The sequence below is a fragment of the Parafrankia sp. EUN1f genome (assembly GCF_000177675.1).
Lineage (GTDB): Bacteria > Actinomycetota > Actinomycetes > Frankiales > Frankiaceae > Parafrankia.
The window spans coordinates 57672-113315 of the sequence record NZ_ADGX01000002.1 but is presented as its reverse complement, the minus strand read 5'-3'; the positions used below and the strand labels follow the sequence as shown (position 1 = coordinate 113315).

Annotated in this window: 49 protein-coding genes and 2 pseudogenes (2 of these 51 running past the window's edge); 18 read left to right on the top strand and 33 right to left on the bottom strand. The window is 69.7% G+C overall.

Features of this window, described 5'->3' with window-relative positions; translation table 11 throughout:
• Nucleotides 1–419, bottom strand: the 5' end (the start) of a protein-coding gene (locus FREUN1FDRAFT_RS01075) for a VOC family protein (protein WP_006538064.1). Its footprint begins 553 nt before the window's first position; 419 of the gene's 972 nt are visible here — the first part of the coding sequence; it begins with the start codon at nt 417–419; the stop codon falls past the left edge of the window.
• A gap of 48 nt (nt 420–467) precedes the next feature.
• Nucleotides 468–1595, bottom strand: a complete 1128-nt coding sequence (locus FREUN1FDRAFT_RS01070; protein WP_006538063.1) for an FAD-dependent monooxygenase — start codon at nt 1593–1595, stop codon at nt 468–470.
• A 474-nt stretch (nt 1596–2069) separates the two neighbouring features.
• On the opposite strand from FREUN1FDRAFT_RS01070, the gene FREUN1FDRAFT_RS01065 reads away from it, so the two are divergent.
• A complete protein-coding gene (locus tag FREUN1FDRAFT_RS01065; RefSeq protein ID WP_006538062.1) occupies nt 2070–2774 on the top strand; it encodes an HD domain-containing protein in 705 nt (234 codons plus the stop codon).
• A gap of 475 nt (nt 2775–3249) precedes the next feature.
• The gene (locus FREUN1FDRAFT_RS40865; protein ID WP_006538061.1) at nt 3250–4821 is read left to right on the top strand and encodes a GGDEF domain-containing protein; all 1572 of its coding nucleotides are present in this window, start codon (nt 3250–3252) and stop codon (nt 4819–4821) included.
• A gap of 161 nt (nt 4822–4982) precedes the next feature.
• Here FREUN1FDRAFT_RS40865 and FREUN1FDRAFT_RS45740 read toward each other — a convergent pair whose 3' ends face one another.
• The 3 genes from FREUN1FDRAFT_RS45740 to FREUN1FDRAFT_RS01040 form a co-directional block, all read right to left on the bottom strand.
• Nucleotides 4983–5204, bottom strand: a complete 222-nt coding sequence (locus tag FREUN1FDRAFT_RS45740; protein WP_006538060.1) for a hypothetical protein — start codon at nt 5202–5204, stop codon at nt 4983–4985.
• A 770-nt stretch (nt 5205–5974) separates the two neighbouring features.
• Nucleotides 5975–6463, bottom strand: coding sequence for a DinB family protein (locus FREUN1FDRAFT_RS01045; protein ID WP_006538058.1), 489 nt, complete (start codon nt 6461–6463; stop codon nt 5975–5977).
• Between the two features lie 331 nt (nt 6464–6794).
• Nucleotides 6795–7886: a PP2C family protein-serine/threonine phosphatase gene (locus tag FREUN1FDRAFT_RS01040; protein WP_006538057.1), complete on the bottom strand. Its 1092-nt coding sequence runs from the start codon at nt 7884–7886 to the stop codon at nt 6795–6797.
• Nucleotides 7887–8094: 208 nt separating this feature from the next.
• On the opposite strand from FREUN1FDRAFT_RS01040, the pseudogene FREUN1FDRAFT_RS01035 reads away from it, so the two are divergent.
• From FREUN1FDRAFT_RS01035 to FREUN1FDRAFT_RS01025, 3 genes and pseudogenes are all read left to right on the top strand, one after another.
• A pseudogene (locus FREUN1FDRAFT_RS01035) lies at nt 8095–8469 on the top strand (helix-turn-helix domain-containing protein); the annotation flags it as partial.
• A 66-nt stretch (nt 8470–8535) separates the two neighbouring features.
• Entirely contained in the window at nt 8536–9117 is a 582-nt protein-coding gene (locus FREUN1FDRAFT_RS01030) for a dihydrofolate reductase family protein (protein ID WP_006538055.1), read from the top strand.
• Nucleotides 9118–9587: 470 nt separating this feature from the next.
• Nucleotides 9588–10142 carry a YdeI family protein gene (locus tag FREUN1FDRAFT_RS01025; protein WP_006538054.1) on the top strand — a complete coding sequence of 185 codons (555 nt, stop codon included), beginning with the start codon at nt 9588–9590 and terminating at the stop codon, nt 10140–10142.
• Between the two features lie 32 nt (nt 10143–10174).
• Here FREUN1FDRAFT_RS01025 and FREUN1FDRAFT_RS01020 read toward each other — a convergent pair whose 3' ends face one another.
• The gene (locus FREUN1FDRAFT_RS01020) at nt 10175–10909 is read right to left on the bottom strand and encodes an SDR family oxidoreductase (protein WP_006538053.1); all 735 of its coding nucleotides are present in this window, start codon (nt 10907–10909) and stop codon (nt 10175–10177) included.
• Between the two features lie 79 nt (nt 10910–10988).
• On the opposite strand from FREUN1FDRAFT_RS01020, the gene FREUN1FDRAFT_RS01015 reads away from it, so the two are divergent.
• On the top strand, nt 10989–11618 hold the full coding sequence (locus FREUN1FDRAFT_RS01015; RefSeq protein WP_232294982.1) for a TetR/AcrR family transcriptional regulator: 630 nt from the start codon (nt 10989–10991) through the stop codon (nt 11616–11618).
• Between the two features lie 73 nt (nt 11619–11691).
• A complete protein-coding gene (gene yaaA / locus FREUN1FDRAFT_RS01010) occupies nt 11692–12567 on the top strand; it encodes a peroxide stress protein YaaA (RefSeq protein WP_006538051.1) in 876 nt (291 codons plus the stop codon).
• An 80-nt stretch (nt 12568–12647) separates the two neighbouring features.
• Here the strand turns inward: yaaA and FREUN1FDRAFT_RS01005 are convergent, their stop codons facing one another.
• The 4 genes from FREUN1FDRAFT_RS01005 to FREUN1FDRAFT_RS00990 form a co-directional block, all read right to left on the bottom strand.
• Nucleotides 12648–13418: a spirocyclase AveC family protein gene (locus FREUN1FDRAFT_RS01005; RefSeq protein ID WP_369809763.1), complete on the bottom strand. Its 771-nt coding sequence runs from the start codon at nt 13416–13418 to the stop codon at nt 12648–12650.
• A gap of 158 nt (nt 13419–13576) precedes the next feature.
• Nucleotides 13577–14869, bottom strand: a complete 1293-nt coding sequence (locus FREUN1FDRAFT_RS01000) for an amidohydrolase family protein (RefSeq protein WP_006538048.1) — start codon at nt 14867–14869, stop codon at nt 13577–13579.
• A gap of 115 nt (nt 14870–14984) precedes the next feature.
• Entirely contained in the window at nt 14985–16238 is a 1254-nt protein-coding gene (locus FREUN1FDRAFT_RS00995; RefSeq protein ID WP_006538047.1) for a cytochrome P450, read from the bottom strand.
• 19 nt (nt 16239–16257) lie between these two features.
• Nucleotides 16258–17400 carry an RNA-guided endonuclease TnpB family protein gene (locus FREUN1FDRAFT_RS00990; RefSeq protein ID WP_035948456.1) on the bottom strand — a complete coding sequence of 381 codons (1143 nt, stop codon included), beginning with the start codon at nt 17398–17400 and terminating at the stop codon, nt 16258–16260.
• 569 nt (nt 17401–17969) lie between these two features.
• Here FREUN1FDRAFT_RS00990 and FREUN1FDRAFT_RS00985 point away from each other — a divergent pair.
• Nucleotides 17970–19280 (top strand): TetR/AcrR family transcriptional regulator, encoded by a 1311-nt coding sequence (locus FREUN1FDRAFT_RS00985; protein WP_006538045.1) that lies wholly within the window; start codon nt 17970–17972, stop codon nt 19278–19280.
• Between the two features lie 61 nt (nt 19281–19341).
• On the opposite strand, the gene FREUN1FDRAFT_RS00980 is transcribed toward FREUN1FDRAFT_RS00985, so the two are convergent.
• The 12 genes and pseudogenes from FREUN1FDRAFT_RS00980 to FREUN1FDRAFT_RS00940 form a co-directional block, all read right to left on the bottom strand.
• On the bottom strand, nt 19342–20652 hold the full coding sequence (locus FREUN1FDRAFT_RS00980) for an ABC transporter substrate-binding protein (protein WP_006538044.1): 1311 nt from the start codon (nt 20650–20652) through the stop codon (nt 19342–19344).
• Nucleotides 20653–20694: 42 nt separating this feature from the next.
• Nucleotides 20695–21909, bottom strand: coding sequence for a cytochrome P450 (locus FREUN1FDRAFT_RS00975; protein WP_006538043.1), 1215 nt, complete (start codon nt 21907–21909; stop codon nt 20695–20697).
• Nucleotides 21851–22096, bottom strand: a pseudogene (locus FREUN1FDRAFT_RS47835) (aldehyde dehydrogenase family protein); the annotation flags it as partial. The gene FREUN1FDRAFT_RS00975 and the pseudogene FREUN1FDRAFT_RS47835, both read right to left, overlap by 59 nt.
• 113 nt (nt 22097–22209) lie before the next feature.
• Nucleotides 22210–22458: a hypothetical protein gene (locus tag FREUN1FDRAFT_RS45730; RefSeq protein ID WP_232294981.1), complete on the bottom strand. Its 249-nt coding sequence runs from the start codon at nt 22456–22458 to the stop codon at nt 22210–22212.
• Nucleotides 22459–22463: 5 nt separating this feature from the next.
• The gene (locus tag FREUN1FDRAFT_RS00970; RefSeq protein ID WP_006538041.1) at nt 22464–23159 is read right to left on the bottom strand and encodes an SDR family NAD(P)-dependent oxidoreductase; all 696 of its coding nucleotides are present in this window, start codon (nt 23157–23159) and stop codon (nt 22464–22466) included.
• Nucleotides 23152–24324, bottom strand: a complete 1173-nt coding sequence (locus FREUN1FDRAFT_RS00965; protein ID WP_006538040.1) for a spirocyclase AveC family protein — start codon at nt 24322–24324, stop codon at nt 23152–23154. Before FREUN1FDRAFT_RS00965 ends, FREUN1FDRAFT_RS00970 begins: the two co-directional genes overlap by 8 nt.
• Before the next feature lie 4 nt (nt 24325–24328).
• Nucleotides 24329–25441, bottom strand: coding sequence for an ABC transporter substrate-binding protein (locus FREUN1FDRAFT_RS00960; RefSeq protein WP_006538039.1), 1113 nt, complete (start codon nt 25439–25441; stop codon nt 24329–24331).
• A 102-nt stretch (nt 25442–25543) separates the two neighbouring features.
• Nucleotides 25544–26353 carry a CbbQ/NirQ/NorQ/GpvN family protein gene (locus tag FREUN1FDRAFT_RS00955; protein ID WP_006538038.1) on the bottom strand — a complete coding sequence of 270 codons (810 nt, stop codon included), beginning with the start codon at nt 26351–26353 and terminating at the stop codon, nt 25544–25546.
• Nucleotides 26354–26405: 52 nt separating this feature from the next.
• Nucleotides 26406–28031 (bottom strand): nitric oxide reductase activation protein NorD, encoded by a 1626-nt coding sequence (locus FREUN1FDRAFT_RS00950; protein ID WP_369809762.1) that lies wholly within the window; start codon nt 28029–28031, stop codon nt 26406–26408.
• Nucleotides 28032–28080: 49 nt separating this feature from the next.
• Entirely contained in the window at nt 28081–28245 is a 165-nt protein-coding gene (locus tag FREUN1FDRAFT_RS44850) for a hypothetical protein (protein WP_006538036.1), read from the bottom strand.
• Between the two features lie 189 nt (nt 28246–28434).
• Nucleotides 28435–29427 (bottom strand): hypothetical protein, encoded by a 993-nt coding sequence (locus FREUN1FDRAFT_RS00945; protein ID WP_157474180.1) that lies wholly within the window; start codon nt 29425–29427, stop codon nt 28435–28437.
• Between the two features lie 15 nt (nt 29428–29442).
• Nucleotides 29443–30342, bottom strand: a complete 900-nt coding sequence (locus FREUN1FDRAFT_RS00940) for a hypothetical protein (RefSeq protein ID WP_157474179.1) — start codon at nt 30340–30342, stop codon at nt 29443–29445.
• Nucleotides 30343–30692: 350 nt separating this feature from the next.
• Between FREUN1FDRAFT_RS00940 and FREUN1FDRAFT_RS00935 the strand changes: the two genes are divergently transcribed.
• Complete coding sequence (locus FREUN1FDRAFT_RS00935; RefSeq protein ID WP_006538033.1) at nt 30693–31148, top strand: hypothetical protein; 456 nt, start codon at nt 30693–30695, stop codon at nt 31146–31148.
• Complete coding sequence (locus tag FREUN1FDRAFT_RS00930) at nt 31145–32107, top strand: tyrosinase family protein (RefSeq protein ID WP_006538032.1); 963 nt, start codon at nt 31145–31147, stop codon at nt 32105–32107. Before FREUN1FDRAFT_RS00935 ends, FREUN1FDRAFT_RS00930 begins: the two co-directional genes overlap by 4 nt.
• A gap of 497 nt (nt 32108–32604) precedes the next feature.
• Here FREUN1FDRAFT_RS00930 and FREUN1FDRAFT_RS00925 read toward each other — a convergent pair whose 3' ends face one another.
• From FREUN1FDRAFT_RS00925 to FREUN1FDRAFT_RS00900, 6 genes are all read right to left on the bottom strand, one after another.
• Nucleotides 32605–33585, bottom strand: a complete 981-nt coding sequence (locus tag FREUN1FDRAFT_RS00925) for a pentapeptide repeat-containing protein (RefSeq protein ID WP_006538031.1) — start codon at nt 33583–33585, stop codon at nt 32605–32607.
• A 2-nt stretch (nt 33586–33587) separates the two neighbouring features.
• Entirely contained in the window at nt 33588–34376 is a 789-nt protein-coding gene (locus tag FREUN1FDRAFT_RS39330; RefSeq protein ID WP_006538030.1) for a hypothetical protein, read from the bottom strand.
• Nucleotides 34366–34890 (bottom strand): hypothetical protein, encoded by a 525-nt coding sequence (locus FREUN1FDRAFT_RS00915; RefSeq protein WP_006538029.1) that lies wholly within the window; start codon nt 34888–34890, stop codon nt 34366–34368. The genes FREUN1FDRAFT_RS39330 and FREUN1FDRAFT_RS00915 overlap by 11 nt, the downstream gene beginning before the upstream one ends.
• Nucleotide 34891: 1 nt before the next feature.
• The gene (locus tag FREUN1FDRAFT_RS00910) at nt 34892–35179 is read right to left on the bottom strand and encodes a hypothetical protein (protein WP_006538028.1); all 288 of its coding nucleotides are present in this window, start codon (nt 35177–35179) and stop codon (nt 34892–34894) included.
• A 305-nt stretch (nt 35180–35484) separates the two neighbouring features.
• Nucleotides 35485–38409, bottom strand: coding sequence for a polynucleotide kinase-phosphatase (locus FREUN1FDRAFT_RS00905; RefSeq protein ID WP_006538027.1), 2925 nt, complete (start codon nt 38407–38409; stop codon nt 35485–35487).
• Nucleotides 38406–40052, bottom strand: coding sequence for a 3' terminal RNA ribose 2'-O-methyltransferase Hen1 (locus FREUN1FDRAFT_RS00900; protein ID WP_006538026.1), 1647 nt, complete (start codon nt 40050–40052; stop codon nt 38406–38408). The genes FREUN1FDRAFT_RS00905 and FREUN1FDRAFT_RS00900 overlap by 4 nt, the downstream gene beginning before the upstream one ends.
• 198 nt (nt 40053–40250) lie before the next feature.
• Here FREUN1FDRAFT_RS00900 and FREUN1FDRAFT_RS00895 point away from each other — a divergent pair, with 198 nt between their 5' ends.
• From FREUN1FDRAFT_RS00895 to FREUN1FDRAFT_RS00885, 3 genes are all read left to right on the top strand, one after another.
• The gene (locus FREUN1FDRAFT_RS00895; protein WP_006538025.1) at nt 40251–41423 is read left to right on the top strand and encodes an acyl-CoA dehydrogenase family protein; all 1173 of its coding nucleotides are present in this window, start codon (nt 40251–40253) and stop codon (nt 41421–41423) included.
• Nucleotides 41420–42700: an acyl-CoA dehydrogenase family protein gene (locus FREUN1FDRAFT_RS00890; RefSeq protein ID WP_006538024.1), complete on the top strand. Its 1281-nt coding sequence runs from the start codon at nt 41420–41422 to the stop codon at nt 42698–42700. The genes FREUN1FDRAFT_RS00895 and FREUN1FDRAFT_RS00890 overlap by 4 nt, the downstream gene beginning before the upstream one ends.
• Nucleotides 42701–42775: 75 nt before the next feature.
• Nucleotides 42776–43984: an amidohydrolase family protein gene (locus FREUN1FDRAFT_RS00885; RefSeq protein ID WP_006538023.1), complete on the top strand. Its 1209-nt coding sequence runs from the start codon at nt 42776–42778 to the stop codon at nt 43982–43984.
• 117 nt (nt 43985–44101) lie between these two features.
• Here the strand turns inward: FREUN1FDRAFT_RS00885 and FREUN1FDRAFT_RS00880 are convergent, their stop codons facing one another.
• Nucleotides 44102–45097: a Rieske 2Fe-2S domain-containing protein gene (locus FREUN1FDRAFT_RS00880; RefSeq protein WP_006538022.1), complete on the bottom strand. Its 996-nt coding sequence runs from the start codon at nt 45095–45097 to the stop codon at nt 44102–44104.
• A 257-nt stretch (nt 45098–45354) separates the two neighbouring features.
• Here FREUN1FDRAFT_RS00880 and FREUN1FDRAFT_RS00875 point away from each other — a divergent pair, with 257 nt between their 5' ends.
• Nucleotides 45355–47712, top strand: coding sequence for an acyl-CoA dehydrogenase (locus FREUN1FDRAFT_RS00875; protein ID WP_006538021.1), 2358 nt, complete (start codon nt 45355–45357; stop codon nt 47710–47712).
• 120 nt (nt 47713–47832) lie between these two features.
• Here the strand turns inward: FREUN1FDRAFT_RS00875 and FREUN1FDRAFT_RS00870 are convergent, their stop codons facing one another.
• The 4 genes from FREUN1FDRAFT_RS00870 to FREUN1FDRAFT_RS00855 all read right to left on the bottom strand — a co-directional run bounded on the left by FREUN1FDRAFT_RS00870 (nt 47833) and on the right by FREUN1FDRAFT_RS00855 (nt 50458).
• The gene (locus tag FREUN1FDRAFT_RS00870; protein WP_006538020.1) at nt 47833–48570 is read right to left on the bottom strand and encodes a class II aldolase/adducin family protein; all 738 of its coding nucleotides are present in this window, start codon (nt 48568–48570) and stop codon (nt 47833–47835) included.
• A gap of 11 nt (nt 48571–48581) precedes the next feature.
• The gene (locus tag FREUN1FDRAFT_RS00865) at nt 48582–49868 is read right to left on the bottom strand and encodes an amidohydrolase family protein (protein ID WP_006538019.1); all 1287 of its coding nucleotides are present in this window, start codon (nt 49866–49868) and stop codon (nt 48582–48584) included.
• Nucleotides 49865–50089 carry a hypothetical protein gene (locus FREUN1FDRAFT_RS00860; RefSeq protein ID WP_006538018.1) on the bottom strand — a complete coding sequence of 75 codons (225 nt, stop codon included), beginning with the start codon at nt 50087–50089 and terminating at the stop codon, nt 49865–49867. Before FREUN1FDRAFT_RS00860 ends, FREUN1FDRAFT_RS00865 begins: the two co-directional genes overlap by 4 nt.
• 189 nt (nt 50090–50278) lie before the next feature.
• Nucleotides 50279–50458, bottom strand: a complete 180-nt coding sequence (locus tag FREUN1FDRAFT_RS00855; RefSeq protein ID WP_035948449.1) for a hypothetical protein — start codon at nt 50456–50458, stop codon at nt 50279–50281.
• Between the two features lie 226 nt (nt 50459–50684).
• Here FREUN1FDRAFT_RS00855 and FREUN1FDRAFT_RS00850 point away from each other — a divergent pair, with 226 nt between their 5' ends.
• The 4 genes from FREUN1FDRAFT_RS00850 to FREUN1FDRAFT_RS00835 all read left to right on the top strand — a co-directional run.
• On the top strand, nt 50685–51803 hold the full coding sequence (locus tag FREUN1FDRAFT_RS00850) for an NDMA-dependent alcohol dehydrogenase (RefSeq protein WP_006538016.1): 1119 nt from the start codon (nt 50685–50687) through the stop codon (nt 51801–51803).
• Nucleotides 51804–51911: 108 nt separating this feature from the next.
• Nucleotides 51912–53414 (top strand): aldehyde dehydrogenase, encoded by a 1503-nt coding sequence (locus tag FREUN1FDRAFT_RS00845; RefSeq protein WP_006538015.1) that lies wholly within the window; start codon nt 51912–51914, stop codon nt 53412–53414.
• Between the two features lie 324 nt (nt 53415–53738).
• On the top strand, nt 53739–54911 hold the full coding sequence (locus FREUN1FDRAFT_RS00840; protein ID WP_006538014.1) for an amidohydrolase family protein: 1173 nt from the start codon (nt 53739–53741) through the stop codon (nt 54909–54911).
• A 44-nt stretch (nt 54912–54955) separates the two neighbouring features.
• On the top strand, nt 54956–55644 hold the 5' end (the start) of the coding sequence (locus tag FREUN1FDRAFT_RS00835) for an acyl-CoA dehydrogenase (RefSeq protein ID WP_006538013.1). Its footprint extends 1414 nt past the window's final position; the window shows 689 of its 2103 coding nt (coding positions 1–689); its start codon is at nt 54956–54958; its stop codon lies beyond the right edge, outside the window.

Genomic DNA, 55644 nt, shown 5'->3' with positions numbered 1-55644 from the left:
TGCCGGCGTACCTCGACGCCGGAGGAAACCTCGATCGTGCGGCCGTCGTTGTCGAAGAAGCGAAAGCCGTAGCCACCACCGGGGGTCTTCAGGACATCCGGCTCAGTGACAAGCCGGACACCGTCGGCCGCGAGCCTCTGGGCGAGCTTGTCGACGTCGGCGGAGGTCGCAGCGCCGAAGGCGATCAGATCGATGCGCTTCTGGTCCGCCTCGCGCAGGCGCACACAGTAGTTCTCTGGTGATCCCTCCGCCGCCAGGAAGGCGAGGCCGCTCTCGGTGTTCTCGGCTTTCAGGCCCCAGGTCTCCGTGAAGAACGCGAACTCGCGGCCGAAGTCGGGAACCGCCAGGTCAACATGGCGGAGGTGGGTAATGAGCCGCTCATTCGGCGGGACGGTGGCGTCACCGTTCAGGATGATCATTGGAGCTCCGTAGACGTGATGGCCTGGGTCGGAAAGGTCAGGCCGGATTCAGGCCGGGGCGGTCAGCATGTGGGAGATCGACGCCATGAGCCCCGGCACGTCACCACGCTCTCGCTGGAGCAACCACTTGCCGAGCTGAAGGGATCCCTCCACCACCGTGCTCGCGCGCGTGAAGCGGCGTTCGGTGTACGGCCCCCAGACGTCATCCAGATGCTCGCGCGTAAGCAGAAGTTCGGAGAGGACGGAGGCATCCTCGAGTGCCTGCGCCGCTCCCTGGGCGAGGGTCGGCGGGCAGCTGTGCGCCGCATCGCCGATGAGGGTGACCCGGCCCCGGTTCCACGGCGCCGGGACCACGTGACTCTCGAACTTCGTGTAGTTGACCCTGCTCGCGTCGGTCAGCGACTCGCGGATGTCGTCCCACGGCCCGTGGTATGCCTTCGCGAGCACGCGCATGACCGTGAGGCCCTCCTCCGGAGAGAGCATCGAACGGTCCTGGTAGTCCTCGACGATGTAGGCGTAGAGAGAGTCTTCGCCGGTCGGGCAGTAGCCAGCGATATAGGACGGCCCTCCGTAGTACAGGTCCGTACGGGTGACCGATTCCGGGCGAGGCGCGAAGACCCGCCAGATGCCCATCCCTGTCGTGCGGGGTTCGGTGTCGATCCCGATCGCCTGCCGGGTCCACGATCGGATGCCATCAGCACCGATGACCAGGTCATAGCGTTGTGTCGAGCCGTCCGCGAACGTGACGTCAACGCCATCGGCGTCCTGGTCGAGAGCGGAACACGTCAACCCCAGCCGGGATTTGGCCCCGGCGGCGACGGCGCGGTCGGCGACGATGCGGGCGAGCGCAGGTCGATACATTCCTAGCGTGCAGGGCAGATCGGGTCCGCCAGTGTGCTGATCTTCGAGCTCGACGAGCAGCGTGCCAGCCGCGTCTGGCGCTCGCAGGCCGAGGGTGTCGAAGGCGTAGCCCTGCTCACGGACCTCTTCCCACACACCAAGCTGGCGCAGCACCCGCAGCGCGTTGCCCTGCAGCGTGATCCCGGAACCGAGCGCGCCGAGGTCCGGCTTGGCCTCGACGAGGTCGACCGAGACTCCCCCTTCGGCCAGCAGGATCGCTGCGGCTGTACCGGCTAAGCCGGCGCCCACCACGAGAACGGATTGGACGGCGGGCATATGCGCCTCCCGGTGACGAAACTGGTGACGCCCACCACTCTCATCGGTACGTTCTCATAAGGGAACACCATCTACGCTATGTCGACCATAAGTAGTACTTATACGAACAGGCCGCCCGGATACGGACTACCCTCGACTCCGGGCCGGCCTCTGCGTGCCCCGAGGGACCCCGTCCGGACACCTGAGGGCCAGGCGACTTCAGGTATCCGCACAGGAGGCTCAAGCCAATCCGCCCAGGGATCAGGGGAGGCGGTCTCTTCGATCACCCCAGGCCCAGGGGCCAGCTCCTCAGTCGCCCCGCGTCTGTCCAGCAGCACCCTGTGCAGCCAGACCCAGAGCCCCGATGTGGTCCACAGAGGGAACCGCCGGTTGCACCATCGGCGCCGATACAGCCCTGAGCGAAGGTGGCAGGTGCCACCAACTCACAGCCAGAGACGCGACGCACGCTCTTGCGATGACGGAGACAGGAGTGCTATGGCCTGCAAATCATCAGAAGTTTCGGCACCGGAACCATCTGTCGCACGCGAGGTCGGCGACGGCGCCGCGCCCCCGGCCGGGACTGCCGGCCCCGTACCGCCTCCGCCAGGTATCACCGACGCTCGGCTAAGTCGCCAGATCGCGTTCCTGATCGAGATCGACAAACTCAAGTCGGTGCTTCGTCATTCCAATCTCGTGGATCTCTCCCGGCGAGAAAACGACGCCGAGCATTCCTGGCATCTAGCGATGTTTTCTGTCGTACTGGCAGAATACGCAGCATACGAGGTCGACGAGGCCCGCGTCCTACGTATGCTACTAATCCATGACCTCGTAGAGGTGTACGCAGGGGACACGTTTATATACGATTACGCGGCCGCCGCCGACCAAGAGGAGCGTGAACGGGCCGCGGCCGAGCGCCTCTTCCCTCAACTCCCTGACGAGCAGGCCGCGGCCTTGCGCTCCCTGTGGAACGAGTTCGAGCAGCGCCAGACGCCCGAGGCGAGGTTCGCCCGGGCGCTCGACCGGGTGCAGCCGCTCCTACTAAATTTCCACACCCAAGGCAGCACCTGGCGCCCCCACAAAGTGACCCGCGCCGACATCCTGCGCCATCGCGCGATTATCGAAGACGGATCACCTCGGCTGTGGGAGTACATCGACAGCCTGCTCGACGAGGCCGTCCGTCGCGGATACCTAGGCGGCTGACCTGGAGACCCGGTCACACAGTTCAACAAGAAGCACGGGCGTTGCCTTGGCTCAGGAGACCCCTCAGCCACCTGCAAGCACGTCCACGGCGCGATCAGGACGCCTTGCACTCGATGTCGCGGCGGTGATCGAACTGACGTGCCTCATCGAGGTCACGCTCCCCTCGGCTGACCACCAAGATCTGGCGACAGCGCCTCTGCCCATTTCGGCACCGCCAAGCGGGCCTGGAACCGCCATCGGCCGCGCCTGTTCGGCAGCACCCCCGAGCGGTTCACTCGCATGCCAGATCCACCCCGACCCGCAGAGACCACACAGAGAGACATTTCCGACTTATATTGGCGCATTAGATTTTACTGAAAAATCACTTGATAATAGGGCACCGTGTTGCCGAGGTGGCACGACAATGAGACCCTTAACTAGGACAAAATGTTTTGAATAATCACCGGCCGGCACGCCGGGATGGGAGCCGTATCAGATGCCGAACAGCAGCCAATGGGTCAGTAGGGTCCCGGGATTTTGGAGCGGCGTTCTTGCTACACTACTCCCGTTGGCTACAGTCACCACCGTCCGGTTCCTTGCACCTGTCGATTTCCGCGCTTCGGTCGTGTACTTCATAGGAGTCTTGGTTGGAATAGCAACCTTCCTATTCACCGTTAGCGAGGGTATGCGTCGAACCGGTCGCGAACGATGGTGGCGTATCCTTCTGGGCTGCTCTGCGATCACCACCTCCCCGCTGGCTTTGGATTTCTTCGTTTCCAGTCTGAGGCGCACCAATCCGCCACATCCTGCATCGTCGACCCTTTTTCTCAGCAGCTTCGTTCTCACGTTCGGTTTCCTGCTAGCAGCTTTACTCCTACTTCCGAGCGAGCCGCGTTTCTTCGCGCCGGACAGGGTCGACAAAGAGAGGGGAGGAGAACATCGGTGGCGTATCGTTCTGGTACTTGACAGTCTGATTCTCGTTGGCTCTGCCGCATTACTTACAAGGCAATTATGGCTCACCGAACGATGGCTTGACTCGCCCGCCCTGACTTTCATGGTCGGCGGAACTCCGATCCTCGTCACCGTTGCGATCCTTTCGGTTCTCTTCCGACAACCACGTTCCCCGCCGACCGCCTGGTTGATTTGCGCTGGCTTGAGTACCACGGCGATCTCTTCGGCGACCTTCAGCCGCCTCGTCATGAGCGGCAGCACGCAGGCCTACCTGGTGACAGTGGGTTTTATGGTGCCACTTATGCTCTACTGCGTGGCGGCCCGCATTAACTCGCCTCCGGTTCTTCAACCGGCTGGTCGGGAGCGGCCTGGTCTGGAGCGATTCCACAGCCTACTTCCCTATATCGCGTTGTCTGGGGCCGGAATCCGGGTCCTCGTGGAACTCGCAAAAGGGAATGTTGACTACGCCGACATGATGGGCCTCCTGGTGTTGGGGGGCCTCGCAATGGTCCGCCAGATGTACACATTTGCCGAGGTCAGAGCGCTGGTGGCCGATCTTCGTGCCAGCCAGCGGCAGCTCCGCCACCAAGCTCTCCACGACCCTCTGACCGGGGCTGCGAACCGCACGCTTTTCACCCAGCGGCTGGAGGAGGCGCTAGAGCAGCTAATTACCACGAAGGGTCGCAGAATATCACTGATGTTCGTGGATCTCGACGATTTCAAGAAGGTGAATGACACATTGGGCCACGCCGCCGGAGACCATTTACTCCAGACCGTTGCAGCCCGAATTTCCAATGCAGTGCGCCCCAGCAACACTGTTGCCCGCCTAGGCGGTGACGAGTTCGGGGTTCTTCTAGCAGACGGTGAGCCAGCGGAAGAGGTCGCTCGCCGCCTGACATCGAGGCTTAGCGCGCCATGCGAGGTTGACGGTGACGTCATTAGCATCAGAGCCAGCATAGGACTCGTCACTACAGACACCTTCAGTCCGCCGATCAGGGGGGAGACGCTTCTTCGGGTAGCCGATTCCGCGATGTACGAGGCGAAACGCGCCGGAGAAGGCAGTATCGTGATCAACCGATATTTCCCACCCATCGATGACGTCGACAGCCCACGGTAGTCAGGAGACCCCCGGCCGTCCGACCTTGTCACGAATACTGAACAGCTGGATTCCAAGGCTCAGAACCTGATCGCCATCAGTCGTGCGATGGGCAGCGGATATGACTGACAATCCTTACCGCCGGTCCGGACCGAGCGGGAAATCTTCCGGCCGGAGCCCGGTCAGCTCCCTACCGAAGCCAGGGAGTCGTGGTCGGCAACCGCAATGCCGAGCCGCTCCAGCAGCACACTGGTCACCGCCGGGTCGACCATGGCGGTGATGCTCCACAGACAACAGCGGTGCGGCACATTGCGGCGCACCCCCAGCCGGACCTCGTCCCGCGATGGTGGCAAGACCCCTGCCGTCCGCAGGCCGGCGGCCAGCACGTCCAGGTTATGCCGCACCAGGTCGCCCTCGTGGCGGCGTCGATCGGCGACGGTGAGCGCGGAGGCGATGTGGTAGCCGACGTCGAGATACCAGGGCGGCCGGCACCGCCCAGGACGATGTTGCCGACATCAAGGTCGCCGAACCGACCTCCGACATCCACACCGCTCGCAACCCGACCATCCTCCGCCCGGCAGCGATGTCGTCGATAACCGACCTGCGCTGACGGCCCCTCGCCAGCGCCGCGATCGGGACCAAGCCACGCAGAGCCACATAGTCACCCGGCCCTGGCCACCTGAGAGGATCACGGACCTCGGTACGCACGGTCGCGCAGCGTGATCGTCGGACAGGCGCGCCGTCTGCGGAGCGGTCATCGCGGGCCCACAGGGCGGAAGGAGGCCGGCCCTTGACAGATGGCGGCATCGAGACCCGAGCGGACAGGACGCCCTCGGCGGACAGCGTGCACGGTGTGCGGGTTCGGCCGTCACGGATCGGACCTTCCATATCCTGCTGGCGCTGGTGACGGCGCTGTTCGTACCAGCGGCCGCGGGCCAGCTGGCCCTGACGCCGAGCGAGAGCCTGTTCCTGATCGCTCCGCTCCCCACGATCGCAGGCCTGATCTGTGTGCCCGCCCGCACCGACGACGGGCCGACGCGAGCGCCTCCGCCTCCGGATGGTGGCTGGTGGCCGCGTTACTCCCACGCGGTCATCGCACTGGACAGACTGATGATCATGCTGCCCCGAGACCGACGCTTGGGTTGAACCAGATCTTGCGCAACCCTGCCAACGCCTATCGTGCGTCGGTGATTTGTTCTCGGAGAATGTCACCATGGCCGGCGTGACGGGCGAAATCCTCGATCAGGAGCAGGTAGACAAACCGTAGGCTGACATCGCCGGCGCGGGGGTGCGCCTTGATGTCGTCGAGCTCGAAGTCGGCGGCGATCACGCGGGAGCGCTCGCTGGCGCGCTCGAATTCAGCGATCACGTCGGCCAGCGTTTCGCCGTCGGCGACAACGAAACTGCCGTCGTCACCGGTGGCGTAGCCGTCGCATGCGGACTCGTCCAGGCCGAGCAGGGTGCGTTGGAACCAGATGCGCTCGGCGGTGGCGGCGTGTTTGATCAGCCCGATCGGTGTGGTGAGTGAGACGACCAGGCGCCGCCGCGCGTCGGTCTCGGATAGCCCTCGCGCGGTGTCGATGAGCGCTTGCCGGTTGCGGTCGAGCATGCTCTCCAACATGAGACGTTCGGGTCCAGTGGTCATTCGGGGCCAAATGAACATTAATTGTCCACCTTTCTGGACTGAAAGGACATTGACGGATCAGACCACGGGCGCGTATTCGAGCGGCATGAAGGTAGATCGGACGGGGCTCGTCTTGATTGCCGAATAGAACACGATGACATCGGCGCCGGAGGCCCGCCGGGGATGTAGGCGTTGCAAACACTTCTCGGCCCTTGTCAGAGGGTCCTCGGGGAATGCCGTGGCCAGAACCGAGGAGGAGCCGGAGCGATCACCAGGATAACATCCAAGCTATGCGCGTGTCACGTGACTTGTGTCGATCTGTTCCAGCGTTTCAGGGGCCAACGGTATCCCAAAGCTCAGGAGAAACGAATCACCTGCTGCTCGCCCCGCGCCTCGAATCCAGGCGTTCCATGGCGACGAGCGCTATGTCGTCGCCGAGGGAACCGCCCGTCCACTCGATGAGTGCGTTGACCAGACGCGCGGTCCCGTCGGGCAGCTGCGCGTCGGTGAACGCGTCCTGCACGGCTGAGATGACCGGGAAGAACTCCCGTGTGCGGTGGTTGCGTGCCTCGACCAGACCGTCGGTGTAGAAAAGCACCTGGTCGGACCGGGCTAGGAGGACGTGGACCGCCTCCGGTACGGATCCGAGCCCGAGTGGTGGCTGCCGGTCCGGGACGCCGAGTGCCGTCACCCTTGCCGCGCGGACCAGCAGTGGGTCGGGATGGCCGGCGTTGAGCAGGAGCATCCGCCCGGCATGGTCGACCTGGGCGACGACCGCGGTGACGAAGTCCTCGCCGTGCCCACGGTCAAGCTTGGCGACCTCGCTGTCGAGTGCCGCGACCAGCTCCGCGGGGTCCTCAAGCCGCCCCGCCAGGGCCCGGAAACAGCCCAGGACCCGGTTGGCGAGCCGGACCGCGTCGAGGCCTTTGCCCCGGACGTCCCCGACGAGCAGCCGCACCCCCCACCGGCTGTCCAGCACCTCGTACAGGTCTCCGCCGACAGCGGCTTCCGCCGCCGCGCTGCGATACATCGCAGTGAACCGCAGGCCGTCGAGGACCGCCGGGACCGGGCTCAGGATGGCTTGCCGCGCAGCCTCGGCCACCTGGATGAGCGCGCTCAGCCGGCGCTCCCGGGTCTGGCGGACCACACTCGCGGCCACAGCTATCCCCCCGCCGAGGGCGATACCGGCGAGCCGGACCGCGATCGCGGTCCGGCTCTCGTCCGATGGCGGTCCCACGAGCTGGTCCCAGATCGATACCGCACCCGCCCCGGCAAACGCCGCGATGGCGTAGATACCGGTCAACCGCGGACCGACGATGCTCGCGGCCAGCAGGGGAGCTATGACGATGAGCGAGATGATGACGAACCCGTGGCCGCCGACCACGTCGATCACACAGACCGCAGCGATGACGGCGAGCGGGAGCAGCGCCGCTGCCCGTGAACGGACTCGCCCGAAGGTCATACCAGATCTCGTACCCGCGATCGGACGCCGTAGGACCATTCTCGATCTCGTCGCGAAGGGATTGTTTCGCGACAAGATCAAATACTGTCTGGCGGGTCGATGCGAAGGATCTTCCGTTCCGGCACGGGACGTCCCCGGCTGGCGCGACGCCGGCCAACGTGGGGACGGGGTGGGGCGGCAAGACGAGGCCCGACACGTTTCATCGCGTCTGGGGCTGGTCCGCCATACGAGCAGCGTTATCGCGACGACCAGCGGGGCGGTGGCGATCGGCGACCTGAACGTGGCGGCCGGTGTCAGCAGCACTCATCTGGCACAGCGGTTCAAGGAGCTCATCGGCGTCACGCCGAAGCGGCTGGCCCGCACCTACCGCTTCGCCGCCACCGTGTTCGCGATCACCCCCGCCGGACCGATCGACTGGTGCGACCTCGCCGGTGGCGCAGGCTACTTCGACCAGGCCCACTTCGGCCACGAGTTCCGGGCGTTCACCGGGCTCACGCCGACCCGGTACGTCGAAGTCCGGCGGCGGTTCCTGCGCGAACATCCCGGCCACGCGCTGGACGGCTGGCCGCTGCCGGCCGATTGATTTCTTACAGGAGCGACTGCTCACGACACGCTAATTTGGCGGCACCCCAAAGCAGAGGAGAGCCCCGTGGGCAAGGTCGTCATGTACAGCTCGGTGTCGGTGGACGGCTTCGTCGCGGACGAGAACGACCAGCCCGGACCGCTGTTCGACTGGTTGTCCAGCGGTGACGTCCCGTTGGACGAGAGCGGCGAGGTGAAGGTGTCGCGGACGTCCTACGACTACACCCGGCCGTACTGGGACCAGATCGGGGTGACACTCGTCGGCCGCCACGTCTTCGACATTACGCACGGCTGGGACGGGAAGCCTCCGAGCGGGATCGACCACGTGGTCGTCGTGACGCACCGGCCGGAGCCCGAGGGCTGGGACCCCGAGGCGCCGTTTCACTTCGTCGACGGCGTCGAGGCAGCCGTGGCCAAGGCGCAGGAGCTTGCGGGTGACCGCATCGTCGAGGTCGCCGCCGGCGAGGTCGGTGGCCAGGTACTTGCCGCGGGTCTGGTCGACGAGGTGCGCATGGACGTCGTACCCGTCGTGTTCGGGTCCGGCAAGCGCTACTTCGGGTCGGTCCACGCGCAACACCTGTTGGAGGATCCTGACGTGATGATTCAGGGCAACCGGGTGCTTCACCTGCGCTATCGGGTGCGCCGTTGACCGATCTGATCGGGTACGCGAAGAATTCCACCGCGGACCGTGAACAAGAATCGGACCTCCGGCTGCGTCTGCGCAGGCCGGAGGCCGTTTCTCGGTCGATGTGAAGCCGTGGCCAGACGGGGGCTCGAAACGAGGTTGAACGCCAAACTCACCACCGTTCGGCTCCGTCGGGGTCTCCCCTTTCCTCACGAAACGTTGAGAGAGCCCAGAGAACCACGGTATCGCCGGAATCGGCGGCCTGTCTCCCACCGCCTACCGCCCCGTCGGCCGCAGACGGGTGCCATACCACTGCTTCGATCCATCACCGTCGAGCATGACATCGAAGCCAGTGGCGTTGCGTTGGCGTTGACGCGATCGAACGCATAGCAGGTGCCGCACCGCGGTGGATGGGCTGCTGTTGACGGCGATGCGGGTACGGACAGCGTCGGGCCCGTGATCTCCGGAATACGGTGAGGGATGTGGAGCTGGAGATGTTGGTCGTGGCCGATGCCCGGGCGTGGCGAGCCTGGCTGGACGTGAACGAGGAGGTCTCCGCCGGGGTTTGGCTGGTGCTGGCGAAGAAGGGCACCACGTCCCCGACGTCGTTGGGCTACGACCACGCGCTGCTGGAGGCACTGTGCAGCGGCTGGATCGATGGTCAACGTAGAAGCCGGGACGCCACCACCTTCCAGCAGCGGTTCACGCCCCGCCGTCGGGCCTCGCTGTGGTCCGAGCGGAACATCGGCCTCGTCGCCGGCCTGGTCGAGGAGGGTCGGATGCGTCCCCGAGGGCAGGCCGAGATCGAGCGTGCGAAGGCGGACGGACGCTGGGAACGGGCCTACGCGGGTTCGGCGAGCGCCCAGGTCCCGGACGATCTGGCGACCGCGCTGGCCACCTCGGCGACCGCCTCGACGGCGTTCGCGGGCCTGAACGGCCGCGACCGTTACTCGGTCCTGCACCGTGTGCTGACGGCGCCGAGCCCGTCGAGCCGGCAGCAGCGGATCACAAGGCTCGTCGGGATGCTCGAACGCGGGGAGACGCCCTGACCTCGGGCTTTCACCGGGCTGACCGGTCCGGATCAGACGAGCCGTAGCCCGCCGTCGCAGGGCAGGACAACGCCGGTGATGAATCCGTTCTCCAGGACCGCGACGATGGCCGCCGCGACCTCGTCGGGCCGGCCGTTGCGCCGGACCGGTGCTCGGCCCGCGAACTCGTCCAGCGCGGCGCGTCGAGCATCCGCTGGCAGTTCGTCCCACCAGCCGGTCTCGATGACGCCCGGAGACACCGCGTTCACCCGCCGGGGAGCAAGCTCGACGGCGAGTGGCGGCACGGCGGCTTCCAGGGCGCCGTTGACCGCGGCCAACCCCGCGGTCCCCGGCAGCGCGGCCTGGGCCGACCCCGCGGTCACCAGCGTGATCGAGCCGTCCGCGGCGAGGGTCGGCATCGCCAGAGCAACGGCCCGCAGGTGGGCGACGGACTTGCCGAGAAATGCTCCGGCCAGGTCGGTGTCGGCGAGCTCGGCCGCGGGACCGGCCCCGCCTCGCCGGGTGACGGTGACGACCAGATCGCTGATCGGTCCCGTCTCGCTGAAGAAGCGCCGCAGCGCGTCGACGTCCTCGGCGTCCACCTGAATTCCCCGGGCCGATCCGCCCAACTCCTTGACGGCCGCCTCGAGCCGGCCGCGGTTGCGGCCGCCGATGGTGACGGCCGCGCCCCGGTCGGCCAGGAGCCGGGCCGTGGCGAACCCGATCCCGGCGCTGCCGCCGAGAACGGCGATGTGACGATCCTGCGCCCTGCTGCTGCTCGCGGACATCGCGAACCTCCATTTCCGAACGACCCGTTCGCAAACTCTATCACCAATACCGAACGGGTCGTTCGGTTACGATGCGGAGGTGAACGAGCAGCCCGCCCGCCGGCCCGGACGACCACGCAGCGAGCGAGCCCGCGCCGCGGTGCTCGACGCGACCCTGGCGCTGGCAGCCGAGGCGGGGCCGGCTGGTCTGTCCATGGAGGCCATCGCGAGGCGGGCCGGCGTCAGCAAGGAGACGCTCTACCGCTGGTGGCCGTCCAAGATCGAGGTGATTCTGGCCGCGATGGTCGAACACGGGCAGGTGAGCATCCCGCTCCCCGACAGCGGCAGCCTGCCGGGCGACCTGCGCGCCTTCCTGAGGTCCACGATCGACGCGCTCGACGGCACCACCGCCCTCCTCCTGCGCGCGGTCGCCGCGGCGGCAGCCACCGACCAGGCGGTCGCCGATGACGTCCGAGACCGTTTCCTCCGCACCAGGCGTGCCGCGCTCGGGACACTGCTCGACCGGGCCGTCGCCCGCGGCGAGATCCCCGACGAGCACACGACGCCGCTGGTCGACTTCGTCTACGGTTCGCTGTGGTACCGACTGATCTTCGGCATCGGACGGCTCGACCACAGGTGGGCCGACGAAACAGCCACCGCGATCACCGCGATCACCGCGACCCGGCAGCCGCCCGAGCGCCCGCCGCTCCCGCCGCTCCCACCGGACTGATCGTCCCCTCGGCCGCCGTAGCCTGGCAGCACAGAACCGCGAGATGCCGAGATGGTGAGATGAGGTCGGACAGGTGCGGATCCTGCTGCCGCCGAGCGAGGCGAAGGCCGAGGGTGGCGACGGGCCGTCGCTGCGGGCGGCCGGGTTCGGCGACGGCCCGCTCGCCGGAGCCCGCGCCGAGGTAGCGCGGGCGATCGCAGTGTTCTGCCGGGCCGACCCGCAGGCGGCGATCGTCGCGCTGCGGCTGCCAGCCTCGCGCGCGCATGCCGACCTGGCCGCCAACACCGCGATGCTGGACGCACCGACGATGCCGACGCTCGACCGCTTCGTGGGCGTCCTCTTCCAGGCGTTGGCTCCGGCGACGCTGCCGCCCGCCGCGCGAGTTGTGGCCAGTCACACGCTGTTCGTGTCCAACGGGGCGTTCGGCCTCCTCGGCGCGACCGAGCCGGTGCCCGACCACCGGGTCGGCATGGCGGCGGCGATCCCCGGCCTCGACGGCCGCGCCGCACCGACCGTGCTCGCGACCTTCTGGCGCGCCCGGCTCGCGCCGGCCCTGCCCGACCTGCTCACCTGCGCCCCGGAGCCCGCTGGCGCTGTCGGCGCCGTCGGCGCCGTCGGCGAGCACCTCGTCGTGGATCTCCGCTCGTCGGACTACGCGAACGTGCCGTCCCTCAACGGACCGATCCGCGCCAGCGCGCTGCCGGTGCGTGCCCTGACCGAGAAACTCGTCGACGGGCGCTGGGCCCGCCGTCCGCTCAGCTACCAGGCGAAGCAGACCAAGGGCCTGCTGGCCCGTGCGCTCCTGCTCGCCGAGGCCGCCGGCCGCGTGGTGAAGACCATCGACGACGTGGCCGAGGTGGCCGAGTCGGCCGGCCTCGTCGCCGAGCCACGCGGCACCGCGACGGCGCCCACCCTTGACGTCATCACCCGCTGGAACCCGACCGCCTGACTCTCCGGCCCCTCAACCCGGCCCCACAACCCGGGCCCTCGGCCCGGCTCGGCGACCCGGACGTCGAGGAGTGTCTGAGGTCATCGCCCGCCGCCCGCGCCGCCATGCAGGGGTTGGTTGGGCACACCGGGGAACAGCTCTCCCGTCGGTCCCACGGTCACATCGCCGTTCAGTTTGGTGACGAGGTGTGGCGCGAACACAGCCCCGTAGAGCAGGTTGCCGAGGACGACCACGGAGACGACGGACAACGCGATCGCACGCGCGCGCGTCCTCGCTCTGCGCTCGGCCCACGTGTCGATGATCGTGCGGCCGTCCACGTCGGTCCGCCCGAGGAGGTAGGTGAAGACCATCATCTGCACGCCCATCGCGAGGGCGTCGTACAGCGGGTACTGGTGCCTGGTGCCCTCGAACATCGCGAGGCCCGGGATGACACGGCCGTAGTAGAAAACCCCCGCGCGGACACCGAAGACACCGTTGAAGGCAAGCGCCCAGGCGTAGCCGACCACGAGCCCGACGGTCAGCAGACCGATCGGCCGTCGCCACCCGAACCTCGCGCGGAGCCGCCGCTCGAGCGCGACACCCATAAGTGCAGGCAGCACGAAGTATTCGATATATCCCAGGGGCACCGACACCGGCAGCCCGCCCCACGTCAGGTTCAACGGCCACCAGGACGGCATCCGCGGCAGGCCGGGCGCGAACTGCGCGTACATCGCCCAGTCGTACGGCGCCTCGATCCACGAGAAGGAGATCGCCGAGATGCATAACAGCAGCAGTGGATGCAGGCGCCGCCGGCGAACAGAGAGGACCACGCCGATCGCGAGAAACGACAGTCCGCCGACATAGGCGAACATCTGGCCGAGAACCAGCGCGGGCGTCAGTTCGTCGCTCACCGTTCCCCCTCGGACTCCGACCGACCCCGCATCTCCGGGTCGAGACGTAGTACCAGAAAGAAGATGAGCGCGATGAGAGCGAACAGCGTTCCGAGCATGATGAGCGCGCCCATGGATCCTCAGCTCTCCCTGGAGGTGGGCAGCTGTCGGGCGAGGTCGAGCACGCTGACCGGGGCCGTGCCAGCCTTCCTGAGGCGCTCCGACGACCGGTAGCCGAGGTCGACGTCGGCGGCACGCGCGCGCAGCGCGCCGACGGTGGCCTGCTCCCTGGGGAGATGCGAGAAAAGATCGAAGGAGAAAAGCCGCAGCGCGTTCTCGTGGGTGATCTTCGCGACATCTCGGTCAGGTACCCCGTCGAGGTAGCGGCCGAGGGATTCGGGCGCGAGCGGCCAGGACGAGTCCGAGTGCGGATAGTCGCACTCCCACGTGACCATGTCGATGTTCAGCTTTCCGCGGCTGGCGACGCCGAACTCGTCCTCGATGAAGCAGGTGACGATGCGCTGGAGGAACAACTCGCTGGGAAGCATGTCACCGAAGTCCTGATGGGTCCAGGCGCGGTGCTTTTTGTAGACGCGGTCGACGCGTTCGAGGAAGTACGGAATCCATCCGATGCCCCCTTCGCTGAGGGCCAGGGTGAGGTCGGGGAAACGTCGAAGGAACGGCGACCAGATCAGGTCGGCGGCGGCCTGCACGATGCTCATCGGCTGCAGGGTGATCATCGTGTCGACGGGTGCGTCGAGGGAGGTGATGACGACCTGGGAGGACGAGCCGATATGTAGGCAGACCACGGTGTTCTGCTCTGAGCAGGCCTGCCAGAAGGGATCCCAGTGGTCGCTGTGCAGCGACGGGTACCCGAGCTTCTCCGGGTTCTCCGAGAAGGTCACGGCGTGACAGCCCTTCGCGGCGACACGCCGGACCTCCTCCGCCATCAGCGCGGGATCCCAGATCGGCGGCAGCGCCAGCGGGATCATCCGCCCCGGGTATGTGCCACACCACTCGTCGATGTGCCAGTCGTTGTAGGCCCGCAGGACGGCCAGCGCGAGGTCCTTGTCGCTCGCCCGCGCGAAGTACTGGCCGCAGAACTGTGGATAGGACGGGAAGTTCATCGACGCCGCGAGGCCGCCCGCGTTCATGTCGCGGATGCGTTCATGGATATCGAAGCACCCCGGCCGGATCTCGCTGAAACGGGTCGGCTCCGCGCCGTATTCGTCCGGGGGACGACCGGCCACGGCGTTCAGGCCTACATTCGTCGCCTCCTGTCCTTCGAAGACCCAGGCGTCGGTTCCGTCGTCCTTGGTGATGACCTTGGGTGCCTGGTCGGCGTACCGGGCAGGAAGGCGGCCGGCGAACATGTCGGGGGGCTCCACCGCATGGTCGTCGACGGAGACGAGAATCAGATCGTTGATGTCCACGGTCAGCTCCTTGCCGATCGGAGTTCCTGGACGAGCAGCGCACCGGCGCGACGGAGGTGGAGGTCAGGTCCTCCGTGCAGGGAGCTCCGCCTCAGGAGGCGTTTGAGGCAGCTGATCAGGGGATCACGACCGGGAGCTTCTCCCAGCCGCGGACGGTCGAGGTCTGCGCCATGGTCGCGTTCTCCCAGTCGACGTCCCAGCGCGGGAACCGGGCGAGAAGCTCCTCCAGGGCGATCCGGCCCTGCAGCCGGGCCAGCGCGGCGCCGAGGCAGTAGTGCGCGCCGAGCCCGAGGGTCAGGTGCTGTCCGACCTCGCGGTGGATGTCGAAGACGTCACCGCGCGGGAAGCGGCGGTCGTCCCGGTTGGCACTCCCGACCAGGAAGACGAGCGCGGAGCCGGCGGGCACCGTGGTGCCGTGCCATCCGACGTCCCTGGTCACGTACCGGGAGATAGCCATGCTCGGCGGTTCGTACCGCAGCACCTCCTCGACCGCGTTCGGGATCAGGGAGGGGTCATCGACGAGTTCCTGCCGCTGATCGGGGTGCGCCGCCAGGGTGGAGCCGATCCAGCCGACCAGCCGGCCGGTGGTCTCGTTGCCGGCCCCGGAGAGGATGTTGACGTAGCCGAGCACCTCGTCTCTGGTCAGTGTGCGGCGCACGCCGTTCTCGTCGTCGAACTCGGTGTACAGCAGGTCCGTCATGAGGTCGTTGGACGGGTTGTCCCGCCGCCAGTCGATGTAGTCGCCGTAGATCTCCCCGGAGAGGATCGCGGTATCGGCCACGTTGATGCCGCTGCCGTCCTGGATCCGCATCGAGCTGTCGACATGGTCGCGGACGGACGCCTGCTCGGCCTCCGGGATCCCGAGCAGCATCCCGATCACCCTCATGGGCAGCTCGCCGCCCAGAGCCTCCATCAGGTCGAACCGGTCGCGGCTTCGGTAGGGGTCGAGGGCGTTGGCGCAGAACTCCCGCACCCTGGGCTCCAACGCGCTGATCCGCCGCGGGGTGAACACCCTGACCAGCAGGCGGCGGTGAATGGTGTGAACCGGTGGATCCTCCATGATCAGCGTGCCCGGCGGAATCTCGATGCCCGCCTTGATGATCTCCAGGACCATGCCACGCCCGGACCGGTAGGTCTCCCAGTCGGGCAGCCCGCGCTCACAGTCGGCGTATCGGCTCAGCGCATAGAAGTCATGCTCCTCGTTGTAATACAGCGGCGCCTCATCCCGCAGGCGCCGGTACGTCGGGTAAGGGTCGGCGGCGAGGCTCGAGTCGTACGGGTCCCACTGGACCGGAGCGATGCTGTTGACATTCTCGCCGGCCTGAAGGCTGGTGATTCCCACCCTCACGGGCAGGTTTTCCTGCTTCATCGACAGACGCCTCCCCATTCTAGGAACAGGGTGGTCTGACTCCGTCTCCACAGGCTGACACCGTGAGCCCCACGGCCAGAATGTTCCGCGCCGCGTTTACATCCCGGTCGTGCACCAAACCGCAGCGACAGGCCCACTCCCGAACGTTCAACGGCAGGCTTTCGACCCGCGCCCCGCAGGACGAGCAGGTCTTCGAGCTGGGATACCAGCGGTCGACGGCGATGACCTCCCGGCCATACCAGCCGGCCTTGTACTCCAGCATCCGCCGCAACTCCGACCACGACGCGTCCGAGACCGCCCGGGCCAGCGAACGATTCCGGACCATGTTCCGGACCGCCAGATCCTCGACGACCACCGTTTGGTTCTCGCGGATGATCCTCGTGGACAGCTTGTGCAGATGATCCCAGCGCCGGTCCGCGATCCGACCATGGACCCGGGCAACCCGAGCCCGGGCCTTCGCCCGGTTCGCCGAGCCCTTCGCCTTGCGGGACAGCGTCCGCTGCGCCCGGGCGAGGCGTTCCCGATCCCGCCCCTCGTGCCCCGGGTTGGCCACCTTCTCCCCGGTCGACAACGTGACCAGCGACGTGACCCCGGCGTCGATCCCCACCCGCCCCGGTGACGCCGGCAGGGCGGAGACCGACTCCTCGACCAGGATCGACACGTGGTACTGACCACGGCTGTTGCGGGACACCGTGACCTGCGACGGCACCGCACCACCAGGCAACGGACGGGACCACACGATGTCCAACGGACTGGTCTGCTTCGCCAACGTGACCCGGCCATCCCGGAAGGTGAAACAGTTCCGGAAATAGGTCGCCGAATCGGTGGTCCTCCCTTTCCTCTTGAACGTCGGAGGGCCAGCCCGCTTCGCCCAGAAGTTCACATACGCGGCCTGCAGATACCGCAGTGTCGCCTGCAGCAGACCCTTCGACGGCTCGGCGAGCCACCGCGTATCCGGCTCGCGTTTCCAGGCCGTGAGCATCCGGTCGGTCTCGGCATGGCCGACCCGGCGCTGCTCCTGGGTCCAGGCCCGGTGTCGTTCGGTCAGCGCACGGTTGTACACATAGCGCACACAGCCGAAGGTTTTCGCGAGGTTCTCCACGTGTTCTGGATTCGGGTAGAAACGGTACCTGTATGCCCGTTTCACCACCCGACTCCCCATAACCGGCAGAATACAACGCGCGACTGTCACCTTTACGGCCGAGTTGATGTGCTGACCGCGCCCTGAAGGACGGGGCCTGCGCGCTACCTTTATTGGTCACCTGATTCCCTCCGGCGCGAACGCGGGATCGAGGAGCACGGGCGGTGAGGTCGGGGTCGGGGTCCGGATCGACCGGCGGCGCGCAGGCGGGAGGCTCGCCGCCAGGTCCCGCGGCTTCTTGAAGCGCGGATGAGCAGACCGTCGGCCCGGCCCGCGCCCGCCGCGCAGCGGAACTGATCCTCGATGCCGGGCCGGGGCCGGTTGACGGCTACCGACGACTTAAACCTAATATTTGTTCACAACGGAAAATACTGGCTTCCGGGTGGACTGTAAAGCGATCGCGCCCCGTACGCCTGGTTCCCCGCGGACGCATCGAGGCATCCTGAGGGCTCGTCGAGGTCACCGTGACGCCCCCGGACAAGGGCGTTGCCCATCCAGGGGCGGGTTCACCGGCGGGCGCTGGACCGGAACGCGGCCCGCGCGATTTTCGGTAGCGTCGTCGGTCGCAGGAGGTGTCGAAGGGGGAGGCCGTGTCGAGGGATGGTGCGCGCCGGGGTGAGATCCTCGATGCTGCCGCGCGGCTGTTCGCCACGGCGGGGATCCGCGCGACGCTGAAGGACATCGCCGACGCGGCCGGTATCCTCGCCGGCAGCCTGTACCACCATTTCGACTCCAAGGACGCCATCGTCGCCGAGCTGATCCGGCGCTACCACCTGGCGCTGGACGGGGTCGCGCAGGCCGCCGTCGAGGAACTGCGCCGGCCGGGCGGACGACCACCGGCCGAGCTGGTCGTGGCGTTCGGTGAGGCGATCGCCGGTTGTGCGGTGCAGCACCGGGCGGCCGTACTGCTCTCGTACTACGACCCGCCGGTGGGAGCCAGCGACGAGCTGGTCCAGGTCTCGGCGCGGACGCCGTCCGTCGTGCGCGCCGTGCTGTTGGAGCTGCTGGAGGCCGGACGCGACAGCGGCTGGCTACGACCGGGCGTCGACCTGGCGCTGCTCGCCGACCGGATGTGCGAGAGCATGATCCATGTAGGTATCGGTGTGTCGCACCGGCTGCCGGGCGCGGACCGGCTGCCCGCCCTGCGCTGCCGGATCCTGCTTGAGGGCGTCGCCGCCGGGCCGGTCGACGGCGCGGCGTTGGACCGGTCGGCCGCGTTCGCCGCGGCGCAGGAGCAGATCGCGAGCTGGCCCGACGCGGACGAGTTGGCCGAGGCCGGCCGGCCCGCGCTGATCCGGGCGGCCGCGCGGGCGGAGTTCGGCCGGCGCGGATACGAGGCGACGACCATTCGCGACATCGCGGCCGCCGCCGGCGTCAGCGTCGCCGGCGTCTACCGCGTCGCCGACTCCAAGGAGCAGTTGCTCGCGTCGATCATGATCTCCTACGTCGAAGCGCTCAACGCCGGCTGGCGGGCCGTGCTCGCCGCGCCCGCGGGAGCAGTGGAACGGCTCGACGCGCTGCTGTGGCTCAACGCGAAGGTCATGGAGCGGTACAGCGAGGAGTTCCGGATCCAGTTCGGCGCGCTGCGCCAGTCACCGCCGAGCAGCCCGGACCTGACCTGGTCGTTCCCGTCCCAGCTGCGGCAGGTCAAGAAACTGCTGACCGACGGGGGAAGGGACGGCGACCTACGGCTCGCCGGCTCGTCGGCCGACGTGCGGGCCCGGTCGCTGTTCGAGCTGCTGTTCACACCGGACGACATCGTCAGCGCCGTCGGCCCGCGCGGCGCGCTCGAGCTTGCCCGCGACACGGTCCTGCGCGGCGCCGCCAGGCCGGCCGCCTTCGAACGACCGGCCGCGGGCAAGGTCAGGGCCCGCCAATGGGACCGCACCGGTTCCGTCTAGGTCTGCCGGAGCCGGGGTTCCCCGGGCGAGGTTTCCCGGGTGAGCTGCCGGTCCCTCCAGCTCAGTCGGCTACGGGTGTGTTGCCGACGACCTCGTAGGTGGTTGGCCTGCCTTCCCCGTCGAGGGTGGTTACGAGGCCGCCGCGGGTGCAGACGGCTGGCGTGTCCGGGACGGCCTTGCCGTTGCAGCGGAACTTCAGCCCGCCGGCGCCGGGGAGTTCCTGCTCGGGCATGTTCCTGATGGCGGCGAGCACGGACTGGGGTGTGATGTCGCCCGCGATGTGCCCGACGGCCGCCTGGAAGCCGGCGAGCACGGTGAACATGACCAGGCCGTCCGCGACGCTGGGGTCGATGTCCTTGCCGTAGGCGTCCACCACGGCGTCGTAGAGGCGGGTCGACGGGTTGTCCGTGCCGATCGGTGAGTAGCTGCTGATCGCGACGCCTTTCAGGGCGGCGCCGGGCACGGCCTTCAGGGTGGCGTCGGTGATGCATTCCGAGACGGCGGTGATCTTCCCGGTGTAGCCGACGGCTTTCAGGCCGTTGAGCGCGCTGATGCAGAACGAGTCGTTACCCGCGATGAAAACGACGCCGGGGTTACGGGACGCGACGCTCTGCGCCTGCGGTGTCATGTCGGCGGTTCCGGGCGGCACGGCGACGAGTGTGTTCTCGACTCCGGCCTTTCGCAGGGTCGGCACCGCGACGTCGGTCAGGGCGGAAACAGCCGCCGGGACGTCGATGACGATCGACGTGATCCTGGTGGCGTGTTCCTGCCTGGCGATCTGCAGCGGCAGCTCGACGAGTGGGAAGTTCGGGCTGCTCAGGATGAAGGTCGACTCGCTGTCGTGGAGGAGGGCCACGTCGCTCGAGCCGTAGAGCATGACCGGGATCTTCGCCTCGGCGACCGGCTGCCAGATGCTCTCGACGACGCCGGTCGTGCCTATGAGGACCGCGGTCACGCCCTCTTCGATCATCCGGTTGCCACAGTCCGTGCCTTTCGCGGGGTCCGTCTGGCTGGTGCACTGCACCAGCTCGATCGGTCGTCCGGAGAAGCCGGAGCGATGCTCGTTGAGGAACCTGACGGTCGCTTCGGCCACCCGGCCCTGGATGGAAAGGTCACTGAAGGCGCCCTTGCCCTCTGTGACCACGCCGATCCGGATGGGGACGCCGGTCGCGGCCGCCCGGGGGCCGAGTGCCTGGGATGCGCTGCCGTTCATGGGCGCGCCGTCCGGGCGCTCGTCGCTGCTGCCTCCGCCACAGCCAGCGGCAGCAAGCAGAGCCGCGGTCAGCGCGGCCGCGGTGGCCAGGGGTGGTCTGGCCGGTCGCCGCCCTCGTGGGCGCGCGGACCGATGGGTCGGGATCCGTAAGAGCCGCATCGGTTTCTCCAGTCGCTTCGGGGCGCGCCGCCGGTGCGGCGGCTACGCGGCCACGTCGAACAGGACAGGCAGACTGGTGGGCGAGCGGAAGACCTGCCCGTGGATGTGCGGGTCGTCGCCGTCGGGGTCGAGGCGCAGCCCTGGGAGCCGGTCGAGCAGCGTTTCGAGAGCGACACGCATCTCGAGCCTGGCGAGGTGCATGCCCAGACAGATGTGGACGCCGTGGCCGAACGAGATGTGCTGCCTTCCCTGCCTGCGGATGTCGAAGCGGTCGGGTTCGGGGTTGCGCTCGGCCTCCCGGTTGGCCGCGCCGAGCATCGGCATGACCGCGGAGCCGGCCGGGATGGGAACGCCGGACAGCTCGGTGTCGCGGGCCGCGACCCTGGTGATCGACAGCAGCGGCGGCTCCCAGCGGACCGCCTCCTCGATCGCCTGCGGGATCAGTGATCGGTCGGCGCGCACGGCGTCGAGCTGGTCCGGATGCGACAGGAGCCCGAACAGCATGCTGCCGGTCGACCGGTATGTGGTCTCGACTCCGGCGGGCAGCAGCAGGCGCAGGAACGAGAAGATCTCGTCGTCGGTGAGCCGTTGGCCGTCGAGCTCGGCGGCGGCGAGGTCGCTGATGAGGTCGTCGCGGGGCGCGGCGCGCCGCGCGGCGAGGATCTGGGCGAAGTACCGCTTGAGGGCGCCGGCGGCGGCGAGGCCTCGTTCCCGGTTGGTCAGGATGCTCAGCAGCGCGATCGACCAGCGCTGGAACCGCGGGTAGTCCTCGGGGGGCAGGCCGAGCAGGCTCGCTGTGACCTTGGGCGGGAAGGGGAAGGTGAACTGCCGGACGAGGTCGGCCCGGCCGTCGGCGGCGAACTGGTCGACGAGCTCGCCCGCGATCCGCCCGACGAGGTCGTGCTCCCGGCGGGCCACCGCCCTCTGCGTGAACGCGCCGGCGACCAGAGCGCGGTGGCGGCGGTGCGCCGGCTCGTCCATCCCGAGCATGACGTCCTTGCCCAGGGCGTCCCCGAAGAAGTCGAGGATGATGGACGAGGAGAACGTCTCGTTGTCCCGCAGCACGCGGGCCACGTCGTCGTACCGGTAGACGAAGAAGATGGGCTTGTTCTCGTCGTGCGGCATGTCGGAGAGGTCGAGCCGCTGGACCGGCTCGTCGCGGCGCATCCGCGCGAGCTCGGGATAGGGGTCCCGGACGTCACCGGCGACGGTGTCGTCGAAGCTGCCGAAGTCCTCGAGGTCGTCGTAGAGCTGCATTCCGTGATCCCCTCCAGGCCGGGTGGGCGACGGACTTGATCTCCAGGTACTGGTCGAAGCCGGCGCGGCCGTTCTGCCGGCCGACGCCACTGGCCTTGTAGCCCCCGAACGGGACGTCGGCGCCGTACGGAGCGGCGCCGTTCAGGCCGACGAACCCCGCGCGCAGCTGCCGGCGATCGCGGCGCGACCTGGCCGAGGGGCTCTTCGGCGGCGGGATTGATGGAGGTGAAGGTGCCGGCTTCGCCGTCGACGAGCCGGCCGTCGATGAGCATTCTGGTCTCGAGCTGGACTGTCGGGCTGTCAGCCACGGTGTTCGCTCTCGTCGGGCCGTGGGGTGAGGGGGGCGAGCCGTCGCGGGTGCTCGCGCAGGCTGCCTGGTCGCGGCAGGCCCATCGCCTTGCTCGCCACGAGGCGGAAGACCCGGTCGGGCATGAGGCGGCGGCCGGTCAGCATCAGCCGGGCGTCCCTGCCGACCGGGTGGCGGGCAAACGGGGCCCGGTCGCGCAGCGCCCTGACGAGCCCCGGCGGGAACTCCTCGGGAGGCTTCACCGACTTCAGGAGGCGCTGGCCGGCACGTTCGAGCCGGGCGTGATGCTCGCCGTACGGCCCCGCCAGGTCGGCGTAGGTGAAGGTCGAGTCCAGGGATGTGTCGAACGCGCCCGCGACGAGGACGGTGACGCCGAGGCCGAGGGGGCGACCTCCTCGGCGAGTGCCTCCGCCCATCGTTCGAGCGCGCCCTTGGACGCGGAGTAGGCGCTGATCGTGGGCATCCCGCGCACGCCCGCGGCGCTGGAGATCACGACTATCCGGCCGCGGCCGGCGGCCCGCATGACGGGCAGGAGCTCCTGGGTGAGGCGGACGGGGCCGAGCAGGTTGGTGGAGAAGAGCTGCTGCCAGATGCTGGCCGGCATCTCCTCGACGCAGCCGACGGACATGTAGGCGGCGTTGTGCACGATGGCGTCAGGCGACCCGAGCGCCTTCTCGACCGCCCGGGCGCAGCCGATGATCGAGGCCGGGTCGTCGAGGTCGAGGCGGACGGCGCTCAGACGCGGGTCGTCCGGTGCCGCGCCGGTGGCCTCCCGCAGCCGCGCCAGGCCGACGTCGGGCGAGCGCATCGCGGCGAGGACGTGCCAGCCCTGCCGGTGCAGGTGGGCGGCGGAGGCAAGCCCCAGGCCGCGGGACGCCCCCGTGATGACCACGCTGCGAGCGCCTCCCGTCGCGTGCTCGGCCTGCTCGGCGTGCTCAGCCATCGTGGTCTCCGGCGCAGCGTCCACCGTCGGCCGGTGGGGTCACGTTCGGACGTCCCGACTGGGCACTGGGCCAGCCGGACCAGATGCCTTCGAAGTAGGGGCCGGGCTGCCCGGCCTTCTCGTAGAAGCCGTTGGGGTCGTAGACCCTGGCCTCGGGATAGGGCCAGGGGCAGGCGACCGACGTCGCGGACTTCGTGGCCCGGATGACGGCGAACCCGGCACCGTAGGCGAAATAGGCGATGTTGAGGACCACGAACATCACCGCGAAGGTGCCCAGCGCCGGCCGATGGCCAAGCAGCCGCAACCGGTGGGCCAGCTTCTCGGCCTGGGTGCGCCCGGTGTCGTCCCGGTACACCAGCAGGCCCGCGGGAATCATCACCAGCGTGACGAGCCCGGACTCCCACAGCAGCGGGAACTGATAGGGCTTGCCCGCCCACAGCGAGCCGAACGGGATCACCTGCGAGTAGATGTAGAGCCCGGTGCGGATGCAGAAGATCTCCAGGATCGCGTCGTAGGCGAAACCGATCACGAAGATCAGCAGGCCCATGGTGACGAGCGGGTGCCGGGAGACGAACGCGTCCGGGCCACGGCGGGCCTGCAGGCGCCGCACGATCCAGATCGCCGGAAAGTACGGCCCGGCGTAGAACGTCAGGTAGGACAGCACGATGAACGGCTCGACCGTGGGCGAGAGCGAGACCAGCGGCCAGTTCTCCGGCCAGTGCGTGACCTGGGGGTTGTAGACCGCGTACGGCGCCCAGTTCATGACCGGGTCCAGCCAGACGATCCCCGTGGACGCGAGCAGCATCAGCAGGACGGGGTGTTTCGGGTACTTCCGCCAGAAGAGCACGAACGCGACCACGACGGCGACCACGGTGAGGACCCACCCGGCCTCGTGCATGACGATCCAGTCCGATTTCCCGAACAGGAATCTCACCGGGCGCGGGGCGCCCTCCACGTCGGGGTTGGCGATCCGGTCCTCGACCGCGCCGCGCCGCATGTTGTACAGAACGGCGATGATCGCGACGTTCGCCACGAGCACGCCCAGCAGCACCCACCATCTCGGCAGCCGCGCCCGCGCGTTCGGCCGCGTGCGGGCCGGGCCGGGTGGAGTGGGTGGAGGGGGTGAGGTGGGTGGGATGGCGGGCGAGATGACGGTCTTCGCCATCAGATCAGTCCTGCCCGAAGCGGTCGACGAGGTGGGAGGTGACGCCGTCCGGGTCCAGCCGCCGCGCCACCAGGTAGCCCGCCCCCATCCAGCCCCGGTGGCTCCAGTTCCCGAACGTGATGTGCGTCCCGGGTGCCCCGGCCGCGGCGGGCAGCATCCTGACCCGCTCCAGGGCGTCGCGCACACCGAGCGGGGTCAACGGATGAGCGTCCGCGAAGGCGCGCAGCAGCACCGTGGCGAAGTCCCGGTTCATCACCGGCACGCAGTACTGCGGGCGCCGCCCGTCGGCGGCCTCCAACCGGTCCAGGAACCGCTGGCCGACGAGGTTGCCCTCGTCGTACTGGTCGACGCCGGTCCAACCCACGATCGCGTTCCACATCACCGGGTTGATCCACGCGTTCTGGAAGGCTGTCCCCATGAAGCGCGGCGGGTCCCAGCCGACCGCCGCGAGGGCCGGGTTGACCTGGGCGATCCCGAAACCGAAACCGAAGTGCACGAGCGCCGCCGCCTTCGACTCGTACAGCCGGCGCACCGCCGCGCCGATGTCCTGAGCCGTCTGCGCGATCGTCTCCACGGCCACGACGCGGATGCCCTGGTCGGCGCAGGCCCGCTGGAAGTTCTCGAGATAGGTCCGGCCGACCAGCGACTGCTCGACCAGCACTCCGACCTCGGTGTGCCCACCCTTGGCCAGCAGACGCGACAGGAAGATCGGCTCTTCGGTCAGCGAACCCTGGGGCAGGGAGAAGGTCCACTCCCCCAGCCAGTCGTCCGACCCGGTGCAGCTGATCGCGGGCACGTGGAAACGCCGCTCGATCGCCGTCCGGGTCGGGACGCAGTTGTCGCTGATGGCGGGGCCGAACACGGCGAGGCAGCCTTCGTCGACGAGCTCGCCGTACGCGTCGATCACCGCCTTGATGGTTCCCTTGGGCAGGCCCTCGACCTCCCGGAAGACGATCTCGACCGACCGGTCGATGACCCCGTGCTCCAGACCGTCGGCGAACACCAGCTCGAAGGGCCGCGTCAGGTCCTTGCGCATCTGTTCCGGGAACTGCTCCGGTAACCGGAAATCGAACAGGTACCCGAGCTTGATCGGCTGCGCCGAGCTCTCGTACGACATCTCGCCCCTTCCTCCAGCGACCGGCCTCGCCACTGCGGTGCGCGAAGCCAAGATTTGTTCCGATCTCGGACCTGGCGTGGTCCAGATCAGGGAGCGGTGGTTCTAGGCTCCGCGCGAGGCGTCGTCCTCGCCGAGGTAGACGTCGATCATCTGAGCCAGACCGGCACCCACCGCCGGGTCGTCGGTGAGCGGGCCGGCGACGGCGGCGCGGGCCGCCGCTCGCAGCGGGAGCCCCTCCGCGGCCAGCCGCCCGGCGGCGATGAGCACCCGGGTCGAGGCCACCTCACGCAGCCCCGGTGTCTCCAGCCGGCGGACCGCCTGCCCCAGCCCCACCAGCCGAGCCGCCACAGCCGGGTCGACCCCAGCCTCGTGCGCGACGACCTTCTCCTCGACGTCGGGCGGCGGGAAGCCGAGCTCGACGGCGACCATGCGCTGTCGGGTCGAGTCCTTCAGATCCTTGAGCACGCTCTGATACCCGGGGTTGTAGGAGACCACCAGACAGAACCCGGGCGCGGCGTCCAACGTCACGCCCAGCCGGTCGATCGGCAGCTGCCGGCGGTGGTCCGCCAACGGATGGAGAACCACGGTCGTGTCCTGACGGGCCTCCACGACCTCGTCGAGGTAGCAGATGGCGCCGTCGCGCACGGAGCGCGTCAGCGGACCGTCGACCCATTCGGTCTCGCCGCCGCGCAGCAGGAACCGCCCTACCAGGTCGGCCGTCGTCAGGTCGTCGTGGCAGGCCACGGTGATCAGCGGCCGGCCGAGCTCATGCGCCATCGCCTGGACGAAGCTGGTCTTCCCGCACCCCGTCGGTCCCTTGAGCAGGACCGGAAGGCGCTGGCGGAACGCGGCCCTGAAGACCTGTTCCTCGTTGCCGACGGGCACATAGTAGGGCCGCTCCGTGCGTCCCATGCCGTTTCTCCTCTCGTCCACTGCCGTCGATGGACGTGCCTGTGGGAGGGCGCTACGGGGCGTGGCGCCGTGCCTCGGCGGCACGCAGCGCCGTGCGGAACAGCGGCCCGACGACGTGGCTCAGCTGGTCCGGCCGCCCGATCGCCCCGTGCGCCGCCCCGAAGACCTGCCGCAGGGCGGCGGCGTCCGTGCTCGCGCCGACGCTCAGGCAGGCCGCGCCGACGCCGCGCCGCCGGGCCTGCGCGAGTGCCCGCCTGGCGTCGGCCTCGCCGTACGAACGCTCGTAGCCATGGTCATAGGCGAGACCGTCGGACAGCACGACAAGCAGCCGCCGCGACGTGTCGCCCTGATCGGACAGCACCGACACGCCGTGGCGGATCGCCGCGCCGAGCCGCGTGTAGCCGCCGGGCACCAGGCCACCGAGGCGGCGCAGCGCCACGGTGTCGAGCCTGTCGTCGAACCGTTTGACCGGCTCAAGGTGGACGGCCAATCTGCCCTGGGAACGGAACGCGTAGAGCGCCACACAGTCCCCCAGGTCGTGCAGCGCGGTCACGAGAGCCGCGGCCGCGGTGCGCCGCTGTTCGTGCACCGTCCCGCCGTGGACGGCCGGCTCGGCGGCCGAGCCCGAGCAGTCGAGCAGGACGAGCACCGAGAGATCGCGGCGACGGCGCAGCCGGTCGACGTAGACGGCCTCGTCGCACGCCAGACCGGCGAGCGTCGCGACCCGTGCCTCGACCAGCGCGTCGAGGTCGAGGTCGTCGCCGTGCCGCTGACGGTGCCTGCGGTCCAGCCCGACGCCGAGGCGCGCGAGCGGTCGGCGCAGCGCGTGGCCGGCAGGCATGGCGACCGGTGTTCCCCGGCCGGGCGGCGACGCGACCTCACGCACCGTGCACCAGTCCGGACGGTAGCGACCCGCGTGGACGTCCCACTCGGGATACCTCCACCCCTGGCCGCGGGCCTCAGTGCTGCCGCCCACCGGATCCGGGCTCGCGCTCCCGATCGTCACCATGCGCCCGCCACGGATGCCGGCTCGCGACCGATGCGTCGCCGTGTCCGCGCCCACCGGGCCATCGCCGCCGGATGACCGCGCCGCCGCGAACATCCGCGAGAGCAGACGACCGACAGCTCCGCCGCCGCCGACCGGACTCGCGAGGAGATCCAGGACCATGGCGGGGTCGTCGTCCTCACCCGGCAGCTCGGCGAGATCGCGATGACCTGCCTGTCGCCGCGCGGCGATGCCATGGACGGACGCGACGGACGCGGCGCGGGCGTGTGACGCGAGCAGGCGCCGAGCGTCGATCGTGCCGAAGCTCTCGGGCGGGTCGCCGGTCGTCAACCCACTGCGTGCGGCGGCCAGGGACGCGGCGGCCGAATCGGCGAGCGCGGCGACGTCCCGGTCGATGAGCGACCGCAGACTGGGCGGAAGGAGATCCTCGTTCGCCGCAAGCGCGCGATGGCCCTCGATGAGGAGGTAACGCCCCACGAGAGCCCGACGCCGCGCCAGCTCGCGCAGGAGGCCGGGCTCCAGACTTCCGCTGGCCAGCAGCGAGGCCTGCACTGCGAGCATCTCCAACCGGCGGCGTGTACCCGCGGCGGGGTTCACGAAGACCGTGACACCGTCGGTCCGGGGGGGCTCGTCACCGTCGGTCGCCACGACCCGCAGGGTGCGGCCGGCCATGGCTGACGCCGACAGGCTCAGACCGCCAGGACCCTGGTCGTCCACAGCGTCAGCGCCTGGCGGCGCGCGGGGCGGCGGAGCTCGCCAGGCCGTCGGATATGCCCCCTTCGGCGCGGACGCGGGCCCGCGTCGCCAGGCCACCGGCGGTGAGTCGTCCACGCCGGCGCCCCGACAGTTCGGGAGCATCGAGGGCCGCGCTGACGTCGGCTGACACGACCGACCTCCATTCACCCATCAAGGTCATACCTAACCTTTGTTCCGTACGGTAGGGCCCGATCTCCGCACCGTCAACCCGACCGATGGCCGAGGGCCAGATGAAGCTCGGGTTTACTCGGGGCGGTGAGAGAGATCGACACTCGTTGTGCTGCCGCATCGGCCGCAGCCGCATCTGAAGCAACCGCTGTCAGGGCGCCAGATCTACGCGGATGTCCGGATCGCTGTCTGGCAGGATCAGGACCGTGCCGTCACCGGGCTGCCAGCCGGCGGGCAACAGAAACCACCGCCCCGCATTGTGTAGCAGCACGCGAAGACCGTTGTACCGGAACGCGTAGCGGGAGTTGCTGGAATCCAGCGGAAGGAACATGACACCCGGCCCACTGATGTAAAGCTTCTGCCGGCTGAAGACGATGGCCTGCGGATGCGTGACAAGGGTCCGCTCGAGCGTGTTGGCGGCTGCCCGTCCGCGATCCGCCCCGATGTTCGCGGTCAGCCAGAAGACCGAGATGATGACCAGAATCGCCAGGGCGCTGATACGCGTAGCCCGGCCTGCCGCCAGAGTCCGCCGCATACCGGCCGGCGTGGCCGCATGACGCTCGACGAGTGCGAGGCAGTAGCCGGTGACCAGCGTGGCGCCACCCAGGGCTATGGGGGCGGCCAACGGTTGTGACCCGATCTCCCTGGCCGGCGTCACCAGGCCGGTCACGGCCACGCCCAACAGCGCCGCCGCAGCGGTCGCCAGCAGGCATACGGCGACAGCGCCGGTTCGTCCGGTGCAGCGTGCCAGCTCCGCGGTCACCACCGGCTGGGCGATGATCGCGACGGCGGCGACAACGGCCAGGACCGCCAGTGGGACGAACGCGACCCCCGCGCTGCGGATCAGATAGTCGGTCGTGGACAACCCAACGGTTCCGAGATCGACACCGAAGTGGCGGTAGAACTCGCGCTCGCGGGTGTATCCAAAGAAATAGAACATCGCGGTCAGCAGGCTGGCCGGCGCGACCACCCGGCCGATCAGCTCGAGGATGGTGCTCAGCTGCATGCCTGCGGGCTCAACGGCGTCACCGGTACCCGGGCGAGTCCCGGAGCCGTCGGCTCCGGAGCTGTCGGCGGGGCCCGCTTCCGCGTCGGGATGAGGCGGACCTTCGGCGGGTGGGGAGCCTTCGTCAGAATCAGACATGTCAGCGAATCGGTCTCAGGTGCCTGTGGGCATGGGCAACGAGCCACCGCTCTGCCCCTCGTCGCCGTCCGAGCCGGGCGGCGTTTGATCGACGGGCGGCGATTCCGGCCCCGGCTTCGGCTCCGAAGCAGGCTCGGTGGTCGAGGGTGGCTCCTGTGTCGGGGGAACCTCCTGTTCGTTCGGAACCTCCCGCTCGTTCCCGGTCTGGGTTTCCGGTGACTCCGCGGGGGAGGTCGGCGGCTCAGCATCGTGTGATTCCTGCACATCCGGCTCAGGCAGCGTCGACTGCGCGAACCGGGCGTTGTTGACCACGTCCGCGGCGGCCTCGTCGTCGGCTGGAAGTACAAAACAGAGACCGGCGGGGGCATCGGAGCACAGCGGACTTCCCGGCCGCTCATCGGTGATCGCGATGATGTAGCTCACCTGCTGGTTCGCTGCCGTGCCAGCTGGCATCGCGTTGCTCGATGGCCGAGTACCTACTCCTGCGGCCTGGGGCACCGAGCCCACGGTCGCCGGAGCGCCGCCCGCGGTTCCGGCGGGCTTGCCGACCTCCGCGGCGGTGATGCAGAGCTGCTTCGCCGCGCACGGCTGAGCGTTCTCGGTACTGTCCCGTATCGTCGACGTGCATTCGCTTCCGGCCACGATCTCACTTGCGTCACGGCACGCCTCGGCTATCTCCATCGCCTGCGCCTCGGTGATCTGCAGCCGCGCCACGTCCTGCAGCGGAGCCTGGACGTCGCCGCCGACGGCCGGGGCATTCGGCTGCAGTGGGAGGCTGGTCGGCTCTGTGGGCAGGGCCGCGGCAAGGCTCTCGGACCGCGGCGGGTCCGCCTCACCGCCACAGGAAACGGCGATCACGACCGCCGCGATGACGAAAAGTACCGGAAGCACCCTGGAGCGCTCGCACCTCAGCATCGCGGCATGCATTTCCCCGGATTTCTCCTTGAGCTGGGTGAGGAGGTTGCCAAAATCGCGGCCATCGTAGGTACAGCATTTCCTTGATCGCCAACCGACGGCAGAAACCGAGGGTGACGTCGCGGCTGCACCGGTGAATTCAGGCTCGAACCGGACGCGGATGGACCACGTCACCTGCGACGGTGTTGCCGCCCGCCCACGGCGTCCTCGCGGGGACGCAGGGGCGGTCGGCGGGTCCGGGCTCCGCCCGAAGTGACCAGTGGCCTCGAACCGGCCCGGTATCGCCCGGTCATTGCGTCGGCCTCCCCGCATCTGTTGAGATGTGGAAGACATCGAGGTAGGAGGCGCCTGTGAACGAGCAAAACGGCGGTTCGGCGGAGGACCTCGCGACATACTTCCTTTCCGCGGAGGGTCTGCGCGGTGTCGAGGTAGCACCTCACAGCCACGGGACCGGAACGTCGACGAGCGTGCGCGACTTCGAATACAAGGGCCATCAGGCGAGGATCGAGACCACCTACCGCATCACGATCGACGGAAAACCCCTCGTCGGCCATATCGAGGCGCTCCCCTCGGGGGAGGTTCACTACCACCGGTTCCCGCAGTACGCACCGAACTCCGCCGTCGACGTGGTGAAAACCATCATCGACACCCGTCTCTGGGAGAAGCCGACCGTCCCTGACGAGCTGGCGGCCGAACACGGACCCGAGCAGCCAGAACACGAACATCACGGGCACACCGAACACGGGCCTCACGGCCACACCGAAAGTGCACACGGAGATCAGCGGGCGGACGGCGGTCACCGGTGACCGCCGTCCGGACCCACATCCTCGACGACCTCACCGCGGCACAGCGCTACCTCGACGCGGCCGTCGGCCTGAGTACGGAGCTCACCTCGGTCACCGCCCGCTCCGCGAGTCAGGTACTCGCACAGGTGATTCCCGGGTTCCGCATGCGCGGAATCGAGCAACGACTGTCGGTGTGGGATCTGTTCGTCATCTGGCACTGGGCCTCCATGCAACTGACGACGTCACCCGAAACCGCGATGCGCAATCGGGCCCATGGCGGCCCGGTGTTCCTGCCGTGGCACCGGATGTACCTCCTGCGGCTGGAACAGCAGCTCCAACGGCACAGCGACGTTGCCGACGCCGGCCTGCCCTACTGGGACTGGGCCGTGGCCGGCGGTGATCTGACCCCCGACCAACAGCTCAACCATGTCCTCTGGACCGACAAGTTCCTGGGCCCGCCGCGGGGCTCCGTCACGACGGGCCCGCTCGCCGCCCACATCGTCCGGATCGAAGAGCGTGACGACGGCCTCTGGTCCATTCCACCCCGGCCGATCGTGCGCGCGGCCGGCACCCAGGTCGGCACCCTCCCCCCGTCCTCCGACGTGCGGGCGGCGCTCAACAGCGATCATTACGACCGTGATCCGTGGGATATCTCGGTCGTCTCTCATCGCAACCTCGTCGAGGGCTGGGTGAACGGGCCCCGGATGCATAATCGAGTGCACGTCTGGGTGGGCGGTGACATGCTGCCCGGCACCTCCCCGAACGATCCGGTCTTCTTCCTGAACCACTGCAACGTGGACCGGATCTGGGAGTCCTGGATGACCCGCCACGGCCGGACCTACGAGCCCGGGCAGGATGTGCGGGGAGCGCCGGTGGGCCATCGGATCGACGACGACATGATTGCCCTGCTCGACAGGTCGTTCATGCCAGGCCAGGTACTCGACGCCAGCGCCTGGTACTCCTACGACGTCCTGCCGTAGCGCCGCTCTGGGCAGCTGACGGTCACACCACCCGAGTCCACAGGAGCCGGCATGGAGATCCCGGCTCCTGTCAGGAACCGGAGCATGCCGCCACTACCGGGTCCTTATCCAGAAAGGGACATCTTCCCGGAATAAACTGGATGGTCGGCATGCATCCCTGGGCGCGATGTGGTATTCCCCGGGCCGGCCCCGGCGGAGCAACCGTCAAGGTGACGCTGGTACTCCTGGTTCTCGTGGCGTTGACGTCGGCATTCTTCTACTGGGGCAATCTCTCGATCCTTTCCCGTGGGACCTCAGCGACGACTGGACCTCGCTGAAGCGACGCGTGGTCTCCGGGGTGGCGGTACCGGTGGAGCTTCTCCTGATGGCCTTCTGTGAATACGGGTTCGCGAAACGGGGTGGCTCCCGGGACATCTACTACCGACTTGGAGGCTCTGATCCTCCGGGTGGCAGCCCGCTCGCTTCCGGGGCGGCCGCAGTAGGCCGGCCCGGACTGATCAGTCCGGCAACGGCCCTTCCGGACTCCACGACGCCGGCCGCACCAGCCATGTCGGCAACTGCGTCTCCCTGTCCCCTCGCGCCACATCCACCTGTTCCTGCGACAGCCCCACAGCGTTGGTGAGATTCGCCCTGCTCAACCGGGCGTCGGTGAGGTTCGCCTCGTCAAGCCAGGCGTTGGTGAGATTCGCCCTGCTCAACCGGGCATTGGTGAGGTTCGCCTCGTCAAGCCAGGCGCCCGTGAGGTCTGCTCCACGCAGCCGGACGTCGGTGAGGTCCGCTCCGCTCAGCACAGCGCCGGTCAGGTCCGCTCCGCTCAGCCACGCGCCAGTGAGGTTGGCGCCGGTAAGGCTGAGGTGGGCAAGGCTGGCGGGCCCGGTGAGCTCGGTGCCGGTCAGATCACAGCGCGGAACCCCCCTGCGGGCGGGAAGACGTGCCAGGACCTGGATCGCGGCGCGAATGTCGGCAGCTGGATACGTCGGCTCGAGCGGCTCATCGCCGGCAGTGGCGGGAACGGAGGATGTCCGGGCGAGGGCGGTGCCGCGGACACGGACGAATGCGGAGAGGACTTCGACAACGGTCCGCTGGTCGGCCGGGGAGTCGACAGCGATGCGTTCCAGGGCGTAGATCCCGCCGAGTCGGATCGTGACAATCTCGGAACCGAGCTGGTCGACCGCCCGCGTATAGAGCTCCCGGACGTGGGTGTTCTCGTTCGCGCGCCGCACCTCGGCGTTGGCCTGGCGGGTCTCGTCCAGCGCGACAAGACCACCGGTGACCGCGATCAGGGCGGCGGCCGCGGTCAGCAACCCGCCCTGGAGCGCGGCCCGCGCCTCGGACTGGTCCGCCGCTGGATACATCCGCGCCGGCAGATGCCAGATACCCACCACCGCGCATACCGCCCCTAACGCCGCGATCCCGGCGACGATCCACAGTCCGCGCCGCCCGCCGCGCCGGCCTGATCCCCCGCTGTCGGCCGTCATGGTCAACGAAACCACTGGCTCAGGACCAGAACACACGGATAGGTCGCGGGAAAGGCCCACAGGAAGTCGTTGAGGCCCATGACCACCGCGCAGCACACATGAAAGAGCAACGCCATTCCGAGCGCGCCGAGGACCAGCCACGACGGCCCGAAGAGGGCCGCCACGAAGGCCGTCTCGAACAGCATCACCGCCCACCCGACGCCGAGGCTCCCGAACGGGACCCGGCCCAGGGCACGGGCGGCGACACCCAGCCCGTAGGTCTGGGTACCGATGATGTCGCCTACCGCCGTCCCGCTCCGCCATACCGGGGAGGCAAGCTTCGAGACCCCGGAGGTCGTGTAGCAGAGCACGAGCTGGGCTGCGATGAAGCCGACCGCAAGGCCGGTTCTGGTCGGCGAGACGGGCGGGAACGCCGCCAGCGCCACCGACACCAGCACCAGCGTCGTCAGCTGCTCGGCGCCATCACTACCAACGATCCGCCGCTGGCCCATGGCCAGTCGGACCGCGAGCGCTGTCACAAGCCCCGTGTAGCCGATGCCGTCCCACGGGCCGAGGATCACGGCGACGAGGCAGCTGAGCACGCCCAGGCAGAGGAGTTGCATTTCTCGCCCGCCCAGCACGGCGAGCAGCCGGCTGTCGGCCCAGTGCAGGGTCCGTACGCCGCTGATGTGGAAAACGCCGGCATACCTGAACATCCGGCGGGCTGCCAGGGCCTCGCAGTTGCCGACGAGCGCGGCGGTGGCAGCGAGTCGGGCTGTGATGTCGAGGGCTCGGGCCGGGTCAGGATTCAAGTCGGTGCGCCTGCGAAGCGAACTCGACAGAAAGCTCCTGGTCTGGCGGGAACCCCATGGACGTGAGAACGGCGAACTCCCGGTACGCGGCCGAGGAGTCCCTGGACTGTCTCGCCACCCACCCGGCAAGCCCGACGTACGGGGTCGACAGGATCAGAGCGTTCGGATGCTCCTTGAGCTGTTGTCGACTGCTGCGCAACCCGTTGACCAGGTCAATACTCGCCTTGCGCTCGAAGCGTCCCGGATTCCAGATCCACCGCACCCACGGATTCGGGGGCGCGGTGGTGAGAGCACGCCATGGCCCGCGGGTGGTCCCGCTCCGGTCGCGGTAGACAATATGGACGTCCTCGCGAGCGGGATCTGGGGCGAAGAAGGTCCAACGAGGCACGAGTCCCAACAGATCATAGCGGACTATGCGCTTCCACCAGCCCAGAGCGAACTGGTTCAGCACGCTCGCCGCGAACCAGCCGGCGAAGACCAGACCGACCGCGACTGTGGCCAGCACCTCAGCCATGTCAGCCCTGGACGACCTGTGCCCGCATCTCCACGAGCTCGCCGATCGACGTCGTGTGTTCCAGCTGCCCGGTCAGCTCGATGATCTGGTTGAGGATCTCCCGGTCATGCTCGGACAGGTCGAAGAGCGGGTGATGCGCGTCCGGAGTCGCGGCGGCCTGTTCCTCAGTGATGTGAATCCTGAATCGGTCGGACAGCCCGAACCCGCGCGATTGGGCCTCGGTGATCAGGGCGTCGATGCGGGCGAGTTGACTCAGGCGTAGGCTTCCTGGTTCAGATCGCATGCTCATGAAACACCTCGACAGAAGGAGTACTTCATCTCGGGATAGCTATTTTCTCTGCGATGAAGACACGGAACAGCCTCGACGGACACTGCCGATGGCCACCCCCTGATCAGCCGGCACTACGACCGCCCTGATCCTGGCGGAATCATCCACTACCCGGCGCCGGGCCGTCAGTGGTTTCGCGATATCTTGCTTGCGAGCCATTGCTGTTGGCAGGTGACTTACCGCGGTGGCAACCTCGGCGTCCACCCTGATCCGGGCGGACGGTTCGCCCGCCTGGCCCGCAGACGCGACAGTGCCCTTCTGGTGCCCTACAGCCGTGGATCCACCGGCTCGGACTCCAGGGCCAGCACGGCGAAGACGCATTCGTGAACCCGCCACAGCGGCTCCCCGGCCGCGGTGCGTTCGAGCGCCTCCAGTCCCAGGGCGTACTCGCGGAAGGCCAGGGATCGTTTGCGGCCCAGGCCCCGCTCGCGCAGCCGCTCCAGGTGCACCGCCTCGGTGTAGTCGGCGCCGTAGATGATGCGCAGGTACTCCCGGCCCCGCACCTTCACGCCGGCCAGGGCCAGCCCTCGTTTTCCCCGGGCCAGGCCCGCGAACGGCTTGACCACCATGCCCTCGCCGCCGGCGGCGGTCAGCTCCTCCCACCACCGCGTTCCGGCGGCCACCGAGTCCGGGTCGGCCGGGTTGACCCGGATCCGCGCGGTGGTGGCCAGCAGGTCCGGATCGGCGGCGGCGAGGCGGTCCGCCACCGCCAGATGCCACAGGTTGTCCTGGTGCAGGTAGGTCCTCGCGGTCTGCCCGTCCCCGGCGTGACCCGCGCCGCCCGCCACCGCCGCAGCCGCCTGGTCGATGGGTGGCGCAGCGGGTGCGACGCCCCCGGCTGCCAGCAGCATGAACGGCGCGAACCGCAGGCCGTCCAGGCCGTCGACGGGCCAGCAGTACGGCTGGTACGCCGCCGTGAACGCGTCCGCGTTGGCCGCCCGGCCGCGGGTGCGTTCCAGCAGGTCCGCGACGTCGACACCGCGGCCCACGGCCCGGGCCAGGGCGTCGACGGCGACCGGGAGGGCGGCGCGGGCCGCCGCGCCGGTGGCCGCGTACTGGCGCCGGATCAGGGCGTGGGCCTTGGCGCTCCACGGCATGATCTCCCCGTCGAACACCGCCCATCCGGCCGCCAGCTCGTCCCACAGGCCGCTGGTGGCCATCGCCGCCCGGAGCCGGGCCAGCAGCGCCTCGGTCAGGTCCGGGGCGAGGAACGGCCGGCCGGTTCGGGTGAAGACCGCGCCGGTGACCCCGTCGGGCGCGCCGAATCGCCCGCGGGCGGTGGCGGCATCCCGGCAGACGACGACCACGGCCCGCGAGCCCATGTGCTTCTGCTCACACAGAAGATCCTCGACGCCGTCCGCGCGGTAGGCCTCGAAGGCCTCCGCCGGATGTTCGAGCAGGCCCGGCAGGGTCGAGGTCGGCGGCGGGCTCATCGTCGGCGGAAGGTAGACGAGCCAGCGTGGGTCGACGGCGAAGCGGCTCATCACCTCCAGAGCCGCGAGCGCGTTGGGCTCCTCGATCCGGACTCGGCCGCCGTGGCGCGTCTCGATGAACCTGCGGCCGAGGACGTCGTTGACGTGAAGCGTGTCAGGGCGCGCCGTCGGGCCGGTGGTTCTGTCGACCGAGGCGCCGGTGTCGATGATCAGGCTGGCCGGGCCGGGGTCGGAGGCCCCGGCGGCGGGCGGGTCGACGGCGCCGTCGTCGACGGACGGCTCCTCCTCGGGCCGTGTCGCCGGTCCCTCCGCCGGCTGCTCCGTGTGCTGCTCCGTCAGCGGCCGACGCGGCTCGAAGTACTCGCGGGCCGCCGGCACGGACACCAGTTCCCGCTCCGGGTAGCGCAGCGCGGTGAGACGTCCGCCGAACACACACCCGGTGTCCAGGCACAGGGTGTTGTTCTCCCACCGCGGCTCGGGGACGGGGGTGTGGCCGTAGAGCACCATCGCCTTCCCCCGGTAATCACGGGCCCAGGGGTAGCGCACCGGCAGCCCGTACTCGTCGCTCTCACCGGTGGTGTCCCCGTAGAGAGCGAACGACCGCACCCGGCCGGAGGCCCGGCCCTGGTAGGCCTCCTTCAGCCCGGCGTGCGCGACGACGAGACGTCCGCCGTCGAGGACGAGGTGTGAGACCAGCCCGTCGCAGAACTGTTCGACCTCGGTCCGGAACTCGGGTGTCTCCCGGCCGAGCTGCGCCAGCGACTCGGCGAGACCGTGCCCGATCCGCACCTGCCGGCCGCGCAGGGCACGGACGAGCTTGTTCTCGTGGTTGCCGGGCACCGCGAACGCCTCGCCGGCGGCGACCATGCCCATCGCCAGCCGCAGGACCCCGGGCGTGTCGGGCCCGCGGTCCACCAGGTCGCCGAGGAAGATGGCGCGCCGGCCTTCCGGGTGGGCACCGCCGACCGCGCGGCCCTCATCGTCGCGGCGCAGCTGGTAGCCCAGCCGGATCAGCAACGCCTCCAGCTCGTCGCGGCAGCCGTGCACGTCACCGATCACGTCGAACGGGCCGGTGAGCTCGCGGCGGTCGTTGAGCAGCGGGGTGTACTGGATCGTCGCGGCGGCGATCTCCGCCTCGGAGCGCAGGACGTGCACGCGGCGGAAGCCTTCGCGGGCCAGCCCGCGCAGTGACCGGCGCAGCTCGCCGTGCTGGCGGCGGACGACGTGCGCGCCGAAGGCCCGGTCCGGCCGGTCCGCGTTGCGCGCGACGCAGACCGACTCCGGCACGTCGAGCACGATGGCGACGGGCAGCACATCGTGCGCTCTGGCCAGCTCCACCAGGCGGGCGCGGGATGTCCGCTGCACGTTGGTCGCGTCCACGACGGTCAGGCGCCCGGCGGTGAGCCTGCGGGCGGCGATGAAGTTCAGGACGTCGAAAGCGTCCGCGGTCGCGGACTGGTCGTTCTCGTCGTCGGCGACGAGCCCACGGCAGAAGTCGGAGGACAGCACCTGGGTCGGCAGGAAGTGCCGGCGCGCGAACGTCGACTTGCCGGAGCCGGTCACCCCCACCAGCACGACGAGGCTCGGGTTGGGAATCGTGAGCGGCGCGACCGGCGGCTCCTTCGGCGGCTCGGACAGCCCGGACAGCTCGGACGGCTCGGACAGCTCGGACAGCTCGGACGGCTCGGACGGCTCGGACGGCTCGGACGGCTCGGACGGCTCGGACGGCTCGGACGGGAGCTGACTCGTCTCGCTCATCGGTTCGCCCCTCGCTCCGGCGCCGCCAGTTCCAGGACCGCGAGCTGGGTCGGCTGGCCGACCTCGGGGTCGTCGGCGCCGATACCGCCGATCCTGGCGCGGTAGGGGTAGCCGGCCACGAGGTCGCCGATCCAGGCGGTGAACTCGGCGCGGGTCCATTCGAAGCGGTGGTCCCGATGCCGCAGAACGCCGGGGGGCAGTCCGTCGTAGCGCACGTTGTACTCCCGGTTCGGAGTGGTGATGAGAAGGGTCCCGGGCCGCGCGTGCCCGAGCAGGACGTCGGCGAGCACCGGCAGCCGGGGCGGGTCGACGTGCTCGACCACCTCTGAGAGCACGATCGCGTCCATCCCGGTGAGGCGGTCGTCCCGGTACAGCAGCGAGGAGACGACCAGGCGGACCCGTTCACGGTCGCGGTCGGACATCTGCTCGACGTGCAGTCTGCGGGCGGTGAGCTCGAGCGCGCGGTGGGAGACGTCGACCGCGACGATCTCGGTGAAGGCCCGGTCGGCGACGAGACGGGCCACCAGCCGGCCGGCACCGCAGCCGACGTCGGCGACGCGGCGCGCGCCGGCCGTCCGCAGCTCGGCCATGATCGCGCGGCGCCGCTGCTCAGCCAGCGGCAGCTCCGGTGTGCCATCGCCGTTCACCGGATCGGCGTCCGCTCCCTGCACCGCTCCCGGCACCGCTCCCGGCACCGTGCTCGGCACCGTGCTCGGGCCCTGGCCCGCCGCCTGGATCAGGCCGGGTTCCGGGTTCGTGGTGAGCCCGGTTTCCATGGTGCGGTCGGGTTCCGCGTTCGCGGCGGGATCTGGTTCCGTCGCGTCGGAGGTGAGCCGTCCCGGTTCGAAGCCGTCGGGGATGCCCTCGGCGGTGAGGTCCTCGGCCACGGACAGCTGCGTCAGCGCCGCCGTCGCCAGGCCGGAGCGGTGGGCGAGGTAGCGGCGTGCGATCAGCCGCTGCTCCGGATGGCCGGGCAGCCAGCGGGCACCTTCACGGACGAGCTTGTCGATCTCGTCGCGGCCGACGTGGTAGTGCTTGGCGTCATCGAGCACGGGCAGGAGCACGTAGGCCTGGGTGAGGGCGTCCGCCAGCAGGGCGGTGCCGGTCAGCGTGACGTCGTGATGCGGCGCGTCGCCCCAGTCCGGGAAGTTCGGGTCGAGCGGTAGCGGGTTCGCCTCGACCTGCCAGCCCAACGGTTCGAACAGACGCCGGACGAGGTCGGCGCCGCCACCGCGGCACGGCAGCGACGGAAGCCGGATGCTCAGCGGCAGCGGTGTCGTGACCAGCTCCGGCCGGGCCCGGCACCGGCCCGCCATCGCCGTCGAGAAGACAGCCGCCATCGCGACCGCGAGCAGGCTGGAGGCCGCGTAGGGCCGATCGTCGACGTAGTGTGCGCCGGCGGTGTCCCGGCCGCCGCCGGCCTGCCCCCGGCGGCCGGTGGATCGCGAGCTTCCCCGGACGAGTCCCACCGGGTCGACCTCCAGCAGCAGTGCCGCGGTGCAGCGCGCGTCGGTCGCCTCGGGGTAGAAGACGTGTGCCGGGCCGGCCGCGGTGTCGAAGCGATGAACCCGGTCGGGGTGCTTGTGCAGCAGGAAGCCCAGATCGGTCGCTGGCTGGTAGGTCGTCGACACCGTCAGGAACATGGCGAGGATTCTCGCGGATCGGACAGTCGGCGTCGCGTGAGTATTCCGCTGGAGCGCTGGGCCGCGGCACGTATCGAAGCCCGTGACCCGAGCGAGCCACAGCCACCAGCGAAAGATATAGATCTTTATAGCTCCGGGCGGTACGGTGAGGCCACCAGCGTGCGCCTGCTACGCGAGCAGGACATCCCAGGAGGGCCGATGTTCACGCAGACCGCGGACCAGGACTTGCTCGAGGCCACCACGGAGCAGTACCTCGAGGCCACCTACCCGCCCACGCGCATCCGTGAGCTGGCCCGGCAGGACTCGACCTTCGATCCGGTGCTGTGGAAGCGGGGTGCCGAGCTCGGCTGGACGTCGCTGCTGGTCCCGGAGGGCTCCGGGGGCGGATCGGTCAGCGGCAACGGCCTCGCCGATCTCCTCGCGGTCGCCTTCCAGTTCGGTCGGCACGCCGCGCCCGGGCCACTGATCGGGACCAATGTGGTCGCCGCGGCGCTGGGTCGGTGGGGCAGCAAGGAGCGGCACGGCGGGCCGCTGGCGGAGTTGTTCGACGGAGCCGCCACCGCCGCCTGGGGGTACTCGCCGCGCACCGGGCCACGCGCCGGTGCCGCGGTGCGCGCGGGCCGGTCCGGCGACGGTTTCCTCCTGGACGGTGTGGTGCCCTGCGTCGAGAGCGGCGCACCGAACGGCTACCTTCTGGTCGCCGCCTCCGGAAGCGACACCACCGCTGACGGGGATGACGCACGGTCGCACTACCTGGTTCCGCTCGACGCCCCCGGTGTGCGGACCTCCCCGCTGGGCGGCATCGACCTCACTCGCCGCCACGCCGCGGTGACGTTGCAGGAGGTCGCCGTAGCAGCGAACGCTCAGGTGGGCGAACCCGGCTCCGCCGACGATCACGACGAGCTGCTCCTCGATCTCACCGCCGTGCTGCAGGCCGGCGAGATCGTCGGCGCGATGGAACGCGCCTTCGCGATGACCCTTCGGTGGGTGAACGACCGGTACTCCTTCGGCCGCCCGCTCGGGTCGTACCAGGAGATCAAGCATCGGATGGCCGACCTGCGCACCCAGCTGGAGGCGAGCGCGGCGGTCACCGAGAAGGCCGCGCGGCGCGTCGGCGAGGGCACGCCGGACGCCCACTCGTGGGCCAGCGCGGCGAAGGCGCACGTCGGGCGGGTCGGTCCGGAGGTCATCCAGGACTGCGTCCAGCTGCACGGCGGAATCGGGATCACCTTCGAGCACGACCTGCACCTCTACCTTCGGCGCGCCACCGTCGACGCGCAGTTGTTCGGCACGCCGGCCACCTTCACCGACCGGCTCGTTGGCCTGACCGAGACCGCACTGGCAGCGACCGCCCAGGATGGTGGCAAGTGAGCGAGACCATGATCGACGTCGACGAGTTCGCGGCCCGCGCCCGCGCCTGGCTGGCCGAGAACATGCCGCCCGCGAATCCCGACCGTGACACCTTCTTCCTCTATGCCGCCACCCATCCCACCGACGAGGAGGTGCTCGCGCGGGCCGCGACCTGCCGCGAGCTGCAGCGCCGGCTCTTCGACGGCGGTTTCGCCGGCATCTGCGTGCCGACGCGGTACGGCGGGCAGGGCTTGACCCCGGCGCATCAGGCCGCGTTCAACCGGGAGATCAAGGGCTACGACTATCCCGCCGAGATCCAGGCGTCCACCTTCATTCCGTGCATGGCCGTGCTGCTGGAGTTCGGGACCGAGGAGCAGAAGCAGCGTCACATCCCCCGGATGCTGCGCGGCGAGGAGATCTGGGTCCAGCTCCTGTCCGAGCCGGGCGGCGGCTCGGACGCCGCCGGCGCGGTCACCACCGCCACCCGCGACGGCGACCGGTGGATCCTCAACGGCTCGAAGGTCTGGACGACGTCCGGCTGGTGGGGCGACTGGGCGCTCTGCCTGGCCCGCACGAACTGGGACGTCGCGAAGCACCAGGGCCTGACCGTGTTCAGCCTGCCGATGTCCGCCCCGGGGCTGGCGATCAGCCAGATCGAGCTGGTGAACGGCTCGAAGGACTTCTGCCAGGAGTTCCTCACCGACGTCGTCGTGCCCGACGCCGACCGGATCGGCGACGTCGACGCCGGGTGGAACGTCATGGGCCGCTGGCTTTACCACGAGCGCACGATCTCGGGCGGCTCCCCTTATGTGACCGGCGGTGGGAACCGGCCGAACGACGGCCCGTACGAGCCCGCGGCGATGATCGCGGCCGCCCGCCGGCTCGGGACGATCGACGACAGCCGCACGCGGGCCCTCCTCGGTGAGGCGCAGACGAGTTCCCTCGTCCTGCGGGCGCTGGTCGAGTCCGTCACCCGCAAGATGGCCGGCGGTGTGCTCCCCCACCACGCGGCGGCGATGACGCGGCTGTTCGGCGGCACGAGCAACGCCCGCCGCGCGGCGATCGCGACGGAGCTGTACGGCGGCGCGGGAGTGGTCTGGGCCCCGGGCGAGGAGACCGCCGCGCAGGTCGGGCTCGGCTACCTGACCCGACAGGCCGCCTGCATCGGCGGGGGCACCACGGAGATGGCCCGCAACGTCATCGCCGAGCGGCTCCTCGGCCTGCCGCGCGAGCAGCGCGCCGACACCGGCGCCTTCCGCGATGTGCCCCGCGGGCCACAGGCCACCGGGGGCCAGTGAGCGACGGGCCTTTGCGCCGTCACACCAACCCGAGTAGAGATATCTACATATCTTTCAACTGGCCGGGAGGCAGTCATGGCAGATGAGCAGCGACCGGAGCCGGTGGCGCCGCGGCCGGTCGACGCGGACAACCACTACTACGAGACCCTCGACGCGTTCACGCGCCACCTCGACCGGAAGTTCCGTGATCGCGGCGTGCGCGTGTTCCAGGACGGCCGACACACCGAGATGGTCATCGGTGGAAAGGTCAACGGCTTCATCCCGAACCCGACGTTCGACCCGGTGATCGTTCCCGGCTGCCTCGACCTGCAGTTCCGCGGCCAGATCCCGGAGGGGGTCGACCCGCGCAGCCTCACCAAGGTCGAGCCCATCCGGCCCGAGTACCGGGACCGGGAGGCACGGCTGGCGACGATGGACGCCCAGGGCCTCGACGCGGTGCTGCTCTTCCCGACCCTGGGCTGCGGTGTCGAGCAGGCGCTGCGGTACGACGTCCCGGCCACGATGGCGAGTCTCAACGCCTTCAACCGCTGGCTCGAGGACGACTGGGGCTACTTCTACCAGGAGCGGATCATCTCCGTGCCGATGCTCTCGCTGGCCGACCCCGAGGCGGCGCTCGCCGAGGTCGACCGGGTGCTGGGCCTCGGCGCGCGGGTCGTCCACGTCCGCCCGGCCCCGGTCCCGACCGGGACCGGCAAGGGCCGCTCGCTGGGCAACCGTGCGCACGACCCCGTCTGGGCCCGACTCGCCGAGGCTGGCGTGCCGGTCGCGTTCCACCTCGGCGACAGCGGATACAACGCGATGGTCGGCGCGCCCTGGGGCGGCGCCGAGGAGTTCGCCCCGTTCCGCGCCCCCGACCTGCTCGGCAGCGTGCTCGTCGGCGACCGGGCCATCCACGACACAGTCGCGAGCCTGATCGTCGACGGCGTCTTCACCCGCCACCCTGCGCTGAAGGTGGCCAGTGTCGAGAACGGTTCCGACTGGGTCTACCCCCTGGTCAAGGGCCTGCGGAAGCTGGCGAACCGGGTCCCGTCGAGGTTTGCCGAGGACCCGCTGGACACGATCCGCGAGCACATCTGGGTCACGCCGTACTACGAGGAGGACCTGCGCAAGCTCGCGGACACGATCGGCGTCGACCGGGTCCTGTTCGGCTCCGACTGGCCGCACGGCGAGGGCCTGGCCGACCCGGCGGCGTTCACCGACGAGCTGACCGCCTTCAGCCCCGAGGAGGTACAGCTGATCATGCGCACCAACTGCGCCGAGCTCATCGGGCTCCCCACCTCCTGACCGAGACCGGCGGCTCCCGACCGGACTGCGATCTCGCGAACGCGACTCCGTCCGGGAGCCGCCGGCGCGCCCCCCGGTGCACCGGTCGCGAGCACGGCCAGGCGGCGCCGGTGGTGGCTACTCCCCCGCTGGGACCTCGTAGAACTGGGTCGCCCAGCGGCGGTAGGCCATGTACGGCTTCGCGTCCTGGACGGCCATGATGGGGCGCTCGACGTACTCCTGGTGGCGCCAGATCCCGAGGTCGTCGTCGAGCGTGGAGAGGAACTCCTTCTCGACGCGTTCGAGCACGTCCGGTGGCGGGACGTCGGAGGTGTCGCCCGGGATCCGGGGCCACCAGATCGAGTAGAACATGTCGGAGGCGCCGTCCTCGACGGGCGTGGTCGCGAAGATGAGGCGGTAGTTGTCCACGCCGGCGAACGCGCTGATCGCGCCGCCGAGGCCGAACAGGTAGCTGTGGATTCGCAGGACCATCGCGTCCGGGTCGTCGCTGCGGCGGTCGGGCCAGCCGGTCTCGAACAGCCACCCGTGGTCGTCGGCCTTCCAGTCGCGCAGGACCGGCGTCACCGTCGAGTGGTGGACGTACTGGAAGTGCATGCTGTCGGCGGCGTTCTCACCCGGGATCTGCGGGTGCACCGGCTCGCGCTCCATCCTGCGCGACAGCGCCGGGTAGGGCGGGTAGTAGGCGGCGGGGTCGGTCTCGAACTGCGGGAAGATCCGGAAGATGTCGGTCATCGGCCAGCGCGGCGCCTCGCCCCGCGGCTGGTGCCAGACGAACACGCAGCCGTACTGCTCGTGCACCGGGTACACCCGCAGCTGGGCGGCGCGGTTGGGCCGGTCCTGGTACGGGATGTAGCGGTTCCTGCCGTCCGGCCCCCAGCCCCAGCCGTGGAACGGGCACTCGATGCAGTCGCCGTTGACCTTGCCGCCGTGGCCGAGGTGGGCACCCATGTGCCGGCAGTGGGCCTGCAGCACGTGCATCTCACCGGACTCGTCGCGGTAGGCGACCAGCTCCTCGCCGAAGTACCGCAGCGGCCGGACCTGACCCGTGCGGAACTCGGCCGACCAGCCGACCATGAACCACCCGGTGGGCTTCCAGGTGAACGGAACCTTCATGCGACGTCCCCTCGTCGAAAGCTCTAGATTTATCTTGCACCCGGCCGGATGGGCCGGCAAGGGTGCGGACGGTGGCGGGGGCGACCACGGTCCGACCGGCGGCGCACCCACCCCTCCCGAGGGACCCTGCGACCTCTGGACAGGCGCGGGCCGGTCGGCTGAACCTCGACCACCCTTCCCAAATTAATATCTATATATATTAGCGGCTCGATGGTCTCGTGCCGCCAACTGTGCGGTGACGGCATTCGGAGGCGTGCATGGACCTGTCGTTGGACGAGGCGTCGCGAGCGGCGCAGGAGCTGGCCACGGCCGTGCTCACCCGTAGTCCGGGGCTGGCGGCGGCCCGGGCCGCCGAGCCGTTGGGGCACGACCCGACGCTGTGGGCGCAGCTCTGCGCGACAGGGCTGCCAGGGCTCGCCATCCCCGAGAAGCACGACGGCGGCGGCGCCGGCCTGCACGCGCCGGTCATCGCGGCGATCGAGCTGGGGCGGTCACTGGCGCCGGTGCCGTTCGCCGAGCACGTCGCGGCGGCACGTCTGCTCGCCGCCGTCGCGCCGGACCATCCCGACCTGCCCGCCGTCGTCGCCGGGGAGCTGATCGCGACGCTGGCACCGCGGGTTCACGCCGGCACCGCCGTCGCGGTGCCGGCAGGGGCCGTCGCCGGGCTGGTCCTCGCGGTGCGCGACGGTCAGGTGGTCGCGGCGCGCTCGACCCCGCCCGGCGCCGCCGTGGCCAACCAGGGCGACCTGCCGGTGGCCGACCGCGATCTGCGCGAGGCGGTGGTCCTCGGCGGCGCGCCGGCGGTGGCGGCGTTCGCGCGGGCCCGGTCGGAATGGCTGGTCCTGATGGCTGGTTGGCTCGCCGGCCTTGCCGACGGCGCGCTGGAGCTGGCGACCCGATGGGTGAAGGAACGCGTTCAGTTCGGCGTGCCGATCGGATCGTTCCAGGGGGTGCAGCACGGGCTCGCGGACCTGCCGGGGCTGGTGGACGGGGCCACGCTGTTGTCGCGGGAGGCGGCCTGGAGCCTGGACACCGGGAAACGGTCGGTCACCGGAGCCGACGGTGACCAGCTCGCGGCGATGGCGGCGTTGTTCGCCACCGAGGCGGCACGCCACGCCGCGGACCGGGCGGTCCAGTACCACGGTGGCCTCGGGGTCTCCCTGGAGCACGACGCGCAGCTGTTCTTCCGCCGCGCCCGCGCCTACCCCGCGCTCGCCGGCGCGCCCCGTGCACTGGCCCGCGAACTGGGCCGCGACCTCGTGGACGGCCGGTCGACCACCGCGGACGCCCCGGAGGTCGCCGGCACCGCCCCGCGGACCGGTGGGCCGGCCGGGCAGGTGGCGCCGGCCCCGGGTGGGACGGACTTCGCCCACAACCCGTCCGTCGCCGTGTTCGCCGCGCAGGTCCGCGGCTTCGTCCGATCCTGGCTGACGGACGAGGTCCGCCAGGAGGCACGCCGAACCGGCACCGTGCACGTGCCGGCGCTGCACCAGGCCCTCGCCGAGCGCGGCTGGCTCGCGGCGTCCGCACCGGGCGACCGCGCCGCACGGGATCCCTACGAGCTGGCCGCCCTCTTCCGGGAGCTGGAGCTCGCGGACGCGCCTTACCACGGCATCGGCACCACCATGATCGTCGCCGGGGTGCTCGACCAGATCGGGAGCCCGGCGCTGCGCGCCGACGTCCTGCCTCGGCTGCTGGCTGGCGAGGCGACCGCCGTGCTCGGTTACTCCGAGCCTGGCGCGGGCTCCGACGTCGCGTCCGCGCGGACCCGGGCCACCCCCGTGGACGACACGCACACCTCCTGGCGGATCAACGGGCAGAAGATGTGGACCACCCTCGCCCACACCGCCGCGCACTGCCTGCTGCTGACCCGCACGAATCCCGACGTGCCCAAGCACCGCGGCCTGACGATGTTCCTCGTCCCGCTGGACACCCCGGGGATCACGATCCAGCCGATCCACACGATCGCCGACGAGCGGACCAACATCGTCTTCTATGACGACGTGATCGTTCCGGACTCCTGCCGAGTCGGTGGCATCGACGAGGGCTGGCAGGTCATGGCGATCGGGCTCAGCCTGGAACGCGGCGTCATGGGCAGCACCGCGACCATCGAGCCGCTGCTCACCGCGGTGACGGCCTGGGCCCGCGTCCCCGCGCCGGCAGGCAGCTGGCAGGAAGGGGAACGACCGGGCGACGACCCCGCCGTGCTGGCCGCGATCGCACGAGCCCGGGCCGACGCGGAGGTAGCCTTCCTGCTCACCCAGCGGACCGCCTGGCTCAACATCGCCGGCCAGTCACCCGCCATCGCGGGCACGATCGCGAAGCTGTTCGCCTCTACCGCCTACCAACGCGACAGCCGCGAACTCCAGGACGTCACCGGCCTCGGCGGCATCCTGCGTGCGCCTGCCAGTGGGAGCTCCATCGCGCCGGCCGCCGACGGCGAGATCGAACGCGCCGCCCGCCACTCCAGCGCCGTCACCATCCAGGGCGGCACCACCGAGATCGCCCGCAACCTCGTCGCCGAGCAGCGCCTCGGACTACCGAAGACCCGCCGTGGCACTCGCACGTCCACCGCCCAAGCGGCGACGACACGCGGATCCACAGTGTCCAGTTGACCGGAAAGGTCAGTCGCCTCCAGTCGAATTTCATCAACGGAATCACCAGGATGCCGGTGCGCTTCGCCCCGGCGTGAGCACGGCTCGACCGTGATGTCGCCGAGCCGCCGCCCGGCGACATCACGAGAGCAGGCTGGGATCGGAGCGCAGTTCGGCGCGGACGGCGGACTCCCAGAAGCCGACGAAGCCGTTGCCGTCGGAGTTCTTCAGATGGCTCAGGAAGCCGGCCGGGAGGACAGGGACCGGGGAGCCGCCCGCGGCACGGACATGCCAGGCGCGCTGACAGCGCTGTTCCAGCGCGACGGCGCGCTGGAAGACGGCGCGCGCGGAGCCGCCGAGCACGAAGACGCCGTGGCCCGCGAGGAGGGCAAGGTCGCCGCCGTGCAGAGCGTCGATCGCGCCCCGGGCGGTGGCAGGGTCGTTGACAGGGCCCTGGTACTCGTTGACGAGGACGAGGTCGCCGCCACCGCCCAGCGCCGAGCTCTGGTCGTAGATCGGTGGGATCTCACCGAGATCCGCCCAGACGGTGCCGTAGAGCGGGTGGTTGTGCACGGCCCAGGTGACGTCGGTCCGCGCGGAATGCAGCGCGAGGTGCAGCGGAATGCCCAGTGGGACGGGCCAGTCCCCCTCGGCCACCCTGCCGGCGAGGTCGATGCGGATGACCTGCTCCGGGCGCAGCTCGTCCCAGCGGACCAGCCACGGGTTGCACAGCAGGGTGCCATCCGGCTGCAGGGCCGTGATGTGGCCGGCCAGGTGGTCGTTGTAGCCCTGCCGCCACAGGGCCCGGGCGAGCAGGGCGATCTCCTCGCGGGCGGTGAGCTCCGGCATGAGTTTGTCGGCGGTCGGCATGAACGTCATCGTCACGTCCTTCAGTCGGCCGGCAGAACTGTCGGCGGGAGGGGGTGGCGGAACAGGGCCGCGGCGTTCTCGCAGCACATCGCCCGGATTTCGGCGGGCGGGATGTGGCCCCAGACGTCGGCGAGCACGCTCTGGGTGTCCGGCCAGGTGCCGTCGCCGTGCGGGTAGTCCGTCTCGACCATGATGTTCTCGACGCCGATCCGGTGGCGGGTGTCGATCGTCGACGGGTCGTCGAGAGTGCAGAACCAGAAGTTGCGGCGCAGCACCTCGGCGGGGCGCAGGTCCCAGCCGGTGCCGTAGCCGGACCGATCGACGATGTTGTCGAGCCGGTCGAGCAGCATCGCGACCCAGCCGATACCGCCCTCGCTCATCGCGATCTTCAACGTCGGGAGGCGGACGGGGTGGCCCGACCACAGCCACTCCGCGCAGGCGGTGAGCGAGGCCTGGCCGAACAGCGTCGAACCCAGCTGCAGCCGGGGCGCGCCGGGCGGCGCGTCGGACAGGCCCGAACTGCCGACGTGCAGGGTGATGACGGTGTCCGTCTCGACGCAGGCACCGATGATCGGATCCCAGTGGGCGCGGTCCCACAGCGACGGCAGGCCGATCGTGTGCGGGCGCTCGGGGAAGGTGACGGCGGTGAAGCCGCGCGCCGCGTTCCGGCGGATCTCCGCGGCGGCGAGTGCCGGGTCCGCCAGGTAGGTGATGCCCATCGGCACGACCCGCTCGGGGTAGGCCCCGAACCACTCCTCGTGGAGCCAGTCGTTCCACGCACGCACGCAGGCGAGGCCGAGATCCCGGTCCCGGGCACCGAAGAACACCCGGCCGCAGAAGCCGGAGATCTGCGAGGGGAAGTTCACCGACGCCCAGATCCCGTTGACGTCCATGTCCCGGACCCTGGCGTCGATGTCGTAGCAGCCGGGACGCATGTGCTCGAACCGCAACGGCTCCAGCTTCACCGTCTCCGGTCGCCGCCCGGCGACGGCGTTCATCCCGACCTGGGTGAAGGTCTGGTCCTCGAAGTGCCACACCTGGTGGCCCTGGTCGGTTTCGACGATGCGTGGGGCAGCGTCGGCGAACCGTGCCGGAACCCGCCCCTCGAACAGGTGCGGAGGCTCGACAACGTGATCGTCGACGGAGATGACGGTGTACCGGACGGCCCGCGGGCCGGGCTCGGGTAAGAACAGCGCGGGGTCGAGGCCGGTGGGCAGGCCGGCGCCGCTCGCGGCGGTGCTGCTCGCGGCGGTGCTGCTCGTTGCGGTGCTGCTCGTTGCGGTGCTGCTCGTTGCGGTGCTGCTCATGAGAGCCTTCCCAGGAGAACGAGGGTGAGGAAGAGCGCGCCGGCCCCGCCCGCGGTGCACAGCGCGACCTCGGCGGCGGTGAACATTCCCCAGGGGATGACGAACTCGTTCTCCGGCCGGGTCCAGGGCGCGGTGGCCGCCCGGCACACGCCGCCCAGAACGGTTCGGTCAGCGGCGCGCGCGGGGCGAACGACATCCCGGCCGCCTGGGGTCACAACCATGCATCACCGCTCGGACTATTAGTCCGAGCGGATGGTGACGGAACTGCGAGAGATGAATCGCTCACGGCACCCCTCACCGCCTCCTTCGGCCTGCGGCTCGGCAGACCACGCTGCACTGGGCATCGTGAAGCCGCCACGAAGACACCGGCTAGTGTGGACGATCCACTTCACCACACTCCCGTTTGGAGCTCAATAGTCTTCCAGCCTGCAGGTCGTCGAGGTCCGCCCCGGCGCGGCCGTCAGGTGGTGGGCTGCCGGCCAGGCAGGCCCCACGGTCTGCACGGCGGAGGTCACCGAGCTGATCGCCGCGTCGAAGTCATCGACGGCGACGAGGTTCACGTACCAAAACACGCTCCTGGGCAGCAGCACGGGCTCATTCGTCGAGGAGAACGACGCGGAGGGCGTTTGGACGCGCCTTGTCGGCTGATTCACCCGTCAGACCCCCGGCGCCGGCCCTGATCGTCTCCCGCGCCTTCCCGCAGCTCGTGGCCGGCGCGCCCACGGCTGGCCGGCGCGGGGAGCGACGACTCCCCCTTGCGCGCACGCGGACCACGGTCTACAGATATAGACGCAATCCGTCCGAAACGGAGGAGATATGAAGAGCAGGGCGGCCGTGCTGCACGAACAGCCCGGGAAATGGCAGATCACCGAAATCGAGATCGAGCCACCCCGGCGGGGAGAACTCATCGTCCGGATGGTCGCGGCCGGGTTATGCCATTCCGATGACCACATCGCGACCGGCGACATGCCGTTCACGGGTGCGCTACCGCTCGTCGGCGGCCACGAGGGAGCGGGAATCGTCGAGCAGGTCGGCCCGCACACCGACGGATGGCAGGTCGGGGACCACGTCGTCCTGCCTTTCCTGCCGGCGTGCGGGCGGTGCCGCTGGTGCTCGTCGGGGATGCAGAACCTCTGCGACAACGGAATCCGTACGCTCTCCGGTGCGCGCGAGGACGGCTCCAGCCGGCTGTCCCTGGACGGCAGGCCGCTGGGCCAGATGGCCGGAATCTCGACCTTCAGCGAGTACACGGCCCTGTCCGTGAACTCGGCCGTCAAGGTCTCCACCGATCTCGACCTGGTGTCGGCCTGCCTGACCAGCTGCTGCGTGTCGACCGGCTGGGGCGCGGCGGTGAACTCGGCCCAGGTCCGGGCCGGCGACGTCGTCATCGTCCTCGGAGCCGGGGGCATCGGGATGAACGCGGTGCAGGGCGCCGCCCATGCCGGCGCTCGGGTGCTCGTCGCGGTCGACCCGGTGGAGTGGAAGCGCCGGAAGGCACTGGGCTTCGGCGCCACGCACGCCGTGGCCTCCGTCGAGGAGGCGACCGAGATCGCCCGAGCGCACACCAACGGGCAGGGTGCCGACGCGACGATCGTCTGTGTGGGGGTGACGAACGGCGCGCACATCGGCGCGGCGTTCTCGAGCATCCGCAAGGCCGGAACCTGCGTCGTCGTCGGGCTGGGCAACATCCTTGCGGACGGCAGCCTGCCACTGTCGCTGCATGAGCTCGTGCTGTTCCAGAAGCGGCTGCAGGGCTCGCTGTTCGGCGCATGTAACCCGATGCGGGACATCCCGGCGCTGCTGGAGCTGTACCGAGCCGGCAAGCTGCGCCTGGACGAGCTGATCACGACCCGCTACTCGTTGGAGCAGATCAACGATGGCTTCGCGGACATGCACGCCGGTCGAAACATCCGTGGCGTCATCACCTTCGGCTAGCTCGGCCGGCACCGCGCCAACGGCCTGTACGGGGCTGGGACGCCCGCGGACAGAGGTGCCAAACCCGCGACGTCCGGCCCCGGCGTCAGAGAACTAAGGAGGCACGCGATGAGCGTGGCGACAGGCATCGAGCGACACGTACAGCACCCGGACCGGTTGTTCATCGGCGGCCAGTGGGTCGCCCCGTTATCCACCGCGTTGATCGACGTCGTCGACTCGGCGACGGAGGAGGTCTTCCTCCGGGTCGCCGAGGCCGGCGAGGCGGATCTGGACCGGGCCGTCGCCGCCGCCCGCTCGGCCTTCGACGACGGGCCGTGGCCCTCGCTCACGCACACCGAGCGCGCGGCCTTCCTGCGCCGGCTCGCCGCCGAGCTGGCGACCCGCGGCGAGGGCATCAAGGAGCTGTGGCCCCGGGAGTCCGGTGCGCTCGCGTCGGTGGCCCCGCACATGGCGCCGATGGCCGCGGGCGTCTTCGAGTACTACGCCGGCCTCGCCGACAGCTATCCGTTCGAGGAACCGGTCACGCCGACGGTCGGCAGCGGGTTCGGCCTGCTCGTCCGGGAACCGGTCGGCGTCGTGGGCGCGATCATCCCCTGGAACGTGCCCCTGCAGCTGGCCGTCCAGAAGGTCGCGCCGGCGCTGCTGGCAGGCTGCACGGTCGTGCTCAAGGCGGCCCCCGAGGCACCGGGGTCGGCGTACGTGCTGGCCGAATGCGCCGAGGCCGCCGGGCTGCCACCGGGCGTGTTCAACATCTTGACGGCCGACCGCGCGGTGTCCGAGCGGCTGGTGACCGACCCCCGGGTCGACAAGATCGCTTTCACCGGCTCCACCGCCGCCGGCCGGCGGATCGCGTCGCTGTGCGGGCAGCGCATCGCCCGGTACACGCTCGAGCTCGGCGGGAAGTCCGCCGCGGTCGTGCTGGACGACGCCGACCTGACGAAGGCCGCCACGGCCCTCGCCGGCGCCGAGTGCTTCCTGGCCGGCCAGATCTGTGCCTCGCTCACCCGCATCGTCGTCCCGCGCGGCGTGCACGACGAGTTCGTCGAAACTCTCGCGCAGGTGTTCTCCCAGGTGGTCGTGGGCGACCCCTATGACCCGGCGACTCAGATGGGCCCGCTGGCGATGGCCCGGCAGCGTGATCGCGTCGAGGGCTACATCCAGGCCGGCGTCGACAGCGGCGCGAAGCTCATCACCGGCGGCGGGCGGCCGGGCCACCTGGAGCGCGGTTACTACATCGAACCGACGGTCTTCGGCGACGTCGACAACAGCTCCACGATCGCCCAGGAGGAGATCTTCGGCCCGGTGCTCAGTGTGATCTCGGCGGCCGACGAGGCCGACGCGATCAGGATTGCGAACGACACGATCTACGGGCTGAACGCCGCGGTGTTCACCGAGGACGTCGACCGGGCGCGTGCGGTGGCCGGCAAGCTGCGGTCCGGGACGGTCGGCCACAACGCGATGCGGGCCGACACCGGTATCGCGTTCGGCGGGTTCAAGCAGTCGGGCATCGGGCGGGAAGGCGGGCTCGAGGGCCTGCTGCCCTACCTGGAGACGAAGACGATCCTGCTGGACGATGCGCCGGCCAGGTACCGCGAAGGCGCGGCGCGTTGACCTCGCCTCCCGCGCCCGGCGACTTCCTGGGCCGCTGTCCGGTCGGCGAGTGCGACTTCTCCGCCGCCCGAGCTGCTAGAACCAGAGTCTAGAAAGGTCTCGCTCGGGGTCGCGCCAAGGCGACCCCGAGCCGACCTCGACCAGTCGACAGGAGTTGCCAGCACACTAAGCTGCACGTGTTGGATAAAATATTCAGCAGGCTCGGCCGGCTGCCCGACAGACGGGCAGGCCATCCAGGCGCTCCCCCAGTGGCACGCACATGAAACTGCGTTCTATCTTGGGAGGCGAGCCGTGTGTTCGAGGCCCACCTGGGGAGGTTGCGGCGTGACTACGGATGGACTGCGCGCTTTCGACGCGGACAATCACTACTACGAGGCCCTCGACGCCTTCACCCGCCACATCGAGCCCGAGTTCGCCAAGCGCTGCATGCAGTGGGCGGAGGTCGGTGGCCGCACGCGGCTGCTGGTCGGCGGGAAGGTCAACAAGTTCCTGCCCAACCCCGCGTTCACCGCGCTGGCCAAGCCCGGCGCGCTGGAGCAGTACTTCCGGGGCGAGGTCGGCGGCCCGGTCATCAACCTGTTCGGCGAGCTGGCCCCGCCCCGCCCCGAGTACCGGGACCGGGACGCCCGGCTGCGGGTCATGGACGAGCTGGGCCTGGACGGCGCCTACTTCTTCCCGACCCTCGGGGTCGGCATGGAGCGGGCACTGCAGAACGACCTGCCCGCGGCGCGGGCCGCCTTCCGGGCCTTCAACCGGTGGCTGGACGACGACTGGGGCTTCGCCTACCAGGAGAAGATCTTCGCCGCACCGTACATCTCGCTGTCGGATCCGGCGGCGGCGGTCGCCGAGCTGCGGTGGGCGCTGGGCAAGGGAGCCCGCATCGTGGTGATGCGGGCCGGTCCGGTGCGCACCGAGATGGGTCTGAAGTCGCCGGCCGACCGGATGTTCGACGAGTTCTGGGCGCTGGCGAACGAGGCGCGGGTGGTGTGCGCCTACCACGGCGGCGACGACGTGTATTCGGAGCTGATCGGCTGGTGGAGCGAGAGCGACGAGACCGAGGCGTTCCGCCGCAGCCCGCTGCGGGCCCTGCTCTCGCCGACGGCCGTGGCGGACACGTTCGCCGCGCTGCTCGCGCAGGGCACGATGCATCGCAACCCACAGCTGCGGTTCGCCGCGATCGAGACCGGCTCGGACTGGGTCACCCCGCTGTTCAAGTCCCTGAAGAAGTCCTTCGTGCAGGGCGGCGAGGCGTGGGCGGAGGACCCGCGGGAGACCTTCCGGCGCCAGGTCTGGGTTTCGCCGTTCCACGAGAACGACCTCGCCGAGCTCAAGAAGCTGATCGGCGTGGAGCGGATGCTGATGGGATCCGACTGGCCGCACGTCGAGGGACTGGCCGATCCACTGTCGTTCACCAAGGACCTGGCCGCGGCCGGCTTCGATGACGCCGAGATCAGGCTCGTCATGCACGACAACGCGGCCTCGCTCATCGGCGTCTGACCTCCCCCGGCGTCTCCCAAGGGCTCTGTGAAGGAGGGACGGACGTGTCCATCGGTCTCGACGAGGATCACAAGGCGCTGGCCGATTCGGTCCGCGGGTTCGTGTCCCGGTATTCGTCGTCCGAGCAGGTGCGGGAAGGCCTGGCGCGCTGGACCGCCGGCGCGGCGCCGGACTGCTGGCCGGGCATCGTGGAGCAGGGCCTCACCTCGCTGCACCTGCCGGCGGACCTCGGCGGGGCCGACGCCGGTTTCGTCACCCTCGCCGTGGTGCTCGAGGAGACGGCGAGCAGCCTGCTCCCCGGGCCGCTGCTGCCGAGCGCGCTGACCACCGCGGGCCTGACGGCGGCCCCCACGGCGGACGGCGCCTACCGGGTCAGCGGGACGACCGGCCCCATCCTCGGCGCGCCGGAGGCGACGCTGCTGCTCCTCGGGGCGGTCACCCCGGGCGGTGGCCAGCTCTGGTTCACCGCCCGGCCGGGGCCCGCCGTGGTGGCGGTCGCGGCCGCGCCCGTCGACCAGACCCGGGCCGTCGGCACGGTGACCCTGGCCGAGGTGGCCGTCCACCCCGACCAGGTCGTCGAGGTCGAAGCCGAGCAGGTCCGCGCGGTGGCGGCCGTGCTGTTCGCCGCCGAGGCTGTGGGGCTGGTGCGGTGGTGCGTGACAACCGGCGTCGACTACGTGAAGGTGCGCGAGCAGTTCGGCCGCCCGGTGGGGTCCTTCCAGGCGATCAAGCA

Excerpts from the sequence above, each read along its gene's own strand:
- FREUN1FDRAFT_RS01045 (WP_006538058.1), bottom strand. The coding sequence starts at position 6,463 with ATGTTCATTTGGCCCCGAATGACCACTGGACCCGAACGTCTCATGTTG.
- FREUN1FDRAFT_RS00990 (WP_035948456.1), bottom strand. The coding sequence starts at position 17,400 with ATGGGGAGTCGGGTGGTGAAACGGGCATACAGGTACCGTTTCTACCCG.
- FREUN1FDRAFT_RS00875 (WP_006538021.1), top strand. The coding sequence starts at position 45,355 with ATGGACCTGTCGTTGGACGAGGCGTCGCGAGCGGCGCAGGAGCTGGCC.
- FREUN1FDRAFT_RS00975 (WP_006538043.1), bottom strand. The coding sequence starts at position 21,909 with ATGCAGCTCTACGACGACCTCGAGGACTTCGGCAGCTTCGACGACACC.
- FREUN1FDRAFT_RS00965 (WP_006538040.1), bottom strand. The coding sequence starts at position 24,324 with ATGGCGAAGACCGTCATCTCGCCCGCCATCCCACCCACCTCACCCCCT.
- FREUN1FDRAFT_RS01070 (WP_006538063.1), bottom strand. The coding sequence starts at position 1,595 with ATGCCCGCCGTCCAATCCGTTCTCGTGGTGGGCGCCGGCTTAGCCGGT.
- FREUN1FDRAFT_RS00980 (WP_006538044.1), bottom strand. The coding sequence starts at position 20,652 with ATGCGGCTCTTACGGATCCCGACCCATCGGTCCGCGCGCCCACGAGGG.
- FREUN1FDRAFT_RS00995 (WP_006538047.1), bottom strand. The coding sequence starts at position 16,238 with ATGAAGCAGGAAAACCTGCCCGTGAGGGTGGGAATCACCAGCCTTCAG.
- FREUN1FDRAFT_RS01005 (WP_369809763.1), bottom strand. The coding sequence starts at position 13,418 with ATGTTCGCCTATGTCGGCGGACTGTCGTTTCTCGCGATCGGCGTGGTC.
- FREUN1FDRAFT_RS00955 (WP_006538038.1), bottom strand. The coding sequence starts at position 26,353 with ATGGGACGCACGGAGCGGCCCTACTATGTGCCCGTCGGCAACGAGGAA.
- FREUN1FDRAFT_RS01040 (WP_006538057.1), bottom strand. The coding sequence starts at position 7,886 with ATGACCTTCGGGCGAGTCCGTTCACGGGCAGCGGCGCTGCTCCCGCTC.
- FREUN1FDRAFT_RS00915 (WP_006538029.1), bottom strand. The coding sequence starts at position 34,890 with ATGGCTGAGGTGCTGGCCACAGTCGCGGTCGGTCTGGTCTTCGCCGGC.
- FREUN1FDRAFT_RS00945 (WP_157474180.1), bottom strand. The coding sequence starts at position 29,427 with ATGTCTGATTCTGACGAAGGCTCCCCACCCGCCGAAGGTCCGCCTCAT.
- FREUN1FDRAFT_RS00860 (WP_006538018.1), bottom strand. The coding sequence starts at position 50,089 with ATGGTTGTGACCCCAGGCGGCCGGGATGTCGTTCGCCCCGCGCGCGCC.
- FREUN1FDRAFT_RS00850 (WP_006538016.1), top strand. The coding sequence starts at position 50,685 with ATGAAGAGCAGGGCGGCCGTGCTGCACGAACAGCCCGGGAAATGGCAG.
- FREUN1FDRAFT_RS00925 (WP_006538031.1), bottom strand. The coding sequence starts at position 33,585 with ATGACGGCCGACAGCGGGGGATCAGGCCGGCGCGGCGGGCGGCGCGGA.
- FREUN1FDRAFT_RS00940 (WP_157474179.1), bottom strand. The coding sequence starts at position 30,342 with ATGCTGAGGTGCGAGCGCTCCAGGGTGCTTCCGGTACTTTTCGTCATC.
- FREUN1FDRAFT_RS00900 (WP_006538026.1), bottom strand. The coding sequence starts at position 40,052 with ATGTTCCTGACGGTGTCGACGACCTACCAGCCAGCGACCGATCTGGGC.
- FREUN1FDRAFT_RS00910 (WP_006538028.1), bottom strand. The coding sequence starts at position 35,179 with ATGAGCATGCGATCTGAACCAGGAAGCCTACGCCTGAGTCAACTCGCC.
- FREUN1FDRAFT_RS01020 (WP_006538053.1), bottom strand. The coding sequence starts at position 10,909 with ATGTCCGCGAGCAGCAGCAGGGCGCAGGATCGTCACATCGCCGTTCTC.
- FREUN1FDRAFT_RS00970 (WP_006538041.1), bottom strand. The coding sequence starts at position 23,159 with ATGGCTGAGCACGCCGAGCAGGCCGAGCACGCGACGGGAGGCGCTCGC.
- FREUN1FDRAFT_RS01065 (WP_006538062.1), top strand. The coding sequence starts at position 2,070 with ATGGCCTGCAAATCATCAGAAGTTTCGGCACCGGAACCATCTGTCGCA.
- FREUN1FDRAFT_RS00960 (WP_006538039.1), bottom strand. The coding sequence starts at position 25,441 with ATGTCGTACGAGAGCTCGGCGCAGCCGATCAAGCTCGGGTACCTGTTC.
- FREUN1FDRAFT_RS40865 (WP_006538061.1), top strand. The coding sequence starts at position 3,250 with ATGCCGAACAGCAGCCAATGGGTCAGTAGGGTCCCGGGATTTTGGAGC.
- FREUN1FDRAFT_RS00865 (WP_006538019.1), bottom strand. The coding sequence starts at position 49,868 with ATGAGCAGCACCGCAACGAGCAGCACCGCAACGAGCAGCACCGCAACG.
- FREUN1FDRAFT_RS00885 (WP_006538023.1), top strand. The coding sequence starts at position 42,776 with ATGGCAGATGAGCAGCGACCGGAGCCGGTGGCGCCGCGGCCGGTCGAC.
- FREUN1FDRAFT_RS00845 (WP_006538015.1), top strand. The coding sequence starts at position 51,912 with ATGAGCGTGGCGACAGGCATCGAGCGACACGTACAGCACCCGGACCGG.
- FREUN1FDRAFT_RS01025 (WP_006538054.1), top strand. The coding sequence starts at position 9,588 with ATGTTGGTCGTGGCCGATGCCCGGGCGTGGCGAGCCTGGCTGGACGTG.
- FREUN1FDRAFT_RS00870 (WP_006538020.1), bottom strand. The coding sequence starts at position 48,570 with ATGACGTTCATGCCGACCGCCGACAAACTCATGCCGGAGCTCACCGCC.
- FREUN1FDRAFT_RS00880 (WP_006538022.1), bottom strand. The coding sequence starts at position 45,097 with ATGAAGGTTCCGTTCACCTGGAAGCCCACCGGGTGGTTCATGGTCGGC.
- FREUN1FDRAFT_RS00895 (WP_006538025.1), top strand. The coding sequence starts at position 40,251 with ATGTTCACGCAGACCGCGGACCAGGACTTGCTCGAGGCCACCACGGAG.
- FREUN1FDRAFT_RS00905 (WP_006538027.1), bottom strand. The coding sequence starts at position 38,409 with ATGAGCGAGACGAGTCAGCTCCCGTCCGAGCCGTCCGAGCCGTCCGAG.
- FREUN1FDRAFT_RS00950 (WP_369809762.1), bottom strand. The coding sequence starts at position 28,031 with ATGGCCGGCCGCACCCTGCGGGTCGTGGCGACCGACGGTGACGAGCCC.